The organism is Bacillus sp. EB106-07-01-XG149, assembly GCF_058791555.1.
In genome coordinates, this window is sequence record NZ_JBYTDP010000007.1 from 1 (window position 1) to 57,671 (window position 57,671).

51 protein-coding genes, 3 pseudogenes and 1 riboswitch (1 of these 55 running past the window's edge) are annotated in these 57,671 nt (G+C 33.3%); of the genes and pseudogenes, 43 read left to right on the forward strand and 11 right to left on the reverse strand.

What is annotated here, in order from left to right; all coding sequences use genetic code 11:
* Positions 1-398 precede the first annotated feature (398 nt).
* The 4 genes from AC3WTA_RS22995 to AC3WTA_RS23010 are packed head-to-tail and all read left to right on the forward strand — an operon-like array spanning position 399 to position 3,039.
* A complete protein-coding gene (locus AC3WTA_RS22995) occupies positions 399-779 on the forward strand; it encodes a GntR family transcriptional regulator (protein ID WP_000447078.1) in 381 nt (126 codons plus the stop codon).
* Entirely contained in the window at positions 776-1,474 is a 699-nt protein-coding gene (locus AC3WTA_RS23000; protein ID WP_000661363.1) for an ABC transporter ATP-binding protein, read from the forward strand. Before AC3WTA_RS22995 ends, AC3WTA_RS23000 begins: the two co-directional genes overlap by 4 nt.
* A complete protein-coding gene (locus AC3WTA_RS23005; RefSeq protein ID WP_001068593.1) occupies positions 1,471-2,265 on the forward strand; it encodes a hypothetical protein in 795 nt (264 codons plus the stop codon). The genes AC3WTA_RS23000 and AC3WTA_RS23005 overlap by 4 nt, the downstream gene beginning before the upstream one ends.
* Before the next feature lie 39 nt (positions 2,266-2,304).
* Positions 2,305-3,039 carry a Bax inhibitor-1/YccA family protein gene (locus AC3WTA_RS23010; RefSeq protein WP_001260969.1) on the forward strand — a complete coding sequence of 245 codons (735 nt, stop codon included), beginning with the start codon at positions 2,305-2,307 and terminating at the stop codon, positions 3,037-3,039.
* A 476-nt stretch (positions 3,040-3,515) separates the two neighbouring features.
* Here the strand turns inward: AC3WTA_RS23010 and AC3WTA_RS23015 are convergent.
* A pseudogene (locus tag AC3WTA_RS23015) lies at positions 3,516-3,971 on the reverse strand (discoidin domain-containing protein); the annotation flags it as partial.
* A 367-nt stretch (positions 3,972-4,338) separates the two neighbouring features.
* On the opposite strand from AC3WTA_RS23015, the gene AC3WTA_RS23020 reads away from it, so the two are divergent.
* The gene (locus tag AC3WTA_RS23020) at positions 4,339-5,043 is read left to right on the forward strand and encodes a hypothetical protein (RefSeq protein ID WP_001021183.1); all 705 of its coding nucleotides are present in this window, start codon (positions 4,339-4,341) and stop codon (positions 5,041-5,043) included.
* A 522-nt stretch (positions 5,044-5,565) separates the two neighbouring features.
* Positions 5,566-6,225, forward strand: coding sequence for a protein kinase family protein (locus tag AC3WTA_RS23025; protein WP_000026519.1), 660 nt, complete (start codon positions 5,566-5,568; stop codon positions 6,223-6,225).
* A 451-nt stretch (positions 6,226-6,676) separates the two neighbouring features.
* Here the strand turns inward: AC3WTA_RS23025 and AC3WTA_RS23030 are convergent, their stop codons facing one another.
* Positions 6,677-7,054, reverse strand: a complete 378-nt coding sequence (locus AC3WTA_RS23030; RefSeq protein WP_492333039.1) for a hypothetical protein — start codon at positions 7,052-7,054, stop codon at positions 6,677-6,679.
* 372 nt (positions 7,055-7,426) lie between these two features.
* Between AC3WTA_RS23030 and AC3WTA_RS23035 the strand changes: the two genes are divergently transcribed.
* From AC3WTA_RS23035 to AC3WTA_RS23045, 3 genes are all read left to right on the forward strand, one after another.
* Positions 7,427-7,588 (forward strand): hypothetical protein, encoded by a 162-nt coding sequence (locus AC3WTA_RS23035; RefSeq protein ID WP_000441003.1) that lies wholly within the window; start codon positions 7,427-7,429, stop codon positions 7,586-7,588.
* Positions 7,589-7,884: 296 nt separating this feature from the next.
* A complete protein-coding gene (locus AC3WTA_RS23040) occupies positions 7,885-8,271 on the forward strand; it encodes a DUF1259 domain-containing protein (protein WP_002096475.1) in 387 nt (128 codons plus the stop codon).
* A 286-nt stretch (positions 8,272-8,557) separates the two neighbouring features.
* Entirely contained in the window at positions 8,558-9,130 is a 573-nt protein-coding gene (locus AC3WTA_RS23045; protein ID WP_000914304.1) for a YwbE family protein, read from the forward strand.
* 275 nt (positions 9,131-9,405) lie between these two features.
* On the opposite strand, the gene AC3WTA_RS23050 is transcribed toward AC3WTA_RS23045, so the two are convergent.
* Positions 9,406-9,999: a hypothetical protein gene (locus AC3WTA_RS23050; protein ID WP_000285410.1), complete on the reverse strand. Its 594-nt coding sequence runs from the start codon at positions 9,997-9,999 to the stop codon at positions 9,406-9,408.
* Positions 10,000-10,470: 471 nt separating this feature from the next.
* On the opposite strand from AC3WTA_RS23050, the gene AC3WTA_RS23055 reads away from it, so the two are divergent.
* The 9 genes from AC3WTA_RS23055 to AC3WTA_RS23095 all read left to right on the forward strand — a co-directional run bounded on the left by AC3WTA_RS23055 (position 10,471) and on the right by AC3WTA_RS23095 (position 25,020).
* Positions 10,471-11,949, forward strand: a complete 1,479-nt coding sequence (locus AC3WTA_RS23055; protein ID WP_000005092.1) for a DHA2 family efflux MFS transporter permease subunit — start codon at positions 10,471-10,473, stop codon at positions 11,947-11,949.
* Positions 11,950-12,454: 505 nt separating this feature from the next.
* Positions 12,455-15,652, forward strand: a complete 3,198-nt coding sequence (cypD, locus tag AC3WTA_RS23060; RefSeq protein WP_000412207.1) for a bifunctional P-450/NADPH--P450 reductase — start codon at positions 12,455-12,457, stop codon at positions 15,650-15,652.
* Positions 15,653-16,358: 706 nt separating this feature from the next.
* A complete protein-coding gene (gene bla / locus AC3WTA_RS23065) occupies positions 16,359-17,309 on the forward strand; it encodes a class A beta-lactamase (protein WP_000636474.1) in 951 nt (316 codons plus the stop codon).
* A 191-nt stretch (positions 17,310-17,500) separates the two neighbouring features.
* Positions 17,501-18,187, forward strand: coding sequence for a response regulator transcription factor (locus tag AC3WTA_RS23070; protein ID WP_000444078.1), 687 nt, complete (start codon positions 17,501-17,503; stop codon positions 18,185-18,187).
* Positions 18,184-19,260, forward strand: a complete 1,077-nt coding sequence (locus tag AC3WTA_RS23075) for a HAMP domain-containing sensor histidine kinase (protein ID WP_000800287.1) — start codon at positions 18,184-18,186, stop codon at positions 19,258-19,260. Before AC3WTA_RS23070 ends, AC3WTA_RS23075 begins: the two co-directional genes overlap by 4 nt.
* A 255-nt stretch (positions 19,261-19,515) precedes the next feature.
* Positions 19,516-20,277 (forward strand): ABC transporter ATP-binding protein, encoded by a 762-nt coding sequence (locus AC3WTA_RS23080; RefSeq protein ID WP_000595164.1) that lies wholly within the window; start codon positions 19,516-19,518, stop codon positions 20,275-20,277.
* Positions 20,278-20,293: 16 nt separating this feature from the next.
* Complete coding sequence (locus AC3WTA_RS23085; RefSeq protein ID WP_000897826.1) at positions 20,294-22,123, forward strand: FtsX-like permease family protein; 1,830 nt, start codon at positions 20,294-20,296, stop codon at positions 22,121-22,123.
* Between the two features lie 573 nt (positions 22,124-22,696).
* Positions 22,697-23,098 (forward strand): BlaI/MecI/CopY family transcriptional regulator, encoded by a 402-nt coding sequence (locus AC3WTA_RS23090; RefSeq protein WP_000661426.1) that lies wholly within the window; start codon positions 22,697-22,699, stop codon positions 23,096-23,098.
* Positions 23,098-25,020 (forward strand): M56 family metallopeptidase, encoded by a 1,923-nt coding sequence (locus AC3WTA_RS23095; protein WP_000570335.1) that lies wholly within the window; start codon positions 23,098-23,100, stop codon positions 25,018-25,020. The genes AC3WTA_RS23090 and AC3WTA_RS23095 overlap by 1 nt, the downstream gene beginning before the upstream one ends.
* 594 nt (positions 25,021-25,614) lie before the next feature.
* Here AC3WTA_RS23095 and AC3WTA_RS23100 read toward each other — a convergent pair.
* Together AC3WTA_RS23100 and AC3WTA_RS23105 are read right to left on the reverse strand one after the other, a co-directional pair.
* Positions 25,615-25,971 carry a hypothetical protein gene (locus tag AC3WTA_RS23100; RefSeq protein ID WP_001098756.1) on the reverse strand — a complete coding sequence of 119 codons (357 nt, stop codon included), beginning with the start codon at positions 25,969-25,971 and terminating at the stop codon, positions 25,615-25,617.
* 69 nt (positions 25,972-26,040) lie between these two features.
* On the reverse strand, positions 26,041-26,433 hold the full coding sequence (locus tag AC3WTA_RS23105; protein ID WP_001145279.1) for a VOC family protein: 393 nt from the start codon (positions 26,431-26,433) through the stop codon (positions 26,041-26,043).
* Positions 26,434-26,544: 111 nt separating this feature from the next.
* Here AC3WTA_RS23105 and AC3WTA_RS23110 point away from each other — a divergent pair, with 111 nt between their 5' ends.
* A complete protein-coding gene (locus AC3WTA_RS23110; RefSeq protein ID WP_340984424.1) occupies positions 26,545-28,854 on the forward strand; it encodes an AAA domain-containing protein in 2,310 nt (769 codons plus the stop codon).
* Positions 28,855-28,929: 75 nt separating this feature from the next.
* Positions 28,930-29,031: riboswitch (SAM riboswitch) on the forward strand.
* 88 nt (positions 29,032-29,119) lie between these two features.
* Positions 29,120-30,325 (forward strand): M20 family metallopeptidase, encoded by a 1,206-nt coding sequence (locus AC3WTA_RS23115; protein ID WP_000501373.1) that lies wholly within the window; start codon positions 29,120-29,122, stop codon positions 30,323-30,325.
* Positions 30,326-30,460: 135 nt separating this feature from the next.
* Here AC3WTA_RS23115 and AC3WTA_RS23120 read toward each other — a convergent pair whose 3' ends face one another.
* On the reverse strand, positions 30,461-30,901 hold the full coding sequence (locus AC3WTA_RS23120) for an Lrp/AsnC family transcriptional regulator (protein ID WP_001181720.1): 441 nt from the start codon (positions 30,899-30,901) through the stop codon (positions 30,461-30,463).
* A gap of 320 nt (positions 30,902-31,221) precedes the next feature.
* Between AC3WTA_RS23120 and AC3WTA_RS23125 the strand changes: the two genes are divergently transcribed.
* The 12 genes and pseudogenes from AC3WTA_RS23125 (at position 31,222) to AC3WTA_RS23180 (ending at position 42,837) form a co-directional block, all read left to right on the forward strand.
* Complete coding sequence (locus AC3WTA_RS23125; RefSeq protein ID WP_117616473.1) at positions 31,222-31,986, forward strand: SDR family oxidoreductase; 765 nt, start codon at positions 31,222-31,224, stop codon at positions 31,984-31,986.
* Between the two features lie 334 nt (positions 31,987-32,320).
* Complete coding sequence (locus tag AC3WTA_RS23130) at positions 32,321-32,887, forward strand: TetR/AcrR family transcriptional regulator (RefSeq protein ID WP_001072319.1); 567 nt, start codon at positions 32,321-32,323, stop codon at positions 32,885-32,887.
* Positions 32,888-32,944: 57 nt separating this feature from the next.
* Positions 32,945-34,801, forward strand: a complete 1,857-nt coding sequence (locus AC3WTA_RS23135; protein WP_001261104.1) for an alpha/beta fold hydrolase — start codon at positions 32,945-32,947, stop codon at positions 34,799-34,801.
* A 622-nt stretch (positions 34,802-35,423) separates the two neighbouring features.
* Positions 35,424-36,692 carry a helix-turn-helix domain-containing protein gene (locus AC3WTA_RS23140; RefSeq protein WP_340984420.1) on the forward strand — a complete coding sequence of 423 codons (1,269 nt, stop codon included), beginning with the start codon at positions 35,424-35,426 and terminating at the stop codon, positions 36,690-36,692.
* Between the two features lie 271 nt (positions 36,693-36,963).
* A complete protein-coding gene (locus AC3WTA_RS23145; RefSeq protein WP_000694268.1) occupies positions 36,964-37,119 on the forward strand; it encodes a hypothetical protein in 156 nt (51 codons plus the stop codon).
* A 342-nt stretch (positions 37,120-37,461) separates the two neighbouring features.
* Positions 37,462-38,094, forward strand: a complete 633-nt coding sequence (locus AC3WTA_RS23150; RefSeq protein WP_000894484.1) for a hypothetical protein — start codon at positions 37,462-37,464, stop codon at positions 38,092-38,094.
* A gap of 139 nt (positions 38,095-38,233) precedes the next feature.
* Positions 38,234-38,359, forward strand: a pseudogene (locus AC3WTA_RS23155) (class II lanthipeptide, LchA2/BrtA2 family); the annotation flags it as partial.
* A gap of 37 nt (positions 38,360-38,396) precedes the next feature.
* Positions 38,397-39,323: an ABC transporter ATP-binding protein gene (locus AC3WTA_RS23160; RefSeq protein WP_002160127.1), complete on the forward strand. Its 927-nt coding sequence runs from the start codon at positions 38,397-38,399 to the stop codon at positions 39,321-39,323.
* On the forward strand, positions 39,320-40,063 hold the full coding sequence (locus AC3WTA_RS23165) for an ABC transporter permease (RefSeq protein WP_001246721.1): 744 nt from the start codon (positions 39,320-39,322) through the stop codon (positions 40,061-40,063). The genes AC3WTA_RS23160 and AC3WTA_RS23165 overlap by 4 nt, the downstream gene beginning before the upstream one ends.
* 15 nt (positions 40,064-40,078) lie before the next feature.
* Complete coding sequence (locus AC3WTA_RS23170; RefSeq protein WP_000609080.1) at positions 40,079-40,816, forward strand: ABC transporter permease; 738 nt, start codon at positions 40,079-40,081, stop codon at positions 40,814-40,816.
* Positions 40,817-41,413: 597 nt separating this feature from the next.
* On the forward strand, positions 41,414-41,860 hold the full coding sequence (locus AC3WTA_RS23175) for a MarR family winged helix-turn-helix transcriptional regulator (protein WP_000817662.1): 447 nt from the start codon (positions 41,414-41,416) through the stop codon (positions 41,858-41,860).
* 32 nt (positions 41,861-41,892) lie between these two features.
* Positions 41,893-42,837, forward strand: a complete 945-nt coding sequence (locus AC3WTA_RS23180) for an acetyl-CoA carboxylase carboxyltransferase subunit alpha (protein WP_000052085.1) — start codon at positions 41,893-41,895, stop codon at positions 42,835-42,837.
* Between the two features lie 568 nt (positions 42,838-43,405).
* Here the strand turns inward: AC3WTA_RS23180 and AC3WTA_RS23185 are convergent.
* Positions 43,406-43,708, reverse strand: a complete 303-nt coding sequence (locus AC3WTA_RS23185) for a hypothetical protein (protein WP_000717613.1) — start codon at positions 43,706-43,708, stop codon at positions 43,406-43,408.
* 155 nt (positions 43,709-43,863) lie between these two features.
* Entirely contained in the window at positions 43,864-44,061 is a 198-nt protein-coding gene (locus tag AC3WTA_RS23190) for a hypothetical protein (protein WP_002096482.1), read from the reverse strand.
* Positions 44,062-44,596: 535 nt separating this feature from the next.
* On the opposite strand from AC3WTA_RS23190, the gene AC3WTA_RS23195 reads away from it, so the two are divergent.
* From AC3WTA_RS23195 to mntA, 11 genes are all read left to right on the forward strand, one after another.
* On the forward strand, positions 44,597-45,106 hold the full coding sequence (locus tag AC3WTA_RS23195) for a DinB family protein (RefSeq protein WP_001076306.1): 510 nt from the start codon (positions 44,597-44,599) through the stop codon (positions 45,104-45,106).
* Between the two features lie 534 nt (positions 45,107-45,640).
* Entirely contained in the window at positions 45,641-45,946 is a 306-nt protein-coding gene (gene arsR / locus AC3WTA_RS23200) for an arsenical resistance operon transcriptional regulator ArsR (RefSeq protein ID WP_000046014.1), read from the forward strand.
* Positions 45,947-46,006: 60 nt separating this feature from the next.
* On the forward strand, positions 46,007-46,444 hold the full coding sequence (locus tag AC3WTA_RS23205; RefSeq protein WP_001270992.1) for an ArsI/CadI family heavy metal resistance metalloenzyme: 438 nt from the start codon (positions 46,007-46,009) through the stop codon (positions 46,442-46,444).
* Positions 46,445-46,462: 18 nt separating this feature from the next.
* Positions 46,463-47,503, forward strand: coding sequence for an ACR3 family arsenite efflux transporter (gene arsB / locus AC3WTA_RS23210; protein WP_000826583.1), 1,041 nt, complete (start codon positions 46,463-46,465; stop codon positions 47,501-47,503).
* A 25-nt stretch (positions 47,504-47,528) separates the two neighbouring features.
* On the forward strand, positions 47,529-47,933 hold the full coding sequence (arsC, locus tag AC3WTA_RS23215) for an arsenate reductase (thioredoxin) (protein ID WP_000428321.1): 405 nt from the start codon (positions 47,529-47,531) through the stop codon (positions 47,931-47,933).
* 144 nt (positions 47,934-48,077) lie between these two features.
* Positions 48,078-48,908 (forward strand): GNAT family N-acetyltransferase, encoded by an 831-nt coding sequence (locus AC3WTA_RS23220; RefSeq protein ID WP_098653520.1) that lies wholly within the window; start codon positions 48,078-48,080, stop codon positions 48,906-48,908.
* A gap of 56 nt (positions 48,909-48,964) precedes the next feature.
* Positions 48,965-49,948, forward strand: a complete 984-nt coding sequence (locus AC3WTA_RS23225) for a phosphotransferase enzyme family protein (RefSeq protein ID WP_097860519.1) — start codon at positions 48,965-48,967, stop codon at positions 49,946-49,948.
* A 55-nt stretch (positions 49,949-50,003) separates the two neighbouring features.
* Positions 50,004-50,603 carry a DJ-1/PfpI family protein gene (locus AC3WTA_RS23230; RefSeq protein WP_000701572.1) on the forward strand — a complete coding sequence of 200 codons (600 nt, stop codon included), beginning with the start codon at positions 50,004-50,006 and terminating at the stop codon, positions 50,601-50,603.
* 367 nt (positions 50,604-50,970) lie between these two features.
* Positions 50,971-51,720, forward strand: coding sequence for a metal ABC transporter ATP-binding protein (locus AC3WTA_RS23235; protein ID WP_000343004.1), 750 nt, complete (start codon positions 50,971-50,973; stop codon positions 51,718-51,720).
* Complete coding sequence (locus AC3WTA_RS23240; RefSeq protein WP_000706177.1) at positions 51,717-52,583, forward strand: metal ABC transporter permease; 867 nt, start codon at positions 51,717-51,719, stop codon at positions 52,581-52,583. The genes AC3WTA_RS23235 and AC3WTA_RS23240 overlap by 4 nt, the downstream gene beginning before the upstream one ends.
* A 17-nt stretch (positions 52,584-52,600) precedes the next feature.
* Positions 52,601-53,536: a manganese ABC transporter substrate-binding protein/adhesin MntA gene (gene mntA / locus AC3WTA_RS23245; RefSeq protein WP_000669575.1), complete on the forward strand. Its 936-nt coding sequence runs from the start codon at positions 52,601-52,603 to the stop codon at positions 53,534-53,536.
* Between the two features lie 92 nt (positions 53,537-53,628).
* Here mntA and AC3WTA_RS23250 read toward each other — a convergent pair whose 3' ends face one another.
* The 3 genes and pseudogenes from AC3WTA_RS23250 to AC3WTA_RS23260 form a co-directional block, all read right to left on the reverse strand.
* On the reverse strand, positions 53,629-54,243 hold the full coding sequence (locus AC3WTA_RS23250) for a response regulator transcription factor (protein ID WP_000612316.1): 615 nt from the start codon (positions 54,241-54,243) through the stop codon (positions 53,629-53,631).
* Positions 54,212-55,801: pseudogene (locus AC3WTA_RS23255) on the reverse strand (ATP-binding protein). The gene AC3WTA_RS23250 and the pseudogene AC3WTA_RS23255 overlap by 32 nt, the downstream one beginning before the upstream one ends.
* Before the next feature lie 78 nt (positions 55,802-55,879).
* Positions 55,880-57,671 carry the 3' portion of an FtsX-like permease family protein gene (locus tag AC3WTA_RS23260; RefSeq protein WP_000522535.1) on the reverse strand. The gene runs 179 nt beyond the window's last position, so 1,792 of the gene's 1,971 nt are visible here — the last part of the coding sequence; the start codon falls outside the window, past its right edge — the gene reads right to left on this strand; the stop codon is at positions 55,880-55,882.

Sequence of the window (57,671 nt, forward strand, 5' to 3'; positions counted from 1 at the left end):
CTACACTTGCCCTTTAGAAAAAGAAACAATCTCGCCTAAAATTGACTTTGCATAAGCTTAGCTTGATAGCGATGGGGTAACACCACATATCCATCAAGCTAACAAGGACGAGTTACCCCAAAACGATAAAAACGATCAACATGCATCAAAAAAACCACGCTAAGCAAAAATACAATGAGCTGTCCATATGGACAGCTCATTTACATAATTACCGTTATTGGTAGCAAGAAAAAGGCAGATCCCTACTCTCATAAGGAATCCGCCTTTCTCCTTTTCTATGACTCTATTTATTTTTTTATACATTCCTACTATTTATTATAGTTTTCAAAATAACTATTTACATATAATTTGTATTAGTGTACTATTTGTCTAGTACACTAATACAGAGGAGGAAAGAAATGGAAACTGAGTTTTCTCCTAATATCCCCATTTATGTTCAGGTAATCGAATACATCAAAAAAGAAATTGTAACAGGACGTTTGGCGCCAGGTGATAAAATTCCTGCTGTACGTGAATTAGCGGGTGAATTACAAGTGAATCCAAATACAATTCAACGTACGTTCCAAGAGCTAGAACTGGAAGGTATTTCTGAGACACGTAGAGGAACAGGAAGATTTGTAACAATGGATGAAGAAAAAATTACAGAGATACGCAAAGAAATGGCAAAAGAGTTGCTTGATAATTTTATAAATGGAATGAATAACTTAGGATTTATGGAAGAAGAGGTTCTCTCAATACTCCGTTCTTCTTTGGAAAAGAAAAAGGAGGGAAATGAATGAAAGAATTATTGAAAATTGAAAAACTATCGAAAAGATATGATTTAAAAACAGTGATTCAAGATGTAAGCTTAACAATATCAGAAGGGAAGATTATCGGTCTTGTTGGTGAAAATGGTAGTGGAAAAACGACATTTTTAAAAATGATTTCTGGTTTAAGGTTTCCTTCTAAAGGAAGTATTACAATTAAAGATAAAAAGGTGGGATTAGAAACGAAAAAAATCGTTTCATTTATGCCCGATAGTCCTGTTTTTGAAAAATGGATGACTGTAAAAGATGCTGTGCTGTTCTATCGAGATATGTATGTTGATTTTGATCTACAACAAGCAATAGAATTAATAGCTAACTTTAAAATCCCGCTAGAGGAGAATATAAGCATCTTATCAAAAGGGAAAACAGGGATATTACAGCTAATATTAACCTTTTCAAGGAAAGTAAAGGTATATGTATTAGACGAGCCATTAGGTGGAATTGATCTTGTTTCTAGAAAGCATGTATTAGATTTAATTCTTAACTTTTATCGTGAAGATAGTACCATTCTTATTTCGACTCATTTAATAGAGGAAATTGAAAATATATTTGATGAGGTAATCTTTTTAAAAGACGGGAGTATTGTATTGCATGAAAATGTAGAAGAAATTCGTTTTCACCATGGAAAAGCAGTACATGAGTTATTTAAGGAGGTTTTTGAGAAATGAATCCACTTTTTCGTTATTTATTTAATTGTAATAGAAAAAAGATAGCCGTCTTTTATTTTGGATTTATTACTATTTCGTTACTTCTTTTATTTAATATGATGGGACTATCGAAGGTTACAAATCAGCTTACAAAGGATATAACATTAGGTATATTTATTTCAATAATAGGTAGCACTGCATTTTTACTGATTTTAATAGCCTTGCCATCTTTCAATAAAATGCTAAAAAATACTATGATACGTTATACAGCCATCTCAGGAAAAAAATATATATATGCAAATTTATTCTTTTTCACGTTAATGTTTATTCTTTTACTAGTAATAGGCTTAATTTTTCTATACTATTTCTCCCAAAGTACCTACGGTGGAAAAGTAGTCGGGGGATACCAACAAGAATTTCATGAGTTATATGCATATGGATTTCTTCATCACATACTTTCTGTTTTATTATGGGGAATCGATTTCATGAGTATATTAATCTCCTGCTATTTCATCATGGTAATTACAAAGCTGATTCCTATAAAGTCATCAATGAGTAAGATGGTTATATCGATTATTTTCTTCGCTTTATTTTTAACAATCCAAACATTAGTACTGGATGTTTTAAGTAAATTAGAGAAATATGTAATCACCATAAAGAGTACGGGATTCATAGATAAAAATGGTTTTATTGACACATCACTGTATCCTAGTGAAGGATTCACTATTTTAGATGTATGTTTTACTTGCTTATTCATAATTGCCCTAACAGCTATTACAGGACGTATCATTGATAAAAAATTAGAAATATAAAGTTCCACTTTAAAGGTAGAATTTATTTAGGAGGAAGAAATGAGAACAACTAATCCAATATTAAAAAAAGACAAATTTCATAAAGAGAAGACAAATGCTGCTACAATGACTATTGGCGGAACGATAGGAAAAACATTCGTTTTGCTTATCTTACTTCTTACATCATCTGTTTATTCATACGTACAGATGATACAAGGAAAAATGAAAATACCCGTGTTGATTGGAATTATAATAGTTACTCTAATTGTCGCATTTGTAGTTATATTCATTCCGCGCATATCCCCAATTTGCGCACCGATTTACGCAGTATTACAAGGGATTTTATTAGGAAGTATTTCAGCATATTATACACTGCGTTTTGGTGATTCTATCGCTTTAACTGCCGTATTACTAACAATTTCGATTTTATTTGCCATGTTAGTGTTATACGCAACTCGAATAGTAAAAGTAACTAAAAAGTTTCGTGCGGTTGTAACGGTTGCAACACTTGGAATTCTTATTATGTATTTTATTGTTTTCTTACTGGGCATCTTAGGGGTGACTGTTCCATATTTTCACCAAGGTGGGACAATTAGTATCATAATAAGTACAATTGTAATTATTGTTGCTGCATTAGATTTGTTACTAGATTTTGATTCAATTGAACATGGTACTCATAGTGGAGCACCGAAGTATATGGAATGGTACAGCGCAGTAGGGCTTATGATGACATTAGTATGGCTATACCTGGAGATCCTTCGACTGGTTTCTTACATTATGAAAAACAAAGACTAAAAAAACATCCTGCATGGTTCAAACATGCAGGATGTTTTTGGTATCTCATATTATCAATTAGTTCAATACAGACAGTAACAAATGTATGAATTCAACCCATACTTATAAATGTAATCTTCCTTCGATTACTACAAACGAGTTAACAGTAAAAAGCCGATTCCCCCTTAGCGTACGAAATTTGCGTTTTATTTGTGTTACCCCATTGCTTTCAAGCTAAGCTCATGCAAATTCAATTTTAGGCGAGATTGTTTCTTTTTTCTAAAAGACAAGTATAGGTGAGTGAAATATTTGCATAAGAAATAAACCCTAACAAGTTTCAAATTTAGACTAATCTAAGTAATTCAATTTTATCAATCTGTGTGTTTTTACATATTGGAAAAATAAGGAGGTTATCAAAGGCTGAACGAAACTTTCAGCGGATGATAACCTTCTGAAATAGCGTGTCAATGATTTAAATAGATATCCTCACAAATATATTATTGAGCCACTCCAAATACATTGATTTCAGCCGCACTTGTCCATGGATTATTGTTTACCTCGCTTAATGCACGTAGTCTAATATAACGACCTGTCTTGTTTGCAAAGCTGACTTCTTTCAAATTAGTATTATTGGCAAAAGCACCTATAGATACAGCTGTTCCCCAATTCGCTCCATCACTACTGACGTAAAGCTCATAGTCCTTAATCGTTCCGTTGATTTGGCCATCTTGCCTTGGCAGATAGCTAAATTTGGAGAGGTTATAGGTTGCACCTAAATCAATTTGAATCTCGTGCGGCATTGGAGCTACGGGGCTCCAGTTTGTATGCCAAAATGTGTCTTTGTTTCCATCAAAGGCATACGTACCTAAATTGTACCAATTATAGCTATCTACATATTTTAGTGTCCAGTTTGTTTGCGGAATTAAACTAGCTTCTTTTGTTGTGACTGCTACCCCTTTTTCAATGGTATGTGGAATATTTTATTGATAGCCAAACTAGATTCATACATGGAATCAATCGACGGATACATCTGTATAAGGCTAACAGAATACCTTTAATTATAATTACAGGAATTTGAAAAAATGTTATTTTTCAATCGAATTAATATTTTCTCAAGATTAGCCCATAAAAGGGGAGTACCACATCGCTACCAAGCTAAGAAAATATAACTACCCTCAGAATGAAAATTTTATCCATTGTTGAATACTAATAAGATGGTTATGTTAACTGAAGGCACTAGATTTATATCGCGAAATTTATATGAAAAAGATAAAATGGAAGGGTGTTTGAAATGTTTGGATAAAAAAGAGGCGAGATACGATGAATATAATTGAAAAAAATTTAAAGTTAGATATTAATCGTATTGTATTTATTGAGAGAACATTTGAGGAATACATTAAAATGTTTGATTTATCTCCTGAAAATTTAGAGAATATGAAAGTTTTAGATTGTGCAGGCGGAGCATGTTCTTTTACTGCACATGCCAATAAATTAGGTATTGATTCTACGTCTTGTGATATTGCTTATTATCATGAGGTAATTGACTTGGAACAAAAAGGATTAGAAGACATTGAACATACTATAGAACATATGGAAAAAGCATCAGGAAACTATGTATGGGAGTATTTTTCGTCTATTGATGCATTAAAAGAAGAAAGAAGCCGTGCTTTAAAAGATTGTGTTCAGGATATGAGAGAAAATCCTCAACATTATCAGGCTGTTACTTTGCCTGTTTTACCATTTGAAAATAAACAATTTGATATGACAGTTTGTGCACATTTGCTGTTCATGTATTCTGATCGTTTAGATTATCAATTCCACTTAAATAGTTTAAAAGAGTTGATACGTGTAACAAAAGATGAAATTCGTATTTTTCCTTTAACAGATTTATATGGAAAGAAATATGATCAATTATCTCAATTGATGAACGACTTAAAAGAACATGTTCGTTCGATTGAAGAAGTAAAAGTATCTTATGAGTTTCAGAAGAACGCTAATCACATGTTAGTAATTAAGCTGAAGTAATAATGTAAAAAGAAATCTCTTTACATTTTCTTAGTTTTTTTACTACTACTAATAATGCGTTATGTAGACAATACTTGTATAGATAGGGTATATAGCCCATACCCATCAAGTTAAAGGCTCATACCACCCCCAGAACGATAATTTTGTGTTTTGTACAGCACCGAGGCGCAGGAGGATCATTCTGTTTTGTCGATCCAGATGAAAAGTTTAGTTATACTTATACGATGAACAAACATAGATTTGGCATGGCCAATGAACGAAGAGAACTTGCACTAATAAAAGCTCTTATACGGTTGCCTTTGAAAAAATGAAAATACGTAAATGGTTGAAAAAAATTTGTATTTTGTAAGGTTTTTAGTTATGAATAGTGGAATAAATATTAAGTATTCAACAGTTCAAATAAAACGAGTCATCTTTTTATTTTAAGAAAAAAGATGACTCGTTTTATGCTAAAATTCACTTAGTGTATATTTTCGTTAAAATGTGGGTGGTACCCCTTTTAGCAAAACCGGAGTGGAAATGATGAGTATAAACAGTTTTGTGGGATTGATAAAGGACGAATTATTAAAAGAGGTAAGCATTAGAAGTGAGGATGAATTCGAGCCTGTAGTAGTTAAAGATATTCCTAGACTTTGGAAGTGTTTAGGGATGGGTAATTATGCCGCAGTATTTATGCATAAAGAATACAAAGATTGGGTAGTGAAAGTTTACGCGCGAGAAGGAGAAGGAATTGAAAAAGAGTCAGAAGTATACCGAAGAATCGGAAACCATCCTTCTTATTCGAAGCTTATATATAAAGGAGAAAATTTCATAGTATTGAAACGTTTAAAAGAAATTACCTTATACGATGCTATTCATAAAGGGATTAAAATTCCTAAGCAGGTGATCCTTGATATCAATGAAGCTTTAGAGTATGCAAGGGATCAAGGATTAACTCCTTGTGATGTTCACGGAAAAAACGTGATGATGGAAAAGGGAAGGGGATATGTAGTCGATGTATCTGATTTCTTAAAAACAAAAGAAGATAGTAAGTGGAGAGACATAGAAAAGGCATATTTTACATTTTATTTGCCTTTCATTTATAAATTTCCTTTCCCTGTTAAAGTACCGTATTTTATGTTAAACATTGTTAGACGTTCGTATAGAAAATATAAGAAGCTTAAAAAGAAATTCAAATTGTAAAAGGACCACATACTTATCTTTAGGTTAGGTAAGTGAACTAGTAAACAAAAGGACCTTACATTTTAGATATGTCTAATATGTAAGGTCCTAATTTTATAACTTCATGAAGTAATCAGTAAGCTTTACATTTCCTTTTATCGTGTAGCTGGCTTAGTTGCTCTGCACGTTCGAAATTTGCTTAGCGTATGTTTTCGTTAAAATGTGGACGGGCCCTCTATAAAGAAAAGACACCTTAAGGTGCCTTCCTCCGACTTGAACCATCATATGTATTGGACTCCCATCCAAATATTATTTTACCATGTTAAGTTATATGGTTTATTGAGAAAAAAGAAAAAGCCCTATATAAGGGTACTCCCGTCAGCATTTCGGAAAAAAATTACGCTAAGCAAAAAATATAATAAACTGCCTATATGGGCAGCTCATTTACATCATTCTCGTTAACGGAAGTTAATTATATTTTTCTACGTATTAAATAAAAAGATAAGGCCCCCATAATAACAGGTGCAACGAAATCAAAGAAGTGCGAAAAATTAAAAGGAAAAAGTAAAAGAAATGGTATAAGTGTATAGATAACTGCTAGTCCTATAAATACAGGAATTCCAAATTGAAATTCTCTACATCGTTTGATTTTCCTGTATAACACATCCCCAATTAGACAGGCTATAAGAACGGGTATACTTCCATAAGTGAGGATCGTTTTAATGAACCCTAATACAACGTTCGGGTGAATAAAGCTAGGATGAAAAATATATGAAATCAAGAACCATCCAAAAATAAAAGCAAACAGACTTGCAGCATAACTAATTACAAATTTTATCAACGTAACCATCCTCACAGTTTTCTAATATTAACTCCATTGTATGACATAACGTCCTATTAACAGTAGTCAATGATGCATATAATTTTCGTTTTTGGGGGATTTGCTTTTCTTAACTTGATAGCGATGGGATGAGTCCTGAATTGCGGGGAAATTCCATACTTCTATTAACTCGTTAGTTGAAGAAAAATTTGTTCCACAACTCTTAAGTTATTATAATATGAAAAAATGAAATTCTCCTTCTGCAATTCATTCAAATTGGCCAATCTCCACATCGTTTGAATTCCCTGATAGTGCTAAACTTAAGCAAAAAAATTAACCATCCTATGCAAGAAAGTTGAGGTAGCTAAAAGCATATGTTTTATTGAAGGGATATGATTGACTATGGAACGGCCGAATTGGGGAATTGGAGGATTAGTATTTGTTGGCTGCATGTTTCTTGGCGGAGGAGTGGGATCTATATTAGGCGATACGCATGCTGGATGGCTAATAGGGATGGGGGCTGGGTTTATTGGGATGGCTTTAACGAGACTGATCAGAAAGTAATATAACGGGATTCTGCTCCCAGTAAATAAGGAAATATGTATGTAATTCATGGCATAATAGCTTTGTAAATTATAGTTAGAACCTTCTCTTTTCTAAATTTCTCCATACATAGATATGATTCTCAAGTCGGAGGATGGCACCTTAGGGTGTTTTTTTGTGCTCTCTAAAAATGCCTTACCATATAATAGACTTCGTTAGATTTCGATAATATTTTTTGTAATAGAATAGATTTATTACCGTTTCAGACCTAAGTATTTATTCATAACCTAACAGTAAAAGGGGGGATGATTCAAGGTATGGCGTGTAATGATGAATTAATTTGTCAACAGTTTGCGAGAATTATAGGTGGCCAAGAAGGGTTCGCCGGTGGAAAATGCGTGGCTACAATAAATCGGGATGAAATACAAGCAACTATCTTAGGAAAACGTTTTAGAGTAACAACTTCCTTCTCATTCGAATCACGAGATAATAAAACTGGACGAGCATTATGTTTAGGCCGGGTGGCGCTATTGCAAAGAGAAGTCAATGGGTTTGTTGCTACAATTATTAAACAAGGAATAATCGTTTCGTCTATACACAATGAGTGGTTATGTGATGAGCCGAATTTAATTTACGTTAATATCCAAGACGTTGATGATCCGCTAAGCTTCGCAAGGAAAGTTAGAAAAGCGTTATGTAATTAACCAATCTATTTAGTTAAATGAGCGATATAAAAGGATCTTTAATTGAAAGATCCTTTCATACATAAGATGAAGGTTTATCCTTGTATTTCATTAATTAAGTTCACATGATTAGCAAACGAACGTAATTCCTGTGCACGAATCGATATAATAATTTCCGCTTTTATTGTAGTGTCAGTCTTTTAGTAGAAATTAAATATTTACGACAAATTTTGACGAGGAAATACATATATTTTTGTTATGCTATGAAAGTTATTAATTTGTGATGTATATATAGGAGGATTTTTTAATGTTAAAGAAATTGTTATTATGTGTACTTATGAGCTTGTGTGTAATGGCTTTAAGTGCTTGTAAAGGTGATGAAGAAAAATTAAAAGTAGCAGAGGATGAGCAAAAAATAGATGAAGATAAAAAAGTAGTGGAGGAAGAAAAACGTAAGCAAGAAGAGCAACAAAGAGTAGAAGAAGAGAAGCGTAAACAAGAAGAGCAACAAAGAGCAGAGGAAGAGAAGCGTAAGCAAGAAGAGCAACAAAGAGTAGAGGAAGAAAAACGTAAACAAGAAGAACAGCAAAGAGTAGAAGAAGAGAAGCGTAAACAACAAGAGCAGAAGACTCAGCAACAACAGTCTATACAACAAGAGAGAACACAAAAACAAGAAAAAACAACACAAGCAACAGGTGGGAAACCAACAAGATCACAAATTTCAGTTGGTTCACATGTAGTTATTCAATTAGATAATGACTATAGCAAAACTGTAAGTGGTGTTGTGAAAGACATTTTAACACATAGTGAAACACATACATACGGCATTAAAGTTCGATTACAAGATGGACAAATTGGCCGTGTTCAAAGTGTTAACTAGTGAAAAAAGGTTTGACTACTTTTCAAATAAATAAACGCTACAAAAAACCGGTTCTTTCGTAAAGGAGCCGGTTTTTTGTAGCGTTTTGGTTAGCGGACGAAATTTGCGTTTTGTTGATGTCACCACACCTCTATCAAGTTATCACATACAAGGTAATAGATGTATTTATAATTTGAAAGGAGAGGAAATGAACTCGGAGGGAGTATGGGAAGCGTACAATAAATACATTGAGGGGGCATGTTTGAGCTATGGACCTATCCTCCCGTTCTAATTAACTAAAAGAAGAACTTCCCCATACCGATTAGACTACTAAGCATTCCGATTCCATTCATGGTGCCTTTTCCTACTGTTAGTAAGTTTCCAAGCATTCCTGGCTGCCCGTTATTCCCCCATCCCATAGGACTTACCTGTCCTCCCCATCCTGGAGGGTTTCCTAAAATACCCCAGTTATTATTGGTATTAAAATTAAAAGCTTTAGCTGGTGGCGATAGTAAAGCGGCAAGATGACCTTGTGCGAACATCCCTGTATGATTGAATGGTTGAGCCCAGGGGAAGGGAGGTTTTTGAAAATTACCTACATAGCCTTGTAATGGAGTCCAGTTAGCGGGATGTCCTTGTGGCATCATCCCTGCATAATGGATTGGCTGACCTAAAGAGAAGGGAGGAGTTTGAGGATTGAAACCCGTATAATTGGCTGGTGAATCCCAACCAAATGGATAGCCTCGACAACTCCAATTCTCAGGGATCTTCAAATCATTCATTCCCTCAGCTTTAGCTATTTGGGGCTGTAAATATAATGATGACATTGCAATTTGGTTATTATATTGCTCTCCGTTTCCCTCTGAATTCAAATACCAATATTGGTACATAAGTTTATTCCCCTCACTTTAAAAATGTAATGTTAGACTTAGCCTATGTAATATTCCTTTTTATGGATGGTTACATAACTAGATTTACAAGCCTGTATTGAAAGGAATGGGTGTGTGATCATATTTATCCCGCTATTTGTGGGCCATAAGACACCACCCCCTCAAAATTCAGTGAAAGCGGCTGTCTGTAAAAGTCCGACTGATTAAAGTGTCACTTTATTTTAGAAGGGGATTTTCAGTTGCTCCTTTTGTTTAATTCAGCCTAATTTAATTTCGGTTAACAAACGTGTTTATAAAGGTTTAATCAGTAAAAAATTTTTAACATGTTATGTCGAGCAAGTAGAATTAATAAAAAGAGAATATCCATTCGAAGAGTTTGGCAAAATACTGAAAGGATAATGTATTCTTGAGCAGATATGCAAAAGATTTGAACTAATTAATGGAATTTATAATGAAGGGGCAAATGAATATATGAGTGAAACATTACATAAAAGAAAGCCACCATATTTAATGCTTGTGATCCTTTTTATTGGAGCATTTGTTTCATTTCTAAATAACTCGCTTTTAAATGTTGCCTTGCCATCAATAATGAAGGATTTAGACATTAAAGATTATTCAACGATTCAGTGGCTTTCTACAGGATATATGCTTGTAAGTGGTATATTAATTCCGGCATCAGCATTTTTAATAACCCGCTTCTCCAATAGGAGCTTATTTATTATATCTATGTTGATTTTTATACTTGGTACGGCCTTAGCGGCTTTAGCACCGAATTTTAGTTTATTACTTACTGGTCGGATGGTTCAAGCAGCGGGTTCTTCAGTCATGGGGCCTTTGTTAATGAATATTATGCTAGTAAGCTTTCCAAGAGAAAAAAGGGGAACAGCGATGGGGATTTTTGGATTAGTTATGATTACAGCTCCAGCAATTGGACCGACACTATCAGGTTATATTGTAGAGTATTATGACTGGCGTTTGCTTTTTGAAATGATTTTACCGTTAGCAATCATTAGCTTACTGTTAGGGATTTGGAAGTCGGAGAATGTCATGAAACAAAACAAAAATGCAAAACTTGATTATCTCTCATTACTATTATCTTCTGTCGGTTTTGGCGGTTTGTTATATGGATTCAGTTCTGCAAGTTCCGATGGTTGGACGAATAAAGTGGTCTTAACAGCCTTAATCATAGGCGCTATTGCCCTAATTGCTTTCATTATACGTCAATTAAAAATGAATGAACCATTATTGGATTTACGTGTTTATAAGTACCCAATGTTTGCACTTGCGTCTGTAATTGCGATTGTTAACGCAGTGGCCATGTTCTCGGGTATGATTTTAACCCCAGCTTATGTACAAAACGTCCGCGGTATTTCACCGCTGAGCTCTGGGCTGATGATGCTTCCAGGTGCGGTAATAATGGGGATTATGTCACCAATTACAGGTAAACTATTTGATAAATATGGCCCTCGTATTCTTGGTATAGTAGGACTTTCCATTACAGCCGTTTCAACTTATATGCTAGCAAATCTGCAACTCGACTCTAGTCACACGCATATTATTCTTATTTACACACTGCGGATGTTTGGGATGGCGATGGTGATGATGCCACTTATGACAAATGGTCTTAATCAATTGCCAACGCGCTTAAATCCGCACGGTACAGCTGTTAATAATACAGCTCAACAAGTATCCGGTTCAATCGGTACTGCTATCCTTGTTACGATTATGAATTCGGTAACAAAAACAAAAGCTGAAAGTCTAATGGCTGATGTAGATCCAACAACCTTCACAGAAGCTACGAAGGCAATGTTAACTCAGAAGGCTTTATTATCTGGAATTCAATATTCATTTTATGTAGCGCTTGGCATGAATATTGTTGCACTACTATTAGTTTTTTTCGTTAAACGTGTAGATACAAGCGCGGAAGCTGTCGAGAGGTTAAATCGGTAGAGTAAAATAAAACTTTAGATCATGATTCCTATAAGTTTTTACTGTTTAGTTAGACTATGAAGAAATGCAAATTTCTGCTGCTAAGGCGCTGGTATTTAAATCTGGAAAAGAATCAGTGAAATAATTATATATAGTAAAAGGGATCTGATATTCATATCAGATCCTTTTTCATTAGCAACACAGTATACTTACTTATCGTATTTGTTTGAATTGACATTAGAAACTACTGGTTTTCCCAATACTACAACCTTTAGCTCTTAATTTCTGATAAACATTATAATAATACGCTTCATTTTTATTTAGTATTTTTTCTGCAAGCTATAAATGTAATAGCAACAAACAATTTAGATTACCAACTTTATAAGCAATATCATAATCGTGAATAGTTAGGGAAAAGATAAAATAAGGTAATCAATTACATATCTTTATCCCAGGCGATTCATTGCTATCTTCTTTTTATTGAATGGGATGTTTTATTTCATGTTTTTTTGAAAGGGTGTTTTTAATGGAAAAAAAAATATCTGCCATTCCTCAACCGAAAACATATGGACCGCTGGGTAATCTCCCATTAATCGATAAAGATAAACCGACCTTATCGTTTATCAAGCTGGCGGAAGAGTATGGTCCCATTTTTCGAATTCAAACTTTAAGTGATGCTATCATTGTCGTTTCTGGACATGAACTGGTAGCAGAAGTCTGTGACGAAACACGGTTCGATAAAAGTATAGAGGGTGCTTTAGCAAAAGTTCGTGCCTTTGCTGGAGATGGATTATTTACAAGCGAGACTCAAGAGCCTAACTGGAAAAAAGCTCATAATATTTTAATGCCTACATTCAGCCAACGGGCAATGAAAGATTACCATGCCATGATGGTCGATATTGCCGTACAACTCGTTCAAAAATGGGCACGACTTAATCCGAATGAAAATGTGGATGTTCCTGAGGATATGACTCGCCTTACATTGGATACAATTGGTCTATGTGGTTTTAATTATCGATTTAATAGCTTTTATCGTGAGAGCTCTCATCCTTTTATTACTAGCATGAGCCGTGCTCTAGATGAGGCGATGCACCAATTACAGCGGCTGGATATAGAAGATAAACTCATGTGGAGAACGAAACGTCAATTTCAGCATGATATTCAATCTATGTTTTCTTTAGTAGATAATATTATTGCTGAACGTAAAAGTAGTGGAAATCAGGAAGAAAATGATTTACTTTCCCGTATGTTAAATGTGCAGGATCCGGAAACTGGTGAAAAATTAGATGATGAAAATATTCGTTTCCAAATTATCACTTTTTTAATAGCAGGGCATGAAACAACAAGTGGATTATTATCTTTTGCAATCTATTTTTTATTAAAGAATCCAGATAAATTGAAAAAAGCCTATGAAGAAGTAGATCGGGTTTTAACAGATCCTACTCCAACATACCAACAAGTTATGAAACTTAAGTATATCCGGATGATTTTAAATGAATCGCTACGTCTATGGCCTACCGCTCCAGCGTTCAGTCTCTATGCAAAAGAAGATACAGTGATTGGTGGGAAATATTCAATTAAGAAAGGAGAAGATCGTATTTCTGTTCTTATTCCACAGCTACATAGGGATAAAGATGCGTGGGGAGACAATGTGGAAGAATTCCAACCTGAACGATTTGAAGAGCTGGATAAGGTTCCTCATCATGCTTATAAACCATTTGGAAATGGTCAACGAGCATGTATCGGTATGCAGTTTGCACTTCATGAAGCCACACTCGTAATGGGAATGCTTCTTCAACATTTCGAATTCATTGATTATCAAGACTATCAGCTGGACGTAAAACAAACATTAACGCTAAAGCCTGGTGATTTTAAAATTAGGATTCTACCCCGAAATCAAACTATTAGCCATACTACTGTTCTTGCGCCTATAGAGGAGAAACTGAAAAACCATGAAACCAAGCAGCAAGTTCAGAAGACTTCTTCTATTATTGGAGCCGATAATCTTTCGCTTCTTGTTCTGTATGGCTCGGATACTGGGGTAGCAGAAGGTATTGCAAGAGAACTAGCAGATACAGCTAGTTTAGAAGGTGTTCAAACGGAAGTGGTAGCTCTTAACGATCGAATTGGAAGTCTGCCAAAAGAAGGGGCGGTTCTTATTGTAACTTCTTCTTATAATGGAAAACCACCAAGTAATGCAGGGCAGTTTGTGCAATGGTTGGAGGAATTAAAACCGGATGAGCTAAAAGGTGTTCAATACGCAGTTTTTGGTTGTGGAGATCATAATTGGGCTAGTACTTATCAGCGGATTCCAAGATACATTGATGAGCAAATGGCTCAAAAAGGAGCAACAAGATTTTCTACACGTGGAGAAGCGGATGCAAGTGGTGATTTCGAGGAACAGCTCGAGCAATGGAAACAAAGTATGTGGTCTGATGCGATGAAGGCATTTGGATTGGAACTTAACAAAAACATTGAGAAAGAACGCAGTACATTAAGTTTACAATTTGTTAGTCGTCTTGGAGGATCGCCTCTTGCGCGAACATATGAAGCAGTTTATGCATCTATATTGGAGAATCGTGAACTTCAATCATCTAGCAGTGAAAGAAGCACGCGACATATTGAGATATCCTTGCCAGAAGGCGCTACGTATCAAGAAGGTGACCACCTTGGGGTGCTGCCAATTAATAGTGAGAAAAATGTCAACCGAATTTTAAAACGCTTTGGATTAAATGGGAAGGATCAAGTCATACTGAGTGCAAGTGGACGAAGTGTAAATCACATACCTTTAGACAGTCCTGTTAGTTTATTTGACCTTCTTAGTTATAGTGTAGAAGTTCAAGAAGCAGCCACTCGAGCACAAATACGAGAAATGGTGACATTCACAGCATGCCCTCCTCATAAAAAGGAATTGGAATCATTATTGGAAGAGGGAGTTTATCATGAACAAATATTAAAGAAACGTATGTCAATGTTGGATCTTCTTGAAAAGTATGAGGCTTGTGAACTCCGATTTGAACGCTTTTTAGAACTTCTTCCTGCGCTCAAACCGCGTTACTATTCTATTTCAAGCTCTCCACTCGTTGCACAGGATCGTCTGAGCATTACGGTTGGTGTTGTTAATGCACCTGCATGGAGTGGGGTAGGGACATATGAAGGAGTCGCTTCTAATTATTTAGCTCAGCGTCATAGTAAAGATGAGATTATCTGTTTCATTCGAACACCACAATCAAACTTTCAATTACCTGAAAATCCAGAAACACCAATTATCATGGTTGGACCAGGTACTGGAATTGCACCATTCCGTGGATTCTTGCAAGCGCGTCGTGTTCAAAAGCAAAAAGGTATTAACTTAGGACAAGCACATCTATATTTTGGTTGTCGTCATCCTGAAAAGGATTATCTCTATCGTACAGAACTAGAAAATGATGAAAGAGATGGATTAATCTCTTTACACACAGCTTTTTCTCGCTTAGAAGGATATCCTAAAACATATGTACAGCATTTAATAAAACAAGATAGAATCAATTTAATTACGTTATTAGATAATGGAGCTCATCTTTATATATGTGGCGATGGAAGTAAAATGGCTCCGGATGTAGAAGATACACTTTGTCAAGCATATCAAGAAATTCATGAAGTCAGTGAACAAGAAGCAAGGAATTGGCTGGATCGTGTGCAAGATGAAGGGCGATATGGAAAAGATGTTTGGGCTGGTATATGAATTTTTCTTAATTAGATAAGTAATATGTAACGAATGAACTTCTTTCGAATAAGTGTTAATTAAAAATAAAAAAATCCCGTATTTTTATTGAATACGGGATTTTTTTATTTTTAATAAGCGGGACTGATACCGTAGAAAAAGAAAAAATCTCATATGAAATCAAAGCTATATAATCTTAGCTTGATGGGCAAGGTGTTAACCAATTTCTTGACGAAATTTGAAATTTAAAATAAACTTTTGCACACTGGCTGAACAGTTTTTAGCATAGTGTCAAATCGCTGGAGGAATGTATCAAATTAGGTATACCTTCTATGAAATTAAATAGGGTGATAATTATTACAAGTGGATTAGGTTTCTTGTGAATTTTAAATTAAAGGTCTTATCCAAAGTTGAGAAAAATCCACATACCCAAAATATTTCATCTTAATATTCGTTAAATCTGATGAAAAAGGAATTTGACGTGTATCATAGTATAAGGGAATCGTAATAGAGGATTCTATCAGTTCTTTTTCAAGATTCTTATTTATGGAACAAAATTGTTACTTAGGTTGTCTATTAAGTATACGTATAAAACAGGTGTTCATGATAGTTCGCTCATTTTATGAAAAGTGAGACGCAAGAAGAGTGATATCCGATACACGCTTTAATTGTATCGGTATGTAAACACCTAGAAAAACCATATATTCTTGAAAGAGGTTGAAAATGTATGATAGTCTTAAACAAGTTTTTTAACATGTTACATTACAAAAAGATAGTACCTGTAGTATTTCTTTCATGTGCAACGCTTATAGGCTGTTCTGATAGTAATACTCAATCTGAATCACCTAAACAAACGAAACAAACAAATCAAATCAAACAAGAAACTACTGGTAATGATTCTTTTGCTAAACTTGAAAAAGAATTTGATGCTAAACTCGGTATTTATGCATTGGACACTGATACGAATCAAACCGTTACTTATCAATCAGATGAACGGTTTGCATACGCATCTACCCACAAAGCTTTAGCTGTGGGAGTACTTTTACAAAAGAAATCAATAGAAGGTCTAAATCAAAGAGTTTTGTATACTCGTGAAGATCTTGTTAATTACAATCCAATTACAGAAAAGTATGTTGATACAGGTATGACTCTGAAAGAGCTTGCAGATGCTTCCCTTCGATATAGTGATAATACTGCACAAAATCTTATTCTTAAACAATTAGGTGGACCTAGTGAATTCAAAAAATCACTGAGAGAAATAGGGGATACCGTTACAAATCCTGAACGTTTTGAACCAGAGTTAAACGAAGTGCATCCAGGAGACGCCCATGATACTAGTACCCCAAAGGCATTAGCTACTAGTCTTCAGGCTTTTACGCTAGGAGATGTACTTTCAACTGAGAAACGGGATTTATTAATAGATTGGATGAAAAGGAATACTACGGGGGACAACTTAATTCGTGCTGGAGTTCCAGGAGGATGGGAAGTAGCTGATAAGACTGGCTCGGGATCTTATGGAACCAGAAATGATATCGCAATTATTTGGCCACCAAATAAAAAGCCAATTGTTCTTGCGATACTTTCTAATCATGATAAAGAGGATGCTAAATACGATGATAAGCTTATTGCAGAAGCAACCAAAATAGTGTTAGATGCCTTAAAAGCTAAAAATAAATAATAATAGTAATTAGTTATTGAAATTTTCCTGTTTTTCCGTCACAATACTGTGACGGTCTTTTTGTGTATTTTACAAAGAATCGTCTTAAGTAAAGAAAAAAGATAGAAACAATCTCTATTAAGTTTATTAATTAAGTAACAACAAATATATGCTTTATTGGATACTTATTGCATTTAATGTGGAGGAATAAAATGGAGTCAAAAATTCTTATTGTTGATGATGATAAAGAAATTAGAAATCTTATCTCTGTATACCTGGAAAATGAAGGCCTAAAAACTCAAAAGGCGGAAGATGCTATACAAGCTTTACAACTGTTAGAAGAAAAGGAATTTGATTTAATTATTTTAGATATTATGATGCCGAATATGGATGGCATTGAAGCATGTATGAAAATTAGGGAAGATCGTAATATGCCTATCATTATGCTATCTGCAAAATCTGAGGATATAGACAAAATTCAAGGTCTAGCCTCTGGCGCAGACGATTATTTATCAAAGCCGTTTAACCCATTAGAATTAATCGCTAGAGTGAAATCCCAATTAAGAAGATTTAAAAAATACAATACGCCAATAGAACATAATAAAAGCATTCTAGAAATTGGTGACTTAACCGTAAATACAGATACATGTCAAGTATGGGTAAGAGGAAAAGAAACAAGGTTAACTCCAAAAGAGTTTGCTATTCTCGAATTACTTTTCCGCAACAAAGGGATTGTCCTGAGTGTTGCAAAAATATATGAAGCAGTTTGGAAAGAGGTTTTTTATAAATCAGATAATACCGTCATGGTGCATATTACAAAAATAAGAGACAAAATTGAAGAGGACTCTAAACATCCTATTTATATTAAAACTGTTTGGGGAATTGGATATAAAATATGAAGAATGTTAGTTTTAGAAATAAGATCATTATAAAACTTCTTGGTGCTGTTGCAGTTAGTTTTTTTATTTCATTTGGTTTAACAATCCTCATTTTGGCATACGTCATAGATCCATTATTTATAAAACACGAAGAATTTGGTATGTTTGAATTCAATTTGGCATTGTTGTTCTTATTCGCGTTCGCAATCTTTAACTTTATAATAATTTTTTTGATATTGGTTCGAAAGAAAATAGCATATTTGAAGCTCATTTCGGATAATGTAAATGATATTGCAAATGGAAAACTGGGTTTGACAATTGGGATTAAGGGGAAGGACGAATTGACCCAACTTGCTCAAAATATCAACTATATGTCCAAGGAATTGGAAAATACATTTGAACAAGAAAGACGATTGGAACGTACAAAAAATGAACTTATCACCAATGTATCTCATGACTTACGCACACCGTTAACATCTATTATTGGCTATATAGATTTATTAAAAAGAGGGCAATACAACAGTAAAACACAATTACAGGAATACCTTGAAACCACTTATTCAAAGTCACAGAGACTGAAATATTTAATTGATGAGCTGTTTGAATATACTCGTTTATCAGGCATAGATGCTAAGTTAAATCTTAATGAATTTGATTTATCAGGTTTGTTGGAGCAAATAGTTGGAGAATACATTCCTATATTTGAAAAGGAAAGCTTAATCGTTCAAAAATCAATTACACAAGAAACAATACCTATCTTCATAGATGTAGAAAAAATGGTACGTGTATATGAAAATCTGTTTATGAATGCGATAAAGTACAGCATGAAACCATCCGAATTATCCGTATGTCTTGAAGTAATGGATAACAAAGCAATTTTGAAAGTGTCAAATAAAGTCGAGAAACCGCCTGTTAGTGATCCAAATAAATTGTTTGAAAGGTTTTTCAGGGGGGACAAGGCAAGAAAAGATGACCAGGGAAATGGTCTGGGGCTTGCTATCTCAAAAAGAATTGTTGAACTTCATCATGGTAATATACATGCAGAATTTAAAGACGGCTGGATGTCCTTTATTGTTGAACATCCAATTAAATAGAATGGCTTATGGAATTATAGATTCCATAAGCTTTTTTTTATAAAAACTTAAGAAATCTTAAGGATTTTATGGGGTGTTTCCTAATTTTCATAGTTTATCATGGGTGTATTCAAAGTGATGGGGTGAGTGAAGAAGATAAAATGAAAGTTTTCATAGTAGCATAAGGGTGGAGGCAACATGACTATTTTGTTAGTAGCAAATAAAAATAGTAGCTTATTGTAATGAAATAGAAAAAACAAACGTAGGAGGATATATATGATAAAACCAGTTGTAGATGTAAAAAACATTCAAAAATTGTACGGTAAAAAAGGTGATAATCAATCACACGCTTTAAAAGGTGTATCATTCTCGATTCAAGAGGGAGAGTTTGTTGGTATTATGGGGCCTTCTGGTTCTGGTAAAACAACATTATTAAATGTAATTTCAACGTTAGATACAGCAACGGGCGGTATTGTTGAAATTGCAGGTACGGATATTACGAAAATGAAGCCAGGTGAGCTTTCTGATTTCCGTTCGCAAAAATTAGGATTCATTTTCCAGGACTTTAACTTATTAGAGAATTTATCTATATATGAAAATATTGCACTACCACTTTCCCTTCAAGGTGTTTCATCTCGTAATATTGGAAAGAAAGTAGAAAAAGTAGCTGATATGTTAGGCATTACAGCAATACTTCAAAAGTATCCTTCTGAAGTATCTGGTGGACAAAAGCAGCGTTCTGCAGCAGCACGTGCGTTAGTGCATGAACCTGCTATTATTTTAGGGGACGAGCCAACTGGAGCTCTAGATTCCAAAAATGCAACGAGTTTACTTGATGCCATGACAAGCCTAAATAAAGAGCAAGGTGTATCCATAATGATGGTTACGCATGATCCTTACAGCGCAAGTTACTGCCAGCGTATTTTATTCATTCAAGATGGTGAGTTATATAAAGAACTTCATCGCGGTGGTACCCGTGAAGAATTCTATAAAGAAATTTTAGACGTGCTTGCAAACTTGGGCACACAAAAAGCGTAAGGAAGGAAGTTCAATCATGTTATTTAAGCTTTCTATGTCAGGCCTAAAAAGTAAGTTGCAAGATTACATTGTTTTACTTGTTGGTCTTATTGTCTCTATTTCAACTTTTTATATGTTTCAAACGCTAGCATCCAATAAAACGTTCCTTGAATCTAACTCTTCTATTAGGGATATTGTGTCTGTATTTAAAATTGGTTCCTTTTTGTTAGCGGTTATCACATTTTTCTATATTTTATATGCAAACTCTTTCTTATCAGCTCTTCGTCAAAAAGAATTTGGTATGTATATGATGTTAGGGGCAAAAAAGCATAAAGTTACCTTACTTATGTTTATCGAAACAATTATATTAGGTGCCACATCTCTTTTGATTGGAATTACAATTGGTGTTGGACTTGCAGAAGGTATCGGTCAGCTATTAATGAAACAACTCGAGTTTGCTGGCGAAGGTTATAAAGCACTTTATCTGCCATCTATAGCTATTACTTGCGTCTTCTTCTTTGCACTATTTGTATTATCGGCAATTATGAATAGTATTAAATTATCTCGTATTTCTGTACTGCAACTTGTACATGCAGATGAACAAACAGAACGTGTTGCCATAAAAGGAAAAATGACCGTTGTAATTGCATTCCTTGGTATTCTTTTATTAGGTATTGGTTATGCATCACTGATTTATATGTCATATGCAAATTCGCTAATTGTTTTGGGGTTAATGGCCGTTGGATTAATCTCAGCAACCGTTGGTACTTACCTAATATTTGGATCACTTCTCCCAGTTATGATTAACAAGCTAAAGAGTAATAAAAAACGTAGTGAAAAAGGCCTCAATGCTTTTACTTTTGCACAATTAAATTTCCGCATTAATGGTCTAACAAATGTGCTTGCAACAGTAGCAATCTTAGTGGCTCTTGGTGCTGGTGGAATTGCTTGTGGTATGGCATTTAAAAACAACATCCTAAAAATGACAGATCAAATAAGAATTTACGATTCAGTCATTCATAATCCAACAGCGGAAGAAAAGACAATTTTGGGTGGTATCTTATTTCAAGAAAAACTTGAATATCATTACAAAGTGGATGATAAGTATGTTTATTATCTAAAAGAAGATTTAGAGAAAAATCGCCCTTTTATACAAGGTTTGAAAAAAGAGAAAGTTTCAGAGGGATTACCAATTGGTGCCTTTTCAATAAAATGGGTTAAAGGAGAGACGGACACAAAACAATGGATCCAGGCTTTCAGAACGATTCAGCCAGAATATGTGAATCCTGATTATGAAATAAAAATTGTAGACCAAATAATATACGATGGTATGAAGGGTAAAGAAAGTACTGTGTTCATTGGGAAAACAGATGATTTTGGAGCATACATAAAAGAATGGAAAAAACTTGATGAATTACAGATAGCGAAATATAAAAATGTGAACGCAGAAGAATTGCATAGTAAGTATCAAACATATAATATGAGTCATGGTTTTGCCAGCGGAATAATGTTTATGGGTTTCTTCGTTGGAATTGCATTCTTAGCAATGATGGCAAGTTGTTTAATGTTTAAAGTTCTGTCGGGAGCATCAAAAGATGTAACACGTTATCAAATGCTTCATAAAATTGGTGTCCGCCGAGAATTATTAACAAAATCAATTTATAAAGAGTTATTCTTCATATTCTTATTCCCAGCAATTGTGGGGATTACTCATATATTAGTTGGTATGAACATGTTTAGCCCTCTTTTAATCGATCCGTACTCTCGCATTTGGTTACCAATTGTTATTTTTGTAGTGATTTACTCGATTTACTACTTGATTACAGTTCAATTATATAAAAGAATTGTACTTCCGAAAGAGAAGTAATAAGTATATAATTTTTAACTATAGATCGTTCGATATTTTCGACTTAATAATTTAAGAATTGGATCAGAAATACTTAAAAAGACCTAAAACTAATTGTTAATGTTTTGGGTCTTTTATATTTAAAAATCTTATTTTAGAATTTCTAGTCTAAATAGTTTGGAGTTTCATGTCCTTGTACAACAAAAAAGGGGAGTAAAAAGACATGAAAGTAGGAACTTATTTTATAGTGTAAAATGCTGAATTATCCACAGATACATTGCATTTAGTACCCATTTTCTTGTCTCGATATATAGACAAGAAAATGGATAATTTTTAAAAATGGAATATAATAATTAAGTGTGAAATTAAAATTCAATTTTATATTAGTAACAAAAAATATTTATGAAGCATCTACTTTTTTGTCTCATTAGGAGGACATGAAGTTCTATACTTATGTTAATTTTTTTCGTCCTTATGTTGATGGGCATAGGAAAGGATTTCAAAATATAAAATAAGATTGACAATGCAAGATTACAAGTGTAATATTCAGTTACGGATTACAAATGTAATCCAATGGAGGTGTAATTTAAACTAATGAAAGAATTACCTAAAATTTCAGAAGCTGAGTTAGAAGTAATGAAAGTACTGTGGTCAAAATCTCCACAAACCGCAAATGAAGTGATTGAAGAGTTAGAGAAGAAAATGGATTGGAAACCCAAAACGATTCGAACACTAATTAATCGATTAGTTCACAAAGAAGCAGTTGCTTACCATCAAGATAAAGGGCGTATGTACGCTTATTATCCTTTGGTTTCGCAAGATAGTTATTTACAAGTAGAAACAAAATCTTTGCTTAAACGTTTCTATGGTGCAGCATTTAAACCTTTACTTGTAAATTTCTTAAAAGAAGAAAAGCTGTCTTCAGAAGATATTAACGAACTTAAACGTATTCTGGATGAGAAAACTGAGGAAAATCAGAGGAAGGATAGATTATAGTGATAGAAAAATTTATAAATATCTATCTACCTGCTTTTTTTGATTGGATGATTGAGACTTCCATTATGGCTAGTATATTAGTGGGCCTAATCTTGTGTATCAAGGTCTTGTTTAGAAATAAGTTAACGCCACGTTGGCAATATATGCTATGGATCATATTAATTATAAGACTTGTATTACCTTGGTCGCCAGATAGTTCCTATAGTATCTATTCTGTTCTTACTTACAAGAATGATGATGCATTCATTTCTAGGGGAAATCCTGTAGCTAAGTTTCTTACAAAAGAGAGTACGCAAGAATTAAAAGGTATAGACGATACAAAGGTTCTCACAAAAGAAGATACTTATACCTCAAGTTCAACAAAAACTGTTCAGACAAATAAGACACAAACAGGCATGAATGAAAAGCAAGATGGTGAGCCAATTCCGTTCTATACAATTTGTATATACATTTGGCTTACTGGTGTTATCTTTTTAAGTGTTGCTACTTTTATAATGAACAGGCGTTTATTACTTTACATAAAAAAACAACCTGTTATTACAGACGAGAAGATTGTCCAGCTTTTTGAAAAGTGTAAGCAATCTATGTCTATTCAACGGAATATCCCTCTATTTGTATCTGGAAAGGTTTCCAGTCCAACAGTGTTTGGATTTATTCGTCCCAAGTTGCTATTGTCAACTGTACATATGAAAATATTAGATGAGCAACAGTTACGATATATTTTTCATCATGAATTAGCTCACATCAAGCGAAGAGATGTTGGTGTGAACTGGCTTATGCATGGCTTACTAATTTTAAATTGGTTTAATCCCATTCTATGGTATGCCTACTCATGTATGCGGGAAGATCAAGAACTAGCATGCGATGCATTAGCTCTTACATGTATAGATGCAGAGGAGCGAATTGCGTATGGACATACTATTATTAGTCTATTGGAACACTACTCAAGTTATTATCAAGTACCAAGTATAGCAAATTTTAGTAAAAACAAGAGAGCGTTAAAAAGGAGAATTCTAATGATTAAAAAATTCCAAAAAAAATCATATCGTTGGTCTGCGATAGGGGCTGTGGCAGTGATTGCAGTATCATCTGTATCCTTACTAAATGCCCGTGCTGATAAGCCGACTAACCCTGAGAAACAACAAATAGAAGTGAAAAATAATATGAAAGAATTAAAAACACAAACCGATATTCCTATACAGAAAATTGTAGAAAAAATGATTGGTACAAAAGAACGGGCAGATGCAGAATTTTTTGTTTCAGAGGGAGAGTATAATACTTTACTTAAAGAAGTTGGTTTGGCACGAAATCTGTTTACAAAAGAAGAATTTGAACGATTTATTGATTTAGAAACAGAAGCATATACTTTGGGTAAAAAAGTAAAGTTAGTAGGAAGTCCTGAAAAGTTAGATTCAGAAGAACAAAAAAAATATCAGAAAAACAGTGAAGAAATTGGACCATTTAGACAGAAAATTACTTCGGAATTTAGATTAACTAAAAAGGAAGCACAGAAATATGTTGATTTTCCAATTAATGCCCCAAGTTATGTGGTAAAAGGGTTTAAATTAACTGGAGAAGGTGTTACAACACCGAAGACTACTGGAAAAATGAATCCCGATTTTATTTATGAATATCAAAATCAAAGTAAAGATAATGTATATATTGTGCACCAATCTGCAGTTACTGATGAGGGAAAAGAATTCTCGAATAAAAGAGCGGAGTATAATGAAAAGGTAACAAATTATGAATTAGAAGGTACAAAAATAACCTTAGTTGAAAGTCTTGATACAGAGGAAACCTATAAAGTAATGCAAATGATTGTTCCTGCAAAAGGAAAGAATAGCGCTTATCAAGTCTTAATTCTTGCAGGTGATTTAAGTAAAGAAGAAACAGAGAAAATCATGCTGTCCTTTTTAAAATAAAAATAGAGTCTCAGGATTTCGTCCCTGAGGCTCTATTTTTTTAACATAAACGAAACCATTAAGTGAGAAGAGAAATTGGTATAGTCTATATAATGAGAAAGTAAGATGAAATGTACTTTTGTTAGCTTGATCGAGGTGGAGAAAGATTATATGAAAAATAACAATTTAAAACATAAATTGAATCAAGGTAGATATATTATATGGAGAACAGGAGGGAATTAAGCTGGAAAAGCAGGGGAAATTCTACGGCAGTCTCTTTTCTGCTTTGAGGTTGAAAATCATTTTGGGAAATATGACCTCAAAATAATTCATCTCCTTTTTTGAAACTTAATATAATTATTCGTATTCGAATTTAATAGTGTGGCTTATTTATCTGCCCATGTTTATCCAATAAAATTGATAAAGTTCTATTATACCTGTCTATACATGTTGCAAAATATGAAAGAAAATATAATTTTATAACATGTATGGCGAATTTTGTTTGACTTATGTTGTTTTTAAAGGAGTGTAACAGAAAAAGCAAGAAAAGACCTGATAACAGGTCCGTTTTTGTCTTTGTTTTGGCATATAATCAATTATGTTGTTTCCCACGCATTAATATGAGCCAAGATGAAAGAAATAGGGAAATACCCTAATTTTTTTATTTCTATAATAAAATAAGATTATTAAGTCGAATGTGACAATAATAATTAGAAGTAATAAGTGTATAAGTGCATCAGTTTTACCGTGTAATAAAGAATTTATAAAGAAATCCCATTCTGTTTCATAGGGAGGCTCTGCCCAATTTCGTTGCAGTCCTAACACAATTCCATTTATGAAAAAGATAATACTTAATAGAATTCTTCCAACAAATAAGGCAGCTACTTTTAAATTCCAATGCTTTATCTTGATTACGTAAAGGATTGGAAAGAGTATAAGTATCCAAAAAACGATAATAAAAACTGTATTCATCAGTTTCTACTCCTTATGTTGATAATAAAGTTATTATCCCGCTAATTGTAGGCTGACTAAAGTCTCACTTTATCTCTCCGTTTCAAAAAACTCAATCCATTCTCCATCAGGACCAGCGAAGAATATGTAACGTGTTCCATCTGGTAATGTTTCAATTTCTTCTCCTAATAGAAAGGTTACGCCGTGTTTCTGTATTCTTTCAATTTCATCTTCTAATGAATCTACTTTAAAACAAATATGATGTACTTTTCCTTCTGCCGGAAGAGAAGAGTTATAACCTTCAATAAGTTCGAGTATCGTTTCCTTCGATTCTTCCACACCTAAAAAAGCGAGTTTTAAGTCTGGATTCGGGTGACCCATACGTTTAATGAGTTGTAAGCCAACTACTTCTTCATAAAATGAAATAGATGTTTCTAAGTTTGCGACCATAAGACCGACGTGTTCAATTCTTCTAACTGGCATGTAAATCCCTTCTTTCTGAAAATTATATACAATATGTTATTGAAAATTAAGAAAATAAGCAAGATAAAAACCTTACAAATTTTAGCTTGTTATATGGTATAGTGAGAAAGTATGTTTGGGGAGAAGGAAGGAGATTATACGATGAATACACCTACTCAAACTCCTTCATTATCGGCAACGATGAAAGAGTGGCATTATGCATTAGCGTATGAAATTAAACATTGGAAAACGATAGGTGGTAGTAAAATTTCTATTATGAACGGTCGTTTTTTATATACAGATTATGAAAGTACAGTATACGTATTTCAGCTTATTTCGGAAGTAAGCTTACCTGAAGGTTCACCAATTCGAATTGAGTTTGATGGTGAGGAAGCGACAGGAGAAGTATTATCTGTACATGGATTAGAAATAGAACTGAAATTAAATGATTATATACAAGGTGAAATACGAGAAGCTGTTTTATACAGTGAACCGTGGCAATTGTTAGAGCAACTACAAGAGCGATTAAAAGAGGCACATAAAGATAAGTTAAAACGTAATCGTATAAAGCGTCTTGTTGATGGGACGAGCGGTCCGAAACATATTGAGAAGATGAAAAATCCGAAAAATGAATTGGCGTATCGTTCGTTTTACAATCCGACAACGTACGTGTGGGGACCACCTGGAACAGGGAAGTCTTACAATTTATCACGTATTATTTCGGCTCATTATCAAAAAGGAAAATCGGTACTTGTATTAGCTCATAGTAATGCGGCAGTAGACGTATTAATGAGCGAAGTAACGAAGCAAATTGAGAAGAAAAAGAAATGGACACCTGGCGAAATTGTTCGTTACGGTTATAGTCAACATGAACATATACGAAATCATGAAACATTACTTACGTCGAAGCTAGTTGAAACGACGAACGGATCATGGGGGGAAGAAAGACTCTATTTAGAAGAAACACGACAAGATCTTCGTGAAAAGATTTTATCATATAAAGCGACTTCTGCTGATAAGAAGCGTATACAAGAGATTGAAAGTGATCTTCGAAAGCAAAAAGCGAAAATTAAAGAAGTAGAAAAAGAATACATTGAAAATGCGAAAGTAATCGGCGCAACTTTATCGAAATGTGCCATTGATTCACTTATTTATGAGCGTACATTTGATTTAGTTGTCGTAGATGAAGTGAGTATGGCATATGTTCCGCAAATTGCATTAGCTGCTTCACTTGGAAAACGTATTGTCGTTTGTGGAGACTTTTTACAGTTACCTCCAATTGCGATGGCGAACCATGAACTCGTTCGAAAATGGCTTGGGGAAGATATGTTTTACCATGCTGGGATTGTTGATTCTGTCAATAAATCAGAAGCACATCCGAACCTATTTATGCTGCAGGAACAAAGACGTATGCATGCGGATATATCGAAGTTTACAAATTCGTTTATTTATAAAAATAGAGTATATGATCATCCGTCTGTTTCAGACCGTAAAGAACTTGCGCAGCTACAACCGTTCGCAAATGAGGCAAGTGTTTTATTTGATACGAGTTTAATGGGAGCCTTTTCGTTAAAAGACGCTGCTTCTGGTTCTCGATTTAACATTATGTCTGGTTTAGTAGCGATGCAAATGATGTTAATCGGACTGTTAGATGGTGTTCAATCGATCGGTGTTGTTACACCTTACAGGGCACAATCCCGCTTTTTATCAACGTGTATTAGAGAAATGTTGCAGAGAACGAAATATCAAAACATACCAGTTTTAGCGGCAACAGTTCATAAATTCCAAGGTTCTGAAAGAGATATGATGATATTTGATACAGTGGATAGTTATCCGCAAGAACGTCCTGGCGTGTTATTCTTTGATCACAAAAACCATCGCCTCGTCAATGTAGCCGTAACGAGAGCGAGAGGGAAGTTCATTCAATTATCAGATTGCCATTATATGCGTAAAAACCTTTCGAGAAAACAAGCGTTATCACAATTAACAGCTCATATAGAACGGCACGGAGATGTGTATGATCGCACGACATCAAGACAATTGTGGGAACGAAAAATTTCGAAACGTTTACGCTGGTTTATGGAAATGAATCTTGAAGAGCCGAAAGGGTTATTGAAAGATATTTTAGCCGCAAAACGAAAAATTATTATTTCGCTTCCAAGTACAAAGCAAGTGGATAAACGAGTATGGCAAGCGTTAATGCGCACAAATGCGCAAATAACAGTGTATAGTGATGGACCAGTTCCGTTAAAAAATGTAAAGTTACAAAGACAAAATAAAGCATTCCCGTTTATCGTAATCGATGATGAAATCTTTTGGGCAGGAGCACCGCTCACATCTCAAATGATGTTTGAAGGTAGTATGGAATTTCCGTACGTATGTGCAAGATTACAAGCACCGGAAACAATTGGTGTGTTAAAAGGATTTTTAGATATTCGGTAAATTCGGATAGGAATTCCTTGACTTTTAATCGGAATGAACTTAGAATGAATGTAATTTAATATAATCTTATGAAAATTCTTATCACGAGAGGTTGAGGGACTGGCCCTATGACACCTCGGCAGCGGATTCTTTATGAATACTGTGCCAATTCCAGCAAGGTAACTTGAAAGATAAGAAAGAAGCTCATTTTGACTGTATATACAGAAGCCTCTTTCTATCTTTTAGAAAGAGGCTTTTTTACGTGAAAATATAAGGGGGAAGAAAAATGGGAGCGACTGGAGTAACGTCACAAAGAAAAACAATTGAAGAGAGTATTGAAAGAAATAAGGAAAAGTACATAGAAACAAGTCACGATATTCATGCGAATCCGGAGATTGGTAACCAAGAGTTTTATGCATCAAGAACGTTGAGTTTATTATTAGGAAGCGCAGGATTTCAGTTACAACACAATATAGCTGGACATGAAACAGGTTTTATCGCGCGAAAAAGTTCAGGAAAACAAGGGCCAGTTATCGCATTTTTAGCTGAGTATGACGCTTTACCAGGACTCGGTCATGCATGTGGTCACAATTTAATTGGCACAATTAGTGTTGCGGCTGCGATTGCATTATCAGAAACGCTTGAAGAAATTGGCGGGGAAGTTGTCGTGTTTGGTACTCCAGCTGAAGAAGGAGGACCAAATGGTAGTGCGAAAGCGAGTTATGTAAAAGCGGGGTTATTTAAAGATATTGATGCGGCACTTATGATTCATCCGAGCGGAAAAACAGCGCCAACGAGCCCTTCACTAGCAGTCGATCCACTTGATTTTCATTTTTACGGAAAAACAGCTCATGCCGCAGCTTCACCGGAAGAAGGAATTAACGCATTAGATGCGATTATTCAGCTGTATAACAGCATTAATGCACTTCGCCAGCAACTTCCGTCAGATGTGAAAATTCATGGCGTTATTACAGAAGGCGGAAAAGCACCTAACATTATTCCTGACTACGCCGCAGCAAGGTTCTTCATCCGCGCAGCAACGCGAAAAAGATGTGCAGAAGTAACAGAAAAAGTAAAAAATATCGCACAAGGAGCAGCATTAGCAACAGGTACGAAAGTGAAAATTCATCAATTCCAAAATGAAATCGATGAACTACTCGTAACAAAAACATTTAATGACGTCGTAGCCGAAGAATTAGAATTACAAGGTGAAGACGTAAATCGGAAAGAAAGATTTGGCATCGGCTCAACAGACGCAGGAAACGTAAGCCAAGTCGTACCGACCATTCATCCGTACATTAAAATCGGTCCAGACGATTTAATTGCGCATACGAATGAATTTAGAGAAGCAGCACGTTCAGAATTAGGAGATAAAGCATTAATTACATCCGCAAAAGCACTAGCAAATACAGCGTATCGATTAATTACAGTAGAAGGGTTGTTAGAGAAGGTGAAGGAGGAGTTTAGAGAGGCGCAGAGAAATCAGGGATAGGTGAGAAGGAGACGAATCTCTGGATTTTCTAGTAGGAAATTGAATGAAAAAAGAACCAGCCTATGGCTGGTTCTTTTTATATTATATAAGAATTTTTCCACATACACTCGGTATCTTTATCTTAGTACCCTCTTATCAGAACGACAATTTCTCCTCAAACTCACTCTTTAAAACAATTAAAGGAGACGATAATCCAAATTGCATTAAGGAGTCTAAAAATGTAGCGAGAGAATCCATCGAATCGCTCATGACCTTCATCATATAATTAAACTCCCCGCTAATTCGATATAAATCAGTTACTTCGGGAGCGGCATTACAAAATTGGATGAAATCAGAGCATTGACTCGTTTTAAACATGATGAATGCTTGAATGTTCTTATTAATTTTAGAAGGCTCAAATTTCGTTCGGTATGCAGCTATAACGCCTTGATCTTCAAGTTTGTTAATGCGTTCTTTTACAGCAGGCTGCGTCATGGATATAATACGTCCTATTTCTGAAACAGAAATTCTCGCATTTTCATATAACAAGTTCATAATTTTATGATCGATTTCATCTAGTTTTACTGTGTTTTGCATTGTGTAGCCTCCTTTCTTTATTTTCTAAAGTGAATCGTAAATTATTACTATAATATCATAAGTGAAGGAACTAAATTACCTATAAATCTATATTTAAAATTATTAGTATTTGCTTAAAAATATAAGTATAGGATTTATCCCGCATTAACGGGCAGTAAAACTCCCGCCTCAAAATTCAGCTGGAGCAAAGTGGTTAGGTGAGAGATTAACTGCCCGTAAAAGCCCGATTGGTGAGGGCTGATAATCAGTGGGGGATGAAGAAAACCCCCACTGATTAAAGTTTCACTTTATTAAACGGAAATTTAGAAAGGGTGGAAAAAATGAAGAATCTTGATGGGAAAGTAGCGTTAGTAACAGGGGCGAGTCGCGGTATTGGTCGTGCGATTGCGATGAGATTGGCAAACGACGGTGCATTAGTTGCAATTCACTATGGCCGAAATAAAGCAGCTGCAGATGAAACAATTAGTGAGATTGAATCTAATGGAGGAAAGGCATTCTTAATTGAAGCGGATTTCAATTCAATTGATGGTATCAAAAAGATAGTAGAACAATTGAAGAATGAATTACAAATAAGAGTTGGTACATCAGAGATTGATATTTTAGTAAACAATGCAGGGATAGGTACACAAGGAACAATTGAAAATACGACAGAAGAAGTTTTTGATGAAATTATGTCTGTAAATATTAAAGCACCGTTCTTCTTAATTCAGCAAACATTACCGTTATTACGAGCGGAGGGGCGAGTTATTAACATTTCATCAGCTGAAGTAAGACTTGGTTTTGCAGGGTCCATTGCATATGGTTTAAGTAAAGGGGCACTAAATACGATGACACTTCCTCTAGCTAAACATCTTGGAGAAAGAGGTATAACAGTGAATACAATTATGCCTGGATATACGAAGACAGATATAAATGCGAAATTGCTAGATAATCCGGAAATACGAAATTTTGCTACGAATTCATCTGTGTTCGGACGAATAGGGCAAGTTGAAGATATTGCAGATGTAGTAGCATTCCTTGCTTCTTCTGATAGCCGCTGGGTAACGGGGCAAATTTTAGATGTTTCTGGTGGGTTTTGTTTATAGGGGCACTACTTCATACCCATCAAGCTAATATTTTCATATCCCCCTAAATTAAAATTTTCTTTCTCTACAGATAGCTATTTTGAGAAGCCGCTCATTTTTTCGTTTTGGGGGCATTTCTTTTTCTTAAGTTGATGGGTATATATGGGACCCCTATTAGACGATAGTGAATTAACAATTTCGGGGTTAAGTTCAACTTTATTCAAAATAAGATTTTTTTGCAGTAAAATCAATGTTAGTGGAACTTTTTTAATCAAACTTTTTTCTAAATTAATATAAATACTTGCAATATTTAAATTAGTACTATATAGTTCTAGTTATGACAAAGTTAAAATTAATGAATCAAAAACGTGTGATTGAAGTAGCTGCAACATTATTTTTAGAAAAAGGGTTTGCTTATACAAGTATGGATGAATTAGTGCGTGTAAGCAAAGTTTCAAAATCTAATGTGTATTATCACTTTTCTAATAAGGAAGTATTATTAGAAGGGGTCGTTGATTATTGGATTGAAATGTATCAATCTGCAATTGATGACGTACTTTCTCAGAACCAATTTTTAGTGGAAGATCGTATCCAACTGTTTTTAAAGCAATTATCACAAGGAGTTCAGTCGAGAGAGTATAAGGGGAGCTGTCCATTTATTACTCTTTATATTCAAAGTCCTAAACAGGCCACGCAAATAAAAGAAAAAATAGGTCTTTTTTTTACAGGATTACAAAAGAAAGTTTCTCTATTACTTAAACAAGGGGTAGAGAATGGAGAATTCAGAAATACGATTAATATTGATGAGGTTGCATCCCTTTTTATTACAAATCTTGAAGGAGCGTTATTTATTTCAGAAACATTGAAGGATGCAACTGTAATCACGAAAACAGCAGATCATTTTTTTAAATTGCTTCGATAAAAGAAGCATTTTTTTTACATCAAATTAGTACTGAATAGTACTAAAAGGAGATCTTATATGAGAACAGTATTTTTAATTGGTGGAACAGGCTTTATTGGAAAGCAATTAGTGAAAGAATTAGCCAAAGAGGATGTTAAAATTCTTCTTTTAGTGAGGTCGAAAAGTAAAGCAATACGCATTTTTCAAGAAAGAGGCATCTTAAAAAAGGCAGTTATGCACTTTATTGAAGGTGATTTGACGAAAATAGATTTAGGTCTAAGTGCTGAAGATAAGGAGAGGGTATTGAAAACGGATGTGATTATTCACGCAGGAGGCCCTATGGATATTCAAGCGACAAGTAAAGAGGCAGCTTCCGTATTTTTAAATGGCGCCAAACATATTAGTGAATTAGCTAAAAGCATTCATCAATTGAAGGGCTTGCAACAATTTATTCATGTTGTAGGTTATATGAGTCCCTTTGATGATAAAAATAGCAAGATTACAATTGATGTGTTTAAAGAAGGAAACAATTATTTGAAAATGAAAAATCCATATGAGAGAACAAAATTTTTAGCAGATCTTTATATCCGTCACCAGGCATCAGCAGTAGGTTATCCGCTTTCTGTAATTAATCCGCCAACTGTAGTCGGTAGTAGTAAAACTGGGAGTACAGAGCAGATAGCAGGATTAGGTTTGCTTGTGATGAGTATGCGAAGAGGGCTCATGCCAGTGATTCCTGGAGGTAAGGGATATAGGTTACCACTTATTTCAAACGATGAGCTTGCGAAGTTTATTGTGCAGGTTTTCAGATTGGAACAACCGACTATTCAAACATATACACTTGTTGAAGACAAACAGCACGATCAGAACATTGCTGAATTATTAAGTATTATGTCGGAAAGTATGAATATGAGGGCACCAAAAATCTCTGTCCCAATGCCACTTATGAAAGCAATTATGAATAGTGGGGTAAGTAAAATAACAAAAATTCCTTCTGATGGACTGAATTTTATTACAAAACGAAAATTTTCAAATGTTTCAGCGAAAAAAATTATGGGAGGAGATTGGTTTAAGAAGACGAGTGTAATGAAATTTTTCCCTGCCGTAGTAGCTGATCTGGATTATCGAATGATGTATCAAAATGGCCAGCATAATCATTTATTTAAACGAACATTATGTGATAACAATACCCTTTACCAATTACAAGGAGAGGGTAAACCGTTTATTTTATTACATGGTTTATTGAGTGATGGAGAGGATTTATTTCCTTTAGCACAAGAGCTTCATGAAAAAACTGGTCAACCTGTATGGATCTTGGATCTTCCAGGTTTGGGACGTTCTCCTTTTAAACGAGAGAAAAATCTTCTAGATGTCTATTTGAATGTAGTGAAAAAGTTATTGGAGAAAGCTACTAATGGTGCACATCTAATTGGCCATTCATTCGGTGCGTTTATTCTTCTGGAAGCATTGGTACAAGAGTACATAGATAAGAAGTATTCAATCACTTTACTTCAGCCACCTGTTGCTAAAAAAAATGCTAAATCGCTAAATGTTCCTCAATTTATGAACAAATGGACATTAAAATTGGCAACTACTAATTTGATAGAGCGTTATTTATTAAGTAATGGTTTGTTTGAAAGTATGGAGAGCATCCCTGAACATTATATCGAAAAAATAAGTAACAGTTTTACTTCTCCTAGAATTTTAAATACTACGGTTCAGCTTAATAGTTTACTACTGAAAAACGATCAAGGTGATTTCAATGAAGTAACAAAGTATAATCTTCACATTATTTGGGGGGATTATGACAGAGGTTATTCTGCTCCATCGCATCTTGGTAAGGTTGATTTTGTTCCATATGGCCATCATTTTCCTCTTAGCCATCCGAGTGAAACGGCAACATTAGTAATAAAAAATAGTAATACTATCGGATGAGAGTGTGAGATAAATAAAAAGTTTGTAGTAAGATCGTTGTGTCTTTGAAATAAAATCGTACTGTGTGGGGGCCCGCCCCATCACTATCAAGCTAAGGTTTTGAAGTACCCCCTAAATGAAAATTTTCTTTCTCTATAGTTATTTATTTTGAGAAGTCAGCTCATTTTTTAATTTTAGGGGGTATTTTGTTTTATTAGGTTGATAGCGATGGGACTGTACCCCGTTAATAACAATTAGTAAAATTTAATTAAAAAATTGTGAATTTTTTATAGTTTTTTCTGTATTGTTTTACATGTTTCGTGATTTGAGATAGTTTCTGCAACATATAAGGTTCTTTAATTATTTTATCGTTTTTAGACAGAAGACTTTTATTTTAAAGATCTGAAGGTATAAAAGATAAATTTTGTTAGGCGTAAGTACGAGTAAATTGGTATAATGTAGTAATATAAGTAGAAGGTGGAAAATCCGGTATTAGTAAATCGGGCATCCAAATAAGTATTAATAACATTTCCCTCTCTGAACATAAAACTATACACATACTATGATAGATAATATAGGCGTTATTCTTATTATATTGCCCTAAAATAATCAAACCAGGTTATTCGAAGAAAGGAGTGGAAATATGAATATTGGTGAACGTATTCGACAAATCCGTATACATAAAGAATTTACGCAAGGAGAATTAGTATCTGGGATATGTTCTATAACGTATTTAAGCAGAATTGAAAATGGACAAATCAAACCTTCAGCTTCCTTTTTAGAAAAGGTCGCTGAAAAGTTAGATGTTGATTACAATTTTCTTGTAGATGCAGATTATGAGGATATAGAACCTATGCTCCTTGGAATATGTAATAAGTATAAAAATGATAAAATTATAAGTGAAAAAGATTTATCTTCTTTAGAACTGTATGTTCGTGATATAGACTCTATTCTTTTATTATTAAAGGCTTATGGTGTTTTAATATACTATCATTCCCGAAATAATAACTTAGTATATGTAGAAGCAATTGTAAATCAGGCTGTGCAAGTTATTCCAAATCAAATAGACCTCCAGTATACTGAAGATTATATATATTATTTAATGGCTCGAGGTTATTATTTTTATAATAAACAAGATTATATGGCTGCACATGAAATCTACGTGAAGATAGAGAGTTTACTTGATCTAGAAGAAACTACTCAACACGCCAGTGTATATTATAATCTGTGTCTTGTAAATAAAGCGCTGTATAAAGATAAAAGCATTAGTCGTTTGTATGCGCAGAAAGCTTACAAAATATTTTTGAGATTTAATATAAAGAATAAAGTAATAGATACTTTGTTAATGCTCGCAATACTGTATGATTTAGATGGATTATATGACAGGGCTCTTGAATGCTTACAGCAGGCAGAAAGTAGGTTGGAAGATAAAGGAGATTCTATGTATTCGCCTATAATCTCGTATAATTATGGGAAAATTTATCAAGGTTTAAAAGACTATACTAATGCTATTAAGTACTATGAAGAATGTTTGCAATTAAGTGAGTTTCTCGAACAAAAACATCAAAAGGTATACGCATTACGAAGCTTAATAGAGATTCATTTAGAATTTAAAGATTGGAAAACTGTTAATAAATTTATGGATGAAGCGTTTGATTTATTATCAATTTTTGATGTACCTTACGCTAATGTTCAACTATATGGATTGAAGGGGCAGATATCTAAATTAAGAGGAGATGATTATGGATATGAAAAACAGATGCAAAAAGCAATTGAAATTGGTTTAGAAAAGAAACAATATCCTTTAGTAAGTGAACTGGCTCATGAACTAGGAGACTATTTTTTTGATAATCGCGCTTATAAAATGTCAGCAAAATATCTAAAAATATCAATTGAAAATTCGACGAATTAAAACAAACTAAAAATACATAGATAGAGGGAGATTAATCAAGGATCTTGGTAATGATATCCGCAATATCCCCTCTATGTGATTCTGCAGTAATAGTAGGTATTGGATTAATATAATTTAACATAAGATAAATCACAAATAAAATTGGTTAAATAGGTAACTTGTTTTTATAAAAAAAGGAATTATAAATCAAAATTTTTTACTAATTCCGTGTAACAAAGGACATCCATTAGTATTTAAATTAACAAAGCAACTACTACTGGAGGTTGGAATTATGAAAATCAAAAAAATTTATGTCATTCTTACTACAGCTATTATGTTATCCGGTATTTCTTTATTTGAAAATATAACTAGTACAGATACTACACAAAATGTAGCTGCACAAACTAGTATAGAAGACATCTCAATCAACCAGGTGCTGATTAATTAATCCCCCCATATTCAAGATTTCCTTCAAATACATACCCTTATTAAATAATCCATAGATAAAAAACAGGCGGAAAGTAAGTTCCACCTGTTTTTTTTATTATATTAACTTTGCTTTAAACGAAACTAAGTAGTTAATTTTATTTTCAACAATAGCAATATTTTTATTTGTACAAGGTTAAATCCTATAGAAACTTTCCTGAATTACAAAACATGTAAAATAATATAGAAAAAAACAACAATAATTTTAAATATTTTTAAATGAATTTTACTTATTGTTATTAACATAAATTAACACGTATATTTTAGATACAGAAAGTCAAACAGCAAGGAGGTGGTTAATCTGATGCTAGAGACAAAAAGTTCTATAGATATGATAAACAATATAAATTATCATTTGGATCTTGGTGGGAAAAATAATCAACGTTTAAAAAACTTTTCAAATGAACAAGACGTATTGCCATATCATGTTTACAAACAGCAATTGAATAAACAAGCATCCCAAAAAGAATCGATTAGTCTAGCTCAACCGTTTATTCATATTAATACTTTAGCACAAATTCTATATGAAGCATTTCACAATCAAATATTTACAGCTTTGGCACCTATTCTATTTGTTTTTCAACCGAATATTGTAACTGGTATATCTACCCCAGGTGCTTATGCAATAGATTTTTATAATGATTATTTTATTCATTTAAAAGGCATCAATGTTCAAGAATTTAAGGCTGGAATAGGTGAAGAAAAAGGACCTATAGCTATTGGATATATAATAAACCAAAGCGAAAGCATTCAGCATTCAAAAGAATTTATGTATCCAAAGTTACAGGACCAAACTACAGAGTGTATGTTAGCCTTACAAAAGCAATTGCACATACATGGAGAGTTAGAAGAGCAAATTCAGCTATCATTTGATTTCAAGAAAATAATGATGCCTTTAATCGTCTTACAATGGATTAAACAGACAGCTTTATATTAAAGGAATAAAAAAGGTTTAGATGTTATAGAAGGCAACATAAATTACCTTCTATAACATCTAAACCTGTCACCAATCTTTGTTAATGAAATTTGAAGTACTCTAATATTTGTTTCCTGAACATTCTAAAAAGATGGTTACTATGTCTAAAAATGAAAAATTAGCTAAATTACGTAATCAAGAATTTGATACAAAAAAATTAATTGGTGCAATCGATGAAGATGAATTGAAAAAAATAGCGGGTGCCGGAGATGTGTCTCCAGAGTCGTGTAATTGATTTAAAATTCTAACGTCAGGTGGTTGATATGATGAATAATCAAGTTTTAAACATTAAAGGTTTGCATAAAAAATATAAAGACAAACATGTTTTAAAAGGGATTGATTTAACTATAAAAAAGGGTGAAATATTTGGATTATTAGGCCCGAATGGCGCTGGTAAATCTACATTTTTTAAAATCATTTTAGGATTGATAGAGGCTGATGAGGGAACTGTAGAAGTATTGGGAATGGATATACAAAAGAATAGAATAGAAATCTTATCTAAAACAGGTTCATTAATTGAAGCTCCAACCTTTTACGAGCATTTATCCGGATACGAAAACTTGTTAATTGCTTCTAAAATGAAAAATGTTCATGATAAAGAACATATAAAAGAACTTTTGAATTTATTTAAACTATATGAGGATCGAAATCGTGCTTTTAAAAAATATTCTCTTGGTATGAAACAACGTTTAGGATTAGCTGCTGCTTTCATAAATAACCCTGAATTATTAATATTAGATGAACCTACTAATGGCTTAGATCCACAGGGAGTTTATGAAGTGAAAGAATTAATAAAAAAAGCTCCAAAAATGTTTAATTCTACCATAATCCTTTCAAGTCATATTTTAAGTGAAGTGGAACAAATGGCTGATCATATCGGGATTATTCATCATGGAGAAATAAAGTACCAAGGTTTATTATCTTCTTTACAAAATAAACAATCATTAAATATTGTTGAAATTAGTGTTAATAATATGACTCTTACTGATAAATTACTTGAACAATCCAATTATACATTCAATGTAAATAATAACATCTTTAGTATTGAATATAACGATGAAAAATCACTGAATGATATTCAACAACTATTAGTAACGAATCAGATTTTTATTCAATCTTTCCAAACCAAAAAGCAAAATTTAGAGGAAGCATATTTAGATATTGTTGAACAAGGTGCTGTAAGTGTATGAGAAATGTATTAGCCACTGAGTATATAAAATATAGAAAAAGTCATTTTTGGTTTTTGGTTATCTTAGGACCTATTATACTTGCATTAGGTGAATTTGCTGGACTAAATTACTATAGTAATTCTCATACTATTAAATTAGAAACTATATTCGGTATAAACTTGCAAATTTTAAAATACATATTAAACTTTTTTATGGTGTTTATTATAGCTAGTGTAAACAATGTTGAATATAAAAATTCTACGTGGAAAAGAACATTTACGTATCCAGTACAGAAATTTAGTGTGTATATAAATAAGTTCCTTGTTGTTATGGTTGCTCTTATTATTACAACCGTAATACATATGATTTGTACAGTGTTATTACTTCCAGGTTTAGGTGTTTCTTTAGATGCGGTTTCCATGCAGCATGTGTTTGTTTTTACGTTATATCCATTTCTTATTAGCATCCCATTTTGCGCTTTGGCGTTCATTATATCCATCAATGTATCGAATCAATCAGTGATCGTTGCACTAGCTCTAGCTTCGTATCTTTTCGGCGATATATTAAGCTCAACTAAGCTTTGGTGGTTTCCTATTTCATATCAAATCTTATATTTCCCAATCAATTATGTGAATAATCTAGATGTTTTTAATACGTTATGGTCATACGATAAATGGTACATGCTAGCAGGAATTCCTATTACTATTCTTATTTTAGGAATTGGATACATCTTATTTATTAAAATGGATAATAAAAACTAACAAAGGAGATCTCAAATGATAAATTTAATTTATTCTGATTGGATAAAAATAAGAAAACACCCACAACAAATTACATTTTTCATCTTAGCACTTTGTCCGATTATATATTCAATGATTATGTATACTAAATTCGTGGTAGGAGAGTATAATCACGGTTTGGATAATTCATGGATGGGCGTATGGATGTTTATATCTTTTTTCTATGTTGGTTTTTTTCTCCCTGTCATTTCAGGGATGGTAACAGCCTTCTTGTGTCAGTTTGAAAACAAAACTAATTGGAAAATAATGCATCTATCTCCAAATACTAATTTTAAAATTGTTTTATCTAAATTTGTATCTAGTGTGTTATTATTTTCTGCAATACACTTAATAGTTTTAATGAGCTTGTATGTATCAGGAATGTATTTTGATTTTACAGATCCATTTCCTTTAGAATTTATGATTAAAGTATTTTTAATTTCTGTTGTTGCGACATTTCCTCTTATAATAGTGCAACTCCTATTATTCTTATTTATAAAAACATCTATCACTTTTACATTTGTTAATATAATCCTATCTTTAATCGGTTTATTTCTTTTTTCAGAAGCAAAGTGGGGATTTGGATATTTATGGTCTTTACCATTCAAGTCTACAGAATTAGTTGATCAAGATATATTATCTATTACTATATTATTGGTATCAATAGTTGCATTTACCATAGGTATGATTTTAATTACAGTACGTTATGTAAAATTATTGAGAAAGACAGTATAGAAAGAGAAATCGCCCTTAGAGGGACCTGATAGTATCACAGTTAGGTAAACAACAAAAAAAGAGTCCATCTGGTATGATGGACTCTTTTTTTGTTGTTTACCTGGAGATTTTTTATGGCGAAAAAAGGCCAATCTTTTCAAATATATACAGAAGAATTGACACTCCTACCTCTAAAGGGGCAAGCTGGCTAACGCCAGTGGACTTCTTGCTACCAAAGGCGACGCTCGTGCTGACATGTAAGATTGCCATCACTCTCACAAAAGACCATATAGGGGTAGAGTCACATACCCATCAAGCTAAGATTTTAAAGTACCCCCTAAATGGAAATTTTGTATTTTTATAGCATCGAAGCTTATTTTTCTCTTTTTGGGTAGTTTTATTTTCTTAGCTTGATTGCGATGAGCGGTACCTCATAAAGGCCCCTGATACATAATTGATGTTCTGCCATTTGTAGAAAACAATCCACTTATACCATTTTAACAAGAAGAAATATCTCGTCCATGTTGTAATATTGGCTTACGTTAAGCTTGTGAAAAAAACATATTCATGTATAATGCAATTGATGTATGATACATTAGTTGTAGGAGGGTGGCCTTTTTGAAAAGAGAAGATGCCTTAAAACTAAGAACAGATATTAAGAAAATGATTATAATAACTGGGGTTTTTGAATCTCAAAATTTGCCCAATGGACCATTTGAAAAACCTTTACCAACTTCTCAAATGATGGCGTTAGAGGAACTAGAGGTGGAAAAATTAACTGTTTGGCAACTATCCAATAAACTTAGATTAGAGACTTCAACTGTAAGTAGATTGGTAGATAAGTTAGTAAAAAAGGGGCTTATTTATCGTGAAGTAAATGAAAAAAATAGAAGAGAACTTTTTCTGCACCTCACAGAAAAAGGTCACATAACTGTTAATTGCTTAAGAGAGCAATCCATTACATTTTATCAAAGTATTCTCAATAATTTATCAGAATCAGAACAAAAAATAGTTGTGGATGGTTTTGAATTATTTATTGATTCTATTTCTAAGCCTTTTGATTAGAGTGAGGTAAGTCATAACATTTGGAGGATAAAATGAGTTTGCATTTTGAACGTCCTATTATTGAATTAAAAGAGAAATTTGATGAATTAAAGAAAATTATGAAAGAAAATAATGTAGATTTATCGTCAGAAATTCATGAATTAGAAAAACGTTTAAATAAAATGCAAGATAAAATTTATTCTAATATTACACCTTTTCAACGAGTTCAAATTGCAAGGCTACGTAACCGACCCACGACATTGGACTATATACCTTTATTGTTTACAAACTTTCTCGAACTCCATGGTGATCGATTATATGGTGATGATAAAGCAATGATAGGTGGTATTGCAAAATTTAAAGGAATGCCCGTTACGGTTATTGGTCATCAAAGAGGTAGAAATACAAAGGAAAGTATAGAAAGAAATTTTGGAATGGCACATCCAGAAGGTTATAGAAAAGCGCTAAGACTTATGAAACAAGCTGATAAATTTAATCGCCCTATTATTACATTTATTGATACAATAGGCGCCTATCCAGGGATAGGGTCTGAAGAACGTGGAATTTCTGAAGCGATAGCTCGAAATCTATTTGAAATGACTACACTTAAAGTGCCAATTGTTTGTATTGTAATTGGAGAGGCATCAAGTGGTGGAGCTCTTGGCATTAGTGTCGGTAACCATATCCATATGTTAGAGTATTCATGGTACTCGGTAATTTCGCCAGAAGGAGCAGCATCTATCCTATGGAAGGACGCTAAGTATGCTCCAGAAGCTGCTGAACATATGAAAATTTCAGCAAAAGATTTAAAACATTTAGGAATTATTGATGAAATCATTCCTGAAATTAAAGGTGGAGCACAAAATGATATAAAATCACAGGCAAAAATGATTGAATCTGTAATCGAATCATCTCTAAAAAAATTGATACTATTATCCTCGGAAGAGCTTATACAACAGCGGTATGAAAAGTATAGACAAATAGAGAATTATAAATGAAAATATTTAAAGTCCGTATTACATTTCGGAGGATTCTCGCAAAAAAAATTTAAATATTTTGTAAGTAACCTCTTAAACTGGGATATGCTGATACTATTACTCTACAAAAGATGTGTGATCGGTATGGAAAAGGAAAATTTGTTCAAATGGAAGCATTATCACATACCCATCAACTTAAGAAATTGATTGTTCCCCAAAACGAAAAAATGAGCTGAATTCTCATAAATAACTGTAAAGATGCGGGAATTTTGTTATGGGGAGTATCTCAAAAGCTTAGGTTGATGGCAATGGGGTACCGCCAACAAGACGCGAATTTTGCACGCTAAGCAAAAAAACAATAAGCTGTCCACATGGACAGCTTATTTACATAATTCTCGTTATTGGAAGTAAAGTAAACCCCTCTTATTGGGGTACGAACACTGTTCTTGTTATAATTAATTTTTTTCAGAACGTCTATAATCCTCTTTTAAAAAATATATGTAAATATAATAAAAAACGAATGATTAATAGAAATATTCTACGCCACTCGTTTTTTATTGGACTTCTTTTTACTGTACTTTTATTTTCTTTATGGGTTATTAGAAAAATAATTGTCTATATAAGTCTTTATTTTTTCAAAATCCTTTTCCATAAATAAGATTGCTGGTACTTCAATTATTGGAAGATTATTTTCATTATCAAAAGGTGGACACGGTTTGGGAACTACCAAATAGTCAACTGAGTTTTTATCCCTAATATAATTAATTGAAACATCATAATACTTAGAAAAATATTCCTTCAAATCATCCTGATTCCTTAAAAATGGTAGAGAAAATATTGAACCATAATTTATACCAGCGTCGACAATTAATACAAAGCATATTTTTTTCATGATACACTCTCCTCGTATAATAAGTTTTAAGTTAATAACTGTTCCTTGAAAATTAAATAGTTTTTATCTTCAAGAGCTAGATCCAAAAAATGATGTATGGGTAAAATTTAGTCTTGGATACTGGGGGATTTCCCTACCTTATTCAAAGAAAGGCATTACATGCTATTCCGAATGCAATAAAACAAATAAAATACTAAGACAACAACAGTAATAATACTCGATGCTGTTTTGAAAGTTTTGTTTTCATACGTTTTATTTAACAAGAAGAAGAACAAAACGACCCAGACCCCGTTGGAAAAGAATGATGTTAGTGCATTGAAAACAACTCGAAACGCAAACATAGAGTCGTCCATTAGTTTTTTACCTCTCTTTTTCCTTATTATACCATTTATAAAAAGTGATGTATCGTGTTTTTCTTGTATATTCTATACATGTGAGGTTAACATAACTTCCTATTATCGGTAGCAAGTTTTTCATAGAATCCTTGTTTTTACTAAATTTTTTGTCTCTATGTCTATCTATCTCTTATACAAGATTTTATACATCATTGATATAGCGGGGATTCTAGGGATCTTTGCTATTCTTTTTTGCATAAAATCTTGTATGAAAAAGTAGTTAGACTAGTGTGTTTTACTCCGGTTCATTTCAAAATATAATTGAAAATTCATCTTTAAATTAAAAAAGAAAGTGTTATCTATATATATTAATAACTTCGAAATATCGTATAACAGATAATTTTTATTGTGCTAACGAATCAGGATAGTATGGCGACCGACTAAATAGTTGCTTATCCTCAATTATTAGAAGGGAAGTTCTATCATTTCGCGAATTTATTAGACATAGACGAGTGCTATAATTTTCTATATGTACATAAAGAGGTGACTACGCATGAATCAAAGACCATCAGAAGAAGAATACGCCGGGAGCTCCGGTGAATATATCCGTTTGGTGCCGGACGGTAATATCATCGATATTCTGTTCGCCCAGGAAAAGCAAATGATCGAGCTACTGGCATCGTTGACCGAAAGCCAGGCCGCATATCGGTATGCGGAAGGAAAATGGACGCTGAAAGAAGTCGTGGGCCACATTGCAGACGCGGAACGCGTCATGACCTACCGCCTGCTCCGGTTCGCAAGAGGGGATCAGACGCCTCTGACTGGTTTCGATCAGGAATTGTTCATACCTCCTTTCGGAAGCTGGACAACCGCGCAATTGGCCGAAGACTACCGGGCCGTACGGCAATCAACGATCACATTGCTGCGCGGGCTACCGGCGGAGGCGTGGACCCGCAAGGGCACAGCCAACAACCTAAGCATTACGGCGCGCGCCCTCGCGTACGGCATCGCAGGACACGAACTTCATCACATGGGGGTCATCCGAAATCGGTACTTGAGTTAATCGTTGGCTGAGGCCTTTGGAATGGAACTAACACCTCTCATACAGCCTTAGATACCGTTCTTATTGGGGTCCCGCCCCACAACCATCAACTTAAGGATTTAGACTATTTTTGAAATTAAAAGCACATTACTATTCTCTTATGTTAATGAGAAAGGGTGACGTGCTTTTTATGAATATGCACCAAAAACAAGAGTTATCTTTATTTGCCGAAGAGTTATATCAATTTTTTTCATTTGGGGGTATTTGTTTTTCTTAGCTTGATGGTGATGGGGCACTACTCTATAATGGTCAACTTAAAATTTAAAACAGTTATAGAGACTCCATTCCTCGGAAATATTGTAACTATTAAGTTGTAAAAAGAACCATAGTTTTTTTATTTTTGAAAAGGCTATGGCCCTTTTTAGTTGTAGCAAAGATATGATGTGAGGGAGTTTTTATAAATCAAAAAAAATTGATTAATTAGTTGCATAATAAATTAATCAGCGTATATACTATAAATATCAAAAAAAGTTGATGAAGGGAGAGGGAACTAAAATGGCACAAGATTTTCAGCTCTATGAGAAAAAATTCAAAGCATTAGCGGATCAAAAGCGTTTAGAGATTATGTATGAACTTTGCCAGCGAGGCCAGACTTGTGTATGTGATTTAACAGAGATTTTTGAAATGACGCAATCTAAGTTGTCCTATCATTTAAAGATTTTATTAGATGCAGGTTTAATTGTAAAAGAAACAAAAGGTACGTGGAGTTATTATGATTTAAATGATGCGGAAGTAAATAATTTATTATCAGAAGAATTGTGCTGCATTTTTAGAAAAACAGGCAAAGGTAGTTGCTGTTAAAATTTTGTAATATTAATCAAAAAAAATTGATTAATAACATATAAAGAGGAGGAATAAGCTATGAGATATGTTCATGTTGGTATAAATGTTACGGATTTAGAGAAGTCTATCGAATTCTACGAAAAAGTATTTGGTGTGTCACCAGTTAAGGTGAAAGTGGATTATGCAAAATTTTTATTAGAGACGCCAGGACTTAATTTTACACTGAACGTAAGAGATGAAGTGAAGGGAAATCAAGTAAATCATTTCGGTTTCCAAGTGGATACAGCTGAAGAAATTATGTTACATAAAGAAAGGTTAGAAAAAGAAGGTTTCTTTGCACGTGATGAAATGGATACAACTTGTTGCTATGCGGTTCAAGATAAGTTTTGGGTAACAGATCCGGATGGGAACGAGTGGGAATTCTTTTATACAAAAGCACATAGTGATGTTCATAAAATAGAAGAGGCATCGTGTTGCACGACTTCTAACGTAGTAGAAAAAAATTCTTGTTGTTAATAGGAGATGGAAAATAAAATGAAACGTTTATCTTTTCTAGATCGATATTTAACACTATGGATTTTTCTAGCGATGGCTGTTGGGATTGGTTTAGGGTTTGTGTTTCCAAGTGTAGTAGACGGATTGAATACATTACAAGTTGGAACAACGTCTATCCCGCTTGCTGTTGGTTTAATTGTCATGATGTATCCACCATTAGCAAAGGTTCGTTACGAGGAAATGGGCCGAGTATTTAAAGATGTAAAAGTATTGGTTTTATCTTTAGTACAAAACTGGGTTATTGGACCTGTACTTATGTTTGTTTTAGCAATTATTTTTCTTCCTGATAAGCCAGAATACATGGTCGGGCTCATTATGATCGGCTTAGCACGTTGTATTGCAATGGTAATTGTTTGGAACGATCTTGCAGATGGGGATAAAGAGTATGCAGCAGGTTTAGTTGCTTTTAACTCAGTATTCCAAATGCTATTCTTCTCCGTTTATGCATACGTGTTTGTAACAGTCATTCCAGAATGGTTAGGAATTGAAGGGGCTATTGTCGATATTACAATGGTAGAAGTAGCGAAATCAGTATTTATCTACTTAGGAATTCCTTTTATAGCAGGTATGTTAACACGTTTTGTACTCGTTAAGTTAAAGGGAAGACAGTGGTATGAAAAGGTGTTTATACCTAAGATTAGTCCACTTACATTAGTTGCATTATTATTTACAATCATCATTATGTTCTCTTTAAAAGGGGAAATGATTGTTAGTGTACCACTAGATGTAGTAAGAATAGCGATTCCATTACTCATTTATTTTATTGTCATGTTTTTTGTTTCTTTCTTTATGGGAAGAAAAATTGGTGCAAACTATCCGGTGACTACAACGTTAGCGTTTACAGCAGGTAGTAATAACTTTGAGTTAGCGATTGCTGTAGCAGTTGGTGTGTTTGGTATTCATTCAGGCGCAGCATTTGCAGCTGTTATTGGTCCGTTAGTCGAAGTACCTGTCATGATTGCACTTGTAAATGTCGCTTTTTGGTTTAAGCGTAAATATTTTAATGATCAACCAGTATAATTTAAAAACAAAGGCGGAAAACAACATGGAAAACAAAAAGACAATTTATTTCTTATGCACAGGAAATTCATGCCGAAGCCAAATAGCAGAAGCATGGGGCAAACAATATGTAGGAGATAAGTGGAATGTATATTCTGCAGGAATCGAAGCACACGGAGTAAATCCAAATGCTATTAAAGCGATGAAAGAAGTAAATATTGATATAACGAATCAAACATCGGATATAATTGATACAAACATTTTAAATAGTGCTGATTTAGTCGTTACGCTTTGTAGTCATGCGGATTCTGTTTGTCCTTCGACACCTTCGCACGTAAATCGTGTCCACTGGGGATTTGATGACCCAGCAGGAAAAGAGTGGTCTGAATTTCAACGTGTTCGCGATGAAATTGGAGCACGTATAAAGCGATTTTCTGAAACAGGGGAGTAAAGTAAAGAGTCAATCTTCTATTTTATAGGGATTGGCTCTTTTTTATTATATATTTCATTAGTTTAAAACAACTATTAAAACGAATAGAGAATATTTTGTCATGGTGGTAAAGTTAGAATAGAGCAGTTTTAGGGGGGGGAACATATGATTTCTGAATTAAACAAGACTGATTTTTATAAATGTAACCGTTTAGTAAATGAAAAAGGTCAATTAGAAATAAAAGCTGTAATTGCAGGGTTGAATCCTGGTCGTATATTTGTAGATAACATCTATTCTCCTAATTCAGGACTTATTTGGTTAGGGAATAACGATGGCTTCTTTTTTATAGGAAGTGCAGAAAATGAAAAGTTTAATAATGAAATGAAAAGTTTTATTGATGATGTGATACGACCTGAGGCGAGAAAGGTAGGACTAAGTTGCTTTGAAGCAATCGGTAATCATTCAAAGTGGAATAAAACAATCGAAAGAATATTTCAGCATCGTAAATTAAAGAGTTGGAATCAAAGAGTGTATACGCTAAAGGAAGAGGATTATGAGGGTAATCGTGAACCTAAAATTGAACAAGGGTATACAGTGCTAAAAATGAGTAAAGCTCTTTATGAAAATCAAGGGAACGTATTTAAGAATATTGAATTTTTACAATCAAAAATTTTAGAGTTTTGGTCCTCAGCTGATGAATTTTTTAACGAGGGAATAGGCTATTGTATAGTTTTTGACAACATGATCGTAAGTGTTTGTTTTTCAGGGTTCGTTTTTGAAAATATACACTGTATAGATATTGAAACGATAGAAGGTCACCAAGGGAGAAATTTAGCTCAAACGATAGCTCATAGTTTCGTAAGAGAGTGTTTGGAGAATCATATCATTCCATATTGGGACTGCATGGAATTGAACAAGCCTTCTGTCGCGGTTGTAGAAAATGTAGGTTTTACAAATGTGTTTAATTATGTAGGATATTATTTTCCTTTTGAGTAAATTAAGTGTATGTTACAAACCCATCATCAAAGGTTTTTACATGGAAGGAGAATAGGATGAAACAAATAATAAAAGACGTATTAATAAATTATTTTAAAGAAATTCATTCACTACTAGTGGAAGAAGAATTACATAAGGACAGTTGGCATACAGATTTGCATTATAAAATCATCGTAAATGGAGATCGGTATTCCGCACGGTTTATAAATAGCGATCGAAAGATTAATCCAGCTTTTGGGACATTATCAAATGAACAATTGAAAGAGCAAGTGCGGTTTACGTATTATTTACGACAGCATGGAATACCATTTATGCAGATTAAGGAGAATAGGGCGGGAGAGTCATTTACATTTGTCACTTGGAATGATGAACAGTACCGGTTTGTATTGTCTACTTGGATTGAAGGGGAACATATTACACATTGTACAGAAATTATGGCAGAAGTCGTTGGAAAGGAAGCAAGAAAGATACATGATATTTCTAGTACGTTTCAAAGCTTGATTTTTCAAAAGAAATCTCATTTAGATGGATATAGTGAGTTTATAAGACTATTAGAAAATAAGGGTGGTACATGTAAGGAATTAAGAGGGTATATAGATCTCGCTAAGTATCATATAGAAAGCGCACATACGAATGATCTAGAGTATATAGTACAAACTGATTTAAATCCTTTAAATGTCATATGGAACTCCAATCAATCTGTCAAAGGAATTGTAGATTTTGAATCCATTGCATATGTTGATCGTATTGAAGGATTAGCCTTTTTAATAAAATGGTATTCCCGGACAGAAGGAATACAATCGCATAAAGTATGTTCGAAAGTTGCTAGAGCGTTTTTAGAAGGGTATAAGGCTAATAATATTTTAACTTCAAATGATTATAAAAGACTTTCTTCGTTGCTGTGGTTATCAGGTAGTCTAAATTGGAACTTTGTTAAAAAGACGATAGGTCTAGTAGATGACGAGAGTGAATTAGTAGAACATTTGAGAGCTTATATGATAAGGGGAGGAAGTTTGTCTTCATTGTTAATTTGTAGATAACATTTATTCTCCTAATTTTGGGTACGAAAAATAAAGCATATGAGGTGTTCTAAAAATGAAAATACAAATTGTATTGTTTGACGGTTTTGGAGAGCTTGTCTCCTTTGCACCTTTTGAAGTACTGAAAAGGGCAATAGAAGAAGGGGCTCCGTTTACAGTTGAACTCGTATCAAGTGAAACGAAACAAAAAGTTACTACCTCGTTTGGAGTTACGGTGAAACTACATGATTTTTTACGAATGGATAATCGCCCAGATTTGCTAATTGTACCTGGTGGTGGCTGGAATCATAAAGCTGAACATGGGGCACGAAAGCAAGCAGAGCTTGGAACACTGACAGAAACGATTAGAGAGATGCATAATGAAGGAACGATTGTTGCGGGAGTTTGTACAGGAGGTATGTTACTAGCAGCCTCAGGTATATTGAATGGTAAAAAGGCGACGATGCACCATTTGGCACAAGATGAAGTCAGTAAATACGGAGCTGAACTTCTTCATTATAGAATTGTAGATCAAGGCGATATTATCACTGCAAGAGGAGTCACTTCAGGAATTGATTTAGGACTTTGGATTACAGAAAGGTTCGCAAGCTCCCAAATTGCAGCTGCAGTTGAATATAGAATGGAATACGAGCGGCGAGGTGTTATTTGGAAGTGATTTAATTATATTTTTTGCTGTAGAGCGTATTAAATAGTATAAAAGAGAAAGAGCTAACTCATACGAGTAGGTTCTTTCTCTTTTATACTATATTGCTTATTTTTCACAGTAATATCTTTTTTTAAAAATCATAAAATAGATAATATATTTTGTTCCACATTGATAATTATTTTCATTATATATTTATAAATTAGTAAAATTTAGTTTACAAATTTGCATCTAGCTTATATAATTTGACTCATATAAAAAAGTTTCCCTTAGGAAACTTAAGTGCGGATTTTCATCCGCTGTATATTTTTTTGTTTAAAAGTTGCCTTCGCGCAAAATAATTATATATACGAAAAAAAGAAAGGGGAATGCATAAAAAATGGATGAGGCTATAATTGTTAAAGATTTGTTTGTATCTTATCAAGGGAATCAAGTAGTTCAAAATGTTTCCTTCGATATTGAAAAAGGGAAGCTCGTTGGAATTATTGGTCCAAATGGTGCGGGGAAATCTACTTTAATGAAAGCTGTTTTAGATCTAATTCCAAGTGATAAGGGATATGTTCAAGTTCTTGGGGAGGATATTCGAAGTGCTAGAAAGCATGTTGCTTATGTACCACAAAGAAGTGATATCGATTGGGATTTCCCGATTACAGTTTTAGATGTGGTGCTAATTGGAACGTATCCATCTTTAGGGATGATGAAAAGACCGAAGAAAGAGCATCGAGATTGGGCATTTGAATGTTTAAAAAAGGTCGGCATGGAAGAGTTTAAAAATCGCCAAATTGGTGAGCTTTCAGGTGGACAACAACAACGTGTCTTTTTAGCGAGAGCATTAGCACAAAAGGCGGAGATATTCTTCTTAGATGAACCGTTTGTTGGAATTGATGTAACAAGTGAAGAGACAATTATTAAAATTCTTAGAGAATTACGTAAAGAAGGAAAAACAATTGTTGTTGTACATCATGACCTAAGTAAAGCAGAGTCCTATTTTGATAAATTACTATTATTGAATAAGAGCTTAATTCATTACGGAGAAGTAAGGCAAGTATTAGAACCAACTGTTATGTCAAAAGCGTATGTAAATCACGGCATATTGTTTAATAATGTAGCGGAGGTACATTCATCATGAAGATTGTAGAATTTATAGATGCATTAATGCAGTACGGTTTTCTGCAGAAAGCGTTATTAACTTCCGTTATGGTAGGCGTTATTTGCGGCGTAATTGGATGTTTTATTATTTTACGAGGTATGGCTTTAATGGGAGATGCCATTTCACATGCTGTTCTTCCAGGCGTAGCCCTTTCTTATATGATTGGTATGAACTATTTTATAGGGGCGGTTTTAACAGGTGTTATTACTGCAGTTGGAATCGGATTTGTAAGTCAAAATAGTCGAATTAAACATGATATGGCGATAGGGATTATGTTTACATCTGTTTTCGCTGTAGGGATTATTTTAATTACCTTTATGAAGAGTAGTTCTGATTTGTATCATATTTTATTCGGAAATGTCCTATCAGTTCGTTCTTCTGATATGTGGATGACACTTATTATCGGAGTGGTCATTATTGGGCTTGTGATGCTGTTTTACAAAGAATTACTTGTATCTACTTTTGATCCAACGATGGCGCAAAGTTACGGATTACCGAACAAATGGATTCATTATGGCTTAATGATTCTACTTACAATGGTTACAGTAGCATCGCTTCAAACTGTAGGAATTATTTTAGTTGTCGCTATGCTTATTACACCGGCGGCTACGGCGTATTTATTAACAAACCGTTTATGGGTCATGATTTATTTAGCTGCAGGTATCGGAGCGCTTTCATCTGTAGTAGGGCTATATTTTAGTTTCTCTTATAATCTAGCTTCAGGTGCAACGATTGTTCTTGTTGCAACATTCTTGTTTGCATTGGCATTCTTTTTCTCACCGTCACAAGGTTTATTTTGGAGAGCTATCAAAATTAGAAAAAATAGAGCAGAGTTGTCATAATTGATTGGAGGATAATGATGAAATTTAAAAATATTTTATTATCGGTAATTTGTATGTTCGTATTTGCATTAACAGCGTGTTCGAGTAACACAAATGGGAAAGAAGAGAAAAGTGGGAAATTAAAAGTTGTAACTACATACTCCATTATATATGATATGGTGAAGCAAATTGGTGGAGATAAAGTTGAGATTCATAGTCTTGTTCCAATTGGAGCTAACCCGCATGAATATGATCCACTACCAAAAGATGTTATGAAAATGACAGATGCAGATATGGTTTTTTACAATGGTTTAAACCTTGAAGAGGGCGGAGCATGGTTTAAAAAACTATTAAAAACGGCAAATAAATCAGAGAAAGATGCACCTGTTTATAAAGTAAGTGAAGGTGTAGAAGCTATTTATTTAGAAACAAAAGGATTGGAAAAAGAACCAGACCCACATGCTTGGATGAATATTAAAAATGGTATTGTATACGCTGAAAATGTGAAGAAAGCATTAATTAAAGAAGATCCTAAAAATAAAGAGTTCTATACTAAAAATGCCGATAAGTATGTAGCAGAACTTCAAAAATTACATGATGAGACAGTAAACAGAATTCATCAAATCCCTGAAGAAAAACGTTTCTTAATCTCTAGTGAAGGTGCTTTTAAATACTTTGGAAAAGCATATGATATGAAGACGGGATACATTTGGGAAATTAACTCAGAAAATCAAGGTACTCCAGATCAAATTAGAGATGTTGTAAGTTTAATTCAAACAAACAAAGTTCCGGCTTTATTTGTTGAAACAAGTGTAGATCGACGTAGTATGGAAACTGTTTCAAAAGAAACAAACGTACCGATTGCAGGTACAATTTTTACAGACTCACTAGGTAAAACAGGTGAGGATGGAGATACTTACTTGAAAATGATGAAATGGAATACAGATACCATTATTAATGGGTTACAGAAATAAAATCTAGCTAGTGTAACTATTGAGATTTTATACGATAAGAAAGAGCCAATTCATGTGAGTGAATTGGCTCTTCTTTCATGTATCATGTTTTATTAATAATTAGGCTGAATATAACCTAATTTTATTCCCTTCGTAACAGCTTCTAAAGAAGAGGAAACATTTAATTTATCAAATACGTGTTGAATGTGATTAGAGATTGTACGTTCGCTAGCGTATAACATAGAAGCAATTTCTTTGCGCTTATAGCCATCACATAGTAATTGTAAAATTTGTTTTTCACTATGAGTTAATTCTTCAATTATTTCTGTAGAGGTTGGAAAATGAAATGCGCCTTTATTAATGTCACTTAATATTTGCACCAATACTTCAGGTAAAATATTTTTATTAATAAAACCACTTACACCTAATTTTTGAGCTTCATACTGGTAAACAGGTAAATCATAACCGGTTAATATAACTATTTTTGTATTACATTTACTATCCAAAATCATTTTAGCTACTTCCAAACCATCTTCACTACTGATATTGCTCAAATTAATATCTAGTAAGATAATATCTGGTTTAAACTGATTGATAATTGTAATGACATTTTCGATATTTTGTAATGAGTGAAAGGCATCTATTTCAGGATAATCTTCTAAGGCTATTTCTAAGCTTTTTGCAAACAAAGTGTGATCATCTATTAATAAAATGTTTATAGGAATCATCTCCTTTCATCGGAATAAAAATAGTAATGCATAAACCAGAAGGATTACTATTTGAAATGGTCATTTCACCATTCAATAAAAGTAGCTGTTCTTTAATTGAATTCAATCCTTTATGACCATTTAGTATATCTGCTTCGGTAGTTGCTAAACCTTTACCATCATCTTTCACAATAAGTTTAATTTCATCATTTTCTTGTGTTAAATGTAAATATATCTGTGAACAATTTGAATGTTTGAATGCATTTGTTACTAGTTCTTTTAAAATTCGATATATAACAAGGTGATAGGGTTCTACTAAAAATAAGTCGTCATTACACGTAAAGGATATATTAACATGTTTCATTTCATATTTTTTTTTGTATCATTTTGAGTAAGTTACGATAATTTTCTTTTAGTGTAAGTGTTTTTAATAGAGTTGGATGATACTCCTGCATTTCAATGCGTATTGTATGACTTAAGTTGTCCAGTGTCGCTACGATCATGTCATGAATTTCTTTTTTGTTAGATTTGTTCATCATATTTTTAACAGCTAATATGTCTTGTAGTATTTCATCGTGTAAATAATTAGAAAATCCACTTTTTAATTGTTCTTCTTTCATTATTTGTACTAAGTTATGAACATAAGAACTATCTGGTAAAGTTTTTAATTCTTTTGTATTCAAATTTGAGATAGTGTTTTTTGTGTCTTGAAATAATAATGTGAAATAAAGCTGAACGAACCAAATAATTGTATGTATAAAAATGAAATAAGTTATCATATGAAATTGAAATAGTACCCCAAGTACACTCATAAAAATAAAAATGCATAAAAACATAAAAGTGATCGCGCCTTTTTTTAAGGGGAAATACTGTTTCATAGACATATGATTTTTAAAAGCTATTGCATGAATACTAAATAGGGGGAACAAAATTATTATGTACCATCCTAAATTATTTACATATTCGGGGCTCTTTCCAAATAACGTAACATATACGATAAAAGGAACGATAAGAATTGCAGTAGATTTAAGTAAATGCTTTTTTTCACTTTTACAAACAAATTGTATTCGTTTGTAATGTTGCAGGAACAGAAAAATAATACAACTAACACTAATAAGCCATTGAAATGAAAATAGAACGGAAAATATTCTATCGTTTATTAAGTATGCGCCTAATGTTAGTAAACAAATAACTCGTAAAATCCAATCCTTTTCTTTTTTATAACTATAAATAGAATCTTGGAAAAAGAATAGGAGTATAAATTGCACGATCTTATATAGAATCAAGACACTAAGCAGTGTACTGAACGTACGGAAAATCTGTTCATCATTCAGTGTAAGTAAAAACTGCCAAGAAGTAAAAAGTAGTAAACTCGAAAACTGTGATAATAGAGTATTGTTTTTTAAATTGATAAAACTAATATATGATCCATAAATGGACATGATCGTTATAAACAGTAAAGGGAGTAATTTTGCTGTTCCTATAATATTGTTCATTGAAAATTCATAGCATAAAAAATAATCATACAAAGTTGGTTAATTAAAATTAAAATTTGTTTTTGCTCATAGTAGTTTTTCATAAATTCACTTACCTTTGTTAGATTACATACAGATAAAGCTGATGTTTTTTATTTATCATCAGCTTTATTTTTAAGTGTCTATTTTTTATTGTTAAATATAATTTTATAACATGCTCTTTTTGTTAACAAATAATAAACGATATATACAACAGTAAAAATGATTACGGCGAAAAGAATTGGTAATATAAACGCACTACTTTTTCCTAATAGGTCATCCATTAACGCGGTTTTATAGGCAACTAATGCAAAAATGCTATGTGCTAATCCTAATATGTATGGAATGCTAAACAAGCTGAAAATCTCTTTACTTATTATTCTTTTTATCTTCTTTTTGTTATAGCCCATTCTATTTAAGATAATAAATTCATTTTTATTTGACATCATACTTGAAAGGTTATGAAAATAGAGAATACTGCCTGTTGCAATAAAGAAAATGATAGTAACGAAACTAATGAGTAAGAACGTTGAACTATTTTGCTGAATAATATAATCATTTTTTTGGTAACTGCTTGTAAAATACATATTATTTTTAAATAGTGGGGCTACATGTTCATAAACTGCTTTATTATTCCTCATATCTTTTCCATTAAAACTCACTATCGTTTTTTGTGGTAGCTCTAAAGTTTTTATTTCTTTATACAGTTGATCCGAGATAATAAGTGTTCCTACACTATTTGCAAATCCAATGGGATTAAGTAATGTAGTGTCTTTCACTTTAACGTCTATACTAGTTGTAGGAGTTACGTTTAAAGTATATATTTTCCCTTTATCTAGGTCTTCTTTTTCAGGACGATATTTTACTAGTATACTTTCATCTTTAGCTAAATGATTAAATTCTACATTTTTATCTTGAACATGTATTAACTCTCTGTAATCAGACTCAGAGATAAGATCAAATCCGTTCTCCTTTTTTATACTATATTCTTTTGGTAAACTGTCAGAATTAGATTTCACGTTAATAATGGTTGTTTCGGTATAGTTTATACTTTCTTTACCGATAGTTTTTTGTACAGTTTGTAGTGCTTTATTGGCTACTTCTTTATTTTCTAATGGAAATTCAATAGCTGAAGGTACGATACGTTCTGTAGCGGCAACCGGATAGTAAAGTGTCAGTAGAGTAGAACTGAAAATAGCTAAAGTTCCAGCGGTTAATAATGTTAACAAAATTAATGTTTTTGCTTTTGAACGGATTTTAAATATAAAGTTTGGGATGACAATAATATTGGATTCTTTATAAAACCATATTTTATTTTTCTTTAGCTTTTGAATCGTATATGGTAAAAAAGAATGAATAAAGAAGATTGTCCCTAATATTACACTGAACATTGTCACGAGAGCGATTGGTGAAAAGCCAATTGTTTTCCACAATGATTTTGTGCCTCGTGTAATATCGATAGCTAAGAAATAGCCAATTAAAATTAAGAATAATCCTAGTAGTGAAAAAGCTGTATTAATTTTTAACTTATTTTCTTCCTTTTGTTCCATACGTACTAAAGTTAGTAAAGAACTTTTTCGAAGGATAATCCAGTTTGATAAAGATAAAACAAAGAGAACAGCAAAAATAAAAACAAAGGTGAATAGCACGGCATCAAGATTAATAAATGGTACTTTAGAAGTATTTATTTGTAATTTTAGTATTTTAATTATTGCTTCCACAATTCCTTTATGAGCAATAGAACCAAAAATAATTCCTACAAGTAAGGCAACAAAGCAAATGACAATATTTTCAAAAGTTAACAGTGTTAGCATCGTTGATTTTCTATATCCTAAAAGGGAGTAAATGCCGAGCTCGTTCATTCTTTTTTTCATAAAAAATGTATTAGAGTATGACATATAGAATAGTACAAATGCCATAACAAAGATCGCCACC

Coding starts and splice junctions, on each gene's coding strand:
- AC3WTA_RS22995 (WP_000447078.1), top strand. CDS start 399: ATGGAAACTGAGTTTTCTCCTAATATCCCCATTTATGTTCAGGTAATC.
- AC3WTA_RS23000 (WP_000661363.1), top strand. CDS start 776: ATGAAAGAATTATTGAAAATTGAAAAACTATCGAAAAGATATGATTTA.
- AC3WTA_RS23005 (WP_001068593.1), top strand. CDS start 1,471: ATGAATCCACTTTTTCGTTATTTATTTAATTGTAATAGAAAAAAGATA.
- AC3WTA_RS23010 (WP_001260969.1), top strand. CDS start 2,305: ATGAGAACAACTAATCCAATATTAAAAAAAGACAAATTTCATAAAGAG.
- AC3WTA_RS23020 (WP_001021183.1), top strand. CDS start 4,339: ATGAATATAATTGAAAAAAATTTAAAGTTAGATATTAATCGTATTGTA.
- AC3WTA_RS23025 (WP_000026519.1), top strand. CDS start 5,566: ATGAGTATAAACAGTTTTGTGGGATTGATAAAGGACGAATTATTAAAA.
- AC3WTA_RS23030 (WP_492333039.1), bottom strand. CDS start 7,054: ATGGTTACGTTGATAAAATTTGTAATTAGTTATGCTGCAAGTCTGTTT.
- AC3WTA_RS23035 (WP_000441003.1), top strand. CDS start 7,427: ATGGAACGGCCGAATTGGGGAATTGGAGGATTAGTATTTGTTGGCTGC.
- AC3WTA_RS23040 (WP_002096475.1), top strand. CDS start 7,885: ATGGCGTGTAATGATGAATTAATTTGTCAACAGTTTGCGAGAATTATA.
- AC3WTA_RS23045 (WP_000914304.1), top strand. CDS start 8,558: ATGTTAAAGAAATTGTTATTATGTGTACTTATGAGCTTGTGTGTAATG.
- AC3WTA_RS23050 (WP_000285410.1), bottom strand. CDS start 9,999: ATGTACCAATATTGGTATTTGAATTCAGAGGGAAACGGAGAGCAATAT.
- AC3WTA_RS23055 (WP_000005092.1), top strand. CDS start 10,471: ATGAGTGAAACATTACATAAAAGAAAGCCACCATATTTAATGCTTGTG.
- cypD (WP_000412207.1), top strand. CDS start 12,455: ATGGAAAAAAAAATATCTGCCATTCCTCAACCGAAAACATATGGACCG.
- bla (WP_000636474.1), top strand. CDS start 16,359: ATGATAGTCTTAAACAAGTTTTTTAACATGTTACATTACAAAAAGATA.
- AC3WTA_RS23070 (WP_000444078.1), top strand. CDS start 17,501: ATGGAGTCAAAAATTCTTATTGTTGATGATGATAAAGAAATTAGAAAT.
- AC3WTA_RS23075 (WP_000800287.1), top strand. CDS start 18,184: ATGAAGAATGTTAGTTTTAGAAATAAGATCATTATAAAACTTCTTGGT.
- AC3WTA_RS23080 (WP_000595164.1), top strand. CDS start 19,516: ATGATAAAACCAGTTGTAGATGTAAAAAACATTCAAAAATTGTACGGT.
- AC3WTA_RS23085 (WP_000897826.1), top strand. CDS start 20,294: ATGTTATTTAAGCTTTCTATGTCAGGCCTAAAAAGTAAGTTGCAAGAT.
- AC3WTA_RS23090 (WP_000661426.1), top strand. CDS start 22,697: ATGAAAGAATTACCTAAAATTTCAGAAGCTGAGTTAGAAGTAATGAAA.
- AC3WTA_RS23100 (WP_001098756.1), bottom strand. CDS start 25,971: ATGAATACAGTTTTTATTATCGTTTTTTGGATACTTATACTCTTTCCA.
- AC3WTA_RS23105 (WP_001145279.1), bottom strand. CDS start 26,433: ATGCCAGTTAGAAGAATTGAACACGTCGGTCTTATGGTCGCAAACTTA.
- AC3WTA_RS23110 (WP_340984424.1), top strand. CDS start 26,545: ATGTTTGGGGAGAAGGAAGGAGATTATACGATGAATACACCTACTCAA.
- AC3WTA_RS23115 (WP_000501373.1), top strand. CDS start 29,120: ATGGGAGCGACTGGAGTAACGTCACAAAGAAAAACAATTGAAGAGAGT.
- AC3WTA_RS23120 (WP_001181720.1), bottom strand. CDS start 30,901: ATGCAAAACACAGTAAAACTAGATGAAATCGATCATAAAATTATGAAC.
- AC3WTA_RS23125 (WP_117616473.1), top strand. CDS start 31,222: ATGAAGAATCTTGATGGGAAAGTAGCGTTAGTAACAGGGGCGAGTCGC.
- AC3WTA_RS23130 (WP_001072319.1), top strand. CDS start 32,321: ATGAATCAAAAACGTGTGATTGAAGTAGCTGCAACATTATTTTTAGAA.
- AC3WTA_RS23135 (WP_001261104.1), top strand. CDS start 32,945: ATGAGAACAGTATTTTTAATTGGTGGAACAGGCTTTATTGGAAAGCAA.
- AC3WTA_RS23140 (WP_340984420.1), top strand. CDS start 35,424: ATGAATATTGGTGAACGTATTCGACAAATCCGTATACATAAAGAATTT.
- AC3WTA_RS23145 (WP_000694268.1), top strand. CDS start 36,964: ATGAAAATCAAAAAAATTTATGTCATTCTTACTACAGCTATTATGTTA.
- AC3WTA_RS23150 (WP_000894484.1), top strand. CDS start 37,462: ATGCTAGAGACAAAAAGTTCTATAGATATGATAAACAATATAAATTAT.
- AC3WTA_RS23160 (WP_002160127.1), top strand. CDS start 38,397: ATGATGAATAATCAAGTTTTAAACATTAAAGGTTTGCATAAAAAATAT.
- AC3WTA_RS23165 (WP_001246721.1), top strand. CDS start 39,320: ATGAGAAATGTATTAGCCACTGAGTATATAAAATATAGAAAAAGTCAT.
- AC3WTA_RS23170 (WP_000609080.1), top strand. CDS start 40,079: ATGATAAATTTAATTTATTCTGATTGGATAAAAATAAGAAAACACCCA.
- AC3WTA_RS23180 (WP_000052085.1), top strand. CDS start 41,893: ATGAGTTTGCATTTTGAACGTCCTATTATTGAATTAAAAGAGAAATTT.
- AC3WTA_RS23185 (WP_000717613.1), bottom strand. CDS start 43,708: ATGAAAAAAATATGCTTTGTATTAATTGTCGACGCTGGTATAAATTAT.
- AC3WTA_RS23190 (WP_002096482.1), bottom strand. CDS start 44,061: ATGGACGACTCTATGTTTGCGTTTCGAGTTGTTTTCAATGCACTAACA.
- AC3WTA_RS23195 (WP_001076306.1), top strand. CDS start 44,597: ATGAATCAAAGACCATCAGAAGAAGAATACGCCGGGAGCTCCGGTGAA.
- arsR (WP_000046014.1), top strand. CDS start 45,641: ATGGCACAAGATTTTCAGCTCTATGAGAAAAAATTCAAAGCATTAGCG.
- AC3WTA_RS23205 (WP_001270992.1), top strand. CDS start 46,007: ATGAGATATGTTCATGTTGGTATAAATGTTACGGATTTAGAGAAGTCT.
- arsB (WP_000826583.1), top strand. CDS start 46,463: ATGAAACGTTTATCTTTTCTAGATCGATATTTAACACTATGGATTTTT.
- arsC (WP_000428321.1), top strand. CDS start 47,529: ATGGAAAACAAAAAGACAATTTATTTCTTATGCACAGGAAATTCATGC.
- AC3WTA_RS23220 (WP_098653520.1), top strand. CDS start 48,078: ATGATTTCTGAATTAAACAAGACTGATTTTTATAAATGTAACCGTTTA.
- AC3WTA_RS23225 (WP_097860519.1), top strand. CDS start 48,965: ATGAAACAAATAATAAAAGACGTATTAATAAATTATTTTAAAGAAATT.
- AC3WTA_RS23230 (WP_000701572.1), top strand. CDS start 50,004: ATGAAAATACAAATTGTATTGTTTGACGGTTTTGGAGAGCTTGTCTCC.
- AC3WTA_RS23235 (WP_000343004.1), top strand. CDS start 50,971: ATGGATGAGGCTATAATTGTTAAAGATTTGTTTGTATCTTATCAAGGG.
- AC3WTA_RS23240 (WP_000706177.1), top strand. CDS start 51,717: ATGAAGATTGTAGAATTTATAGATGCATTAATGCAGTACGGTTTTCTG.
- mntA (WP_000669575.1), top strand. CDS start 52,601: ATGAAATTTAAAAATATTTTATTATCGGTAATTTGTATGTTCGTATTT.
- AC3WTA_RS23250 (WP_000612316.1), bottom strand. CDS start 54,243: ATGATTCCTATAAACATTTTATTAATAGATGATCACACTTTGTTTGCA.